Source organism: Sphingopyxis sp. H050, from assembly GCF_001468265.1.
Taxonomy (GTDB): Bacteria; Pseudomonadota; Alphaproteobacteria; order Sphingomonadales; family Sphingomonadaceae; genus Sphingopyxis.
This window is the reverse complement of the sequence record NZ_LNRZ01000005.1, coordinates 112,622-170,159: the sequence shown is the minus strand read 5'-3', so window position 1 is coordinate 170,159 and position 57,538 is coordinate 112,622. Positions and strand designations below refer to the sequence as shown.

Annotated in this window: 49 protein-coding genes and 1 tRNA gene (2 of these 50 cut by a window edge); 29 read left to right on the top strand and 21 right to left on the bottom strand. The window is 64.0% G+C overall.

The genetic code is table 11. The features are described 5' to 3' along the window. Both ATE67_RS11930 and ATE67_RS11925 read right to left on the bottom strand, forming a co-directional pair. Window positions 1-15 carry the 5' end (the start) of an exo-beta-N-acetylmuramidase NamZ family protein gene (locus ATE67_RS11930; RefSeq protein WP_058816894.1) on the bottom strand. Its footprint begins 1,194 nt before the window's first position, so only the first 15 of its 1,209 coding nucleotides appear in the window; its start codon is at window positions 13-15; its stop codon lies beyond the left edge, outside the window. Then, the gene (locus ATE67_RS11925; protein WP_058816893.1) at window positions 12-560 is read right to left on the bottom strand and encodes a DOMON-like domain-containing protein; all 549 of its coding nucleotides are present in this window, start codon (window positions 558-560) and stop codon (window positions 12-14) included. Before ATE67_RS11925 ends, ATE67_RS11930 begins: the two co-directional genes overlap by 4 nt. A gap of 39 nt (window positions 561-599) precedes the next feature. On the opposite strand from ATE67_RS11925, the gene tyrS reads away from it, so the two are divergent. Together tyrS and ATE67_RS11915 are read left to right on the top strand one after the other, a co-directional pair. Further along, a complete protein-coding gene (gene tyrS, locus ATE67_RS11920) occupies window positions 600-1,826 on the top strand; it encodes a tyrosine--tRNA ligase (protein WP_058816892.1) in 1,227 nt (408 codons plus the stop codon). Window positions 1,827-1,900: 74 nt separating this feature from the next. After that, entirely contained in the window at window positions 1,901-2,242 is a 342-nt protein-coding gene (locus tag ATE67_RS11915) for a PilZ domain-containing protein (protein ID WP_058816891.1), read from the top strand. Window positions 2,243-2,391: 149 nt separating this feature from the next. Here the strand turns inward: ATE67_RS11915 and recG are convergent, their stop codons facing one another. Next, window positions 2,392-4,458: an ATP-dependent DNA helicase RecG gene (recG, locus tag ATE67_RS11910; protein WP_058816890.1), complete on the bottom strand. Its 2,067-nt coding sequence runs from the start codon at window positions 4,456-4,458 to the stop codon at window positions 2,392-2,394. A gap of 205 nt (window positions 4,459-4,663) precedes the next feature. Between recG and ATE67_RS11905 the strand changes: the two genes are divergently transcribed. Together ATE67_RS11905 and mfd are read left to right on the top strand one after the other, a co-directional pair. Then, window positions 4,664-4,924 (top strand): succinate dehydrogenase assembly factor 2, encoded by a 261-nt coding sequence (locus tag ATE67_RS11905; protein ID WP_058816889.1) that lies wholly within the window; start codon window positions 4,664-4,666, stop codon window positions 4,922-4,924. Continuing rightward, window positions 4,921-8,415 carry a transcription-repair coupling factor gene (gene mfd, locus ATE67_RS11900; protein ID WP_058816888.1) on the top strand — a complete coding sequence of 1,165 codons (3,495 nt, stop codon included), beginning with the start codon at window positions 4,921-4,923 and terminating at the stop codon, window positions 8,413-8,415. Before ATE67_RS11905 ends, mfd begins: the two co-directional genes overlap by 4 nt. Here the strand turns inward: mfd and ATE67_RS11895 are convergent. Beyond that, window positions 8,412-9,602, bottom strand: a complete 1,191-nt coding sequence (locus tag ATE67_RS11895; RefSeq protein ID WP_231728140.1) for a GGDEF domain-containing phosphodiesterase — start codon at window positions 9,600-9,602, stop codon at window positions 8,412-8,414. The two genes, mfd and ATE67_RS11895, sit on opposite strands and share 4 nt — an antisense overlap. A gap of 70 nt (window positions 9,603-9,672) precedes the next feature. On the opposite strand from ATE67_RS11895, the gene moaA reads away from it, so the two are divergent. The 3 genes from moaA (at window position 9,673) to ATE67_RS11880 (ending at window position 11,608) form a co-directional block, all read left to right on the top strand. Beyond that, a complete protein-coding gene (gene moaA, locus ATE67_RS11890) occupies window positions 9,673-10,677 on the top strand; it encodes a GTP 3',8-cyclase MoaA (RefSeq protein ID WP_058816887.1) in 1,005 nt (334 codons plus the stop codon). A gap of 24 nt (window positions 10,678-10,701) precedes the next feature. Then, window positions 10,702-11,472: an NAD kinase gene (locus ATE67_RS11885; protein WP_058816886.1), complete on the top strand. Its 771-nt coding sequence runs from the start codon at window positions 10,702-10,704 to the stop codon at window positions 11,470-11,472. Window positions 11,473-11,533: 61 nt separating this feature from the next. Continuing rightward, window positions 11,534-11,608 (top strand) — tRNA-Asn (locus tag ATE67_RS11880). Window positions 11,609-11,844: 236 nt separating this feature from the next. On the opposite strand, the gene ATE67_RS11875 is transcribed toward ATE67_RS11880, so the two are convergent. Next, on the bottom strand, window positions 11,845-12,729 hold the full coding sequence (locus tag ATE67_RS11875; protein WP_058816885.1) for a LysR family transcriptional regulator: 885 nt from the start codon (window positions 12,727-12,729) through the stop codon (window positions 11,845-11,847). 118 nt (window positions 12,730-12,847) lie between these two features. Here ATE67_RS11875 and ATE67_RS11870 point away from each other — a divergent pair, with 118 nt between their 5' ends. Genes ATE67_RS11870 through ATE67_RS11860 form a run of 3 tightly spaced genes read left to right on the top strand, consistent with a single transcriptional unit; the run spans window position 12,848 to window position 15,174 of the window. Beyond that, the gene (locus tag ATE67_RS11870; protein WP_058816884.1) at window positions 12,848-13,309 is read left to right on the top strand and encodes a VOC family protein; all 462 of its coding nucleotides are present in this window, start codon (window positions 12,848-12,850) and stop codon (window positions 13,307-13,309) included. Window positions 13,310-13,345: 36 nt separating this feature from the next. Further along, a complete protein-coding gene (locus ATE67_RS11865; protein WP_197411941.1) occupies window positions 13,346-14,305 on the top strand; it encodes an SDR family NAD(P)-dependent oxidoreductase in 960 nt (319 codons plus the stop codon). Between the two features lie 44 nt (window positions 14,306-14,349). Next, window positions 14,350-15,174, top strand: a complete 825-nt coding sequence (locus tag ATE67_RS11860) for an SDR family NAD(P)-dependent oxidoreductase (protein ID WP_058816883.1) — start codon at window positions 14,350-14,352, stop codon at window positions 15,172-15,174. Between the two features lie 171 nt (window positions 15,175-15,345). Here the strand turns inward: ATE67_RS11860 and ATE67_RS11855 are convergent, their stop codons facing one another. After that, window positions 15,346-15,957 carry a TetR/AcrR family transcriptional regulator gene (locus ATE67_RS11855; protein WP_058816882.1) on the bottom strand — a complete coding sequence of 204 codons (612 nt, stop codon included), beginning with the start codon at window positions 15,955-15,957 and terminating at the stop codon, window positions 15,346-15,348. Between the two features lie 96 nt (window positions 15,958-16,053). Between ATE67_RS11855 and ATE67_RS11850 the strand changes: the two genes are divergently transcribed. The 4 genes from ATE67_RS11850 to paoC all read left to right on the top strand — a co-directional run bounded on the left by ATE67_RS11850 (window position 16,054) and on the right by paoC (window position 21,203). Beyond that, window positions 16,054-16,968, top strand: coding sequence for an SDR family oxidoreductase (locus ATE67_RS11850; protein WP_058817082.1), 915 nt, complete (start codon window positions 16,054-16,056; stop codon window positions 16,966-16,968). A gap of 432 nt (window positions 16,969-17,400) precedes the next feature. Further along, a complete protein-coding gene (gene paoA / locus ATE67_RS11845) occupies window positions 17,401-18,045 on the top strand; it encodes an aldehyde dehydrogenase iron-sulfur subunit PaoA (RefSeq protein ID WP_058816881.1) in 645 nt (214 codons plus the stop codon). Further along, complete coding sequence (locus tag ATE67_RS11840) at window positions 18,042-18,992, top strand: FAD binding domain-containing protein (RefSeq protein ID WP_058816880.1); 951 nt, start codon at window positions 18,042-18,044, stop codon at window positions 18,990-18,992. Before paoA ends, ATE67_RS11840 begins: the two co-directional genes overlap by 4 nt. A 3-nt stretch (window positions 18,993-18,995) precedes the next feature. Then, window positions 18,996-21,203, top strand: a complete 2,208-nt coding sequence (gene paoC, locus ATE67_RS11835) for an aldehyde oxidoreductase molybdenum-binding subunit PaoC (protein ID WP_058816879.1) — start codon at window positions 18,996-18,998, stop codon at window positions 21,201-21,203. Between the two features lie 13 nt (window positions 21,204-21,216). On the opposite strand, the gene ATE67_RS11830 is transcribed toward paoC, so the two are convergent. Continuing rightward, the gene (locus tag ATE67_RS11830; protein WP_058816878.1) at window positions 21,217-21,783 is read right to left on the bottom strand and encodes a nucleotidyltransferase family protein; all 567 of its coding nucleotides are present in this window, start codon (window positions 21,781-21,783) and stop codon (window positions 21,217-21,219) included. Window positions 21,784-21,837: 54 nt separating this feature from the next. Between ATE67_RS11830 and ATE67_RS11825 the strand changes: the two genes are divergently transcribed. Further along, a complete protein-coding gene (locus ATE67_RS11825; RefSeq protein WP_082660337.1) occupies window positions 21,838-22,815 on the top strand; it encodes an XdhC family protein in 978 nt (325 codons plus the stop codon). A gap of 206 nt (window positions 22,816-23,021) precedes the next feature. Here ATE67_RS11825 and ATE67_RS11820 read toward each other — a convergent pair whose 3' ends face one another. Continuing rightward, window positions 23,022-23,579, bottom strand: coding sequence for a type 1 glutamine amidotransferase domain-containing protein (locus ATE67_RS11820; RefSeq protein ID WP_058816876.1), 558 nt, complete (start codon window positions 23,577-23,579; stop codon window positions 23,022-23,024). Window positions 23,580-24,367: 788 nt separating this feature from the next. Between ATE67_RS11820 and ATE67_RS11810 the strand changes: the two genes are divergently transcribed. Next, window positions 24,368-26,539: a catalase gene (locus ATE67_RS11810; RefSeq protein ID WP_082660336.1), complete on the top strand. Its 2,172-nt coding sequence runs from the start codon at window positions 24,368-24,370 to the stop codon at window positions 26,537-26,539. Between the two features lie 451 nt (window positions 26,540-26,990). Then, the gene (locus ATE67_RS11805) at window positions 26,991-29,111 is read left to right on the top strand and encodes a glycosyltransferase family 4 protein (RefSeq protein ID WP_231728139.1); all 2,121 of its coding nucleotides are present in this window, start codon (window positions 26,991-26,993) and stop codon (window positions 29,109-29,111) included. A gap of 127 nt (window positions 29,112-29,238) precedes the next feature. Here the strand turns inward: ATE67_RS11805 and ATE67_RS11800 are convergent, their stop codons facing one another. Together ATE67_RS11800 and ATE67_RS11795 are read right to left on the bottom strand one after the other, a co-directional pair. Further along, window positions 29,239-30,366 carry a glycoside hydrolase family 130 protein gene (locus tag ATE67_RS11800; protein WP_331458763.1) on the bottom strand — a complete coding sequence of 376 codons (1,128 nt, stop codon included), beginning with the start codon at window positions 30,364-30,366 and terminating at the stop codon, window positions 29,239-29,241. Window positions 30,367-30,825: 459 nt separating this feature from the next. Beyond that, on the bottom strand, window positions 30,826-31,086 hold the full coding sequence (locus ATE67_RS11795) for a hypothetical protein (protein WP_058816873.1): 261 nt from the start codon (window positions 31,084-31,086) through the stop codon (window positions 30,826-30,828). Between the two features lie 523 nt (window positions 31,087-31,609). Here ATE67_RS11795 and gntA point away from each other — a divergent pair. From gntA to ATE67_RS11780, 3 genes are read left to right on the top strand one after another with little or no spacing between them, the layout of a single operon-like run. After that, the gene (gene gntA / locus ATE67_RS11790; protein WP_058816872.1) at window positions 31,610-32,302 is read left to right on the top strand and encodes a guanitoxin biosynthesis heme-dependent pre-guanitoxin N-hydroxylase GntA; all 693 of its coding nucleotides are present in this window, start codon (window positions 31,610-31,612) and stop codon (window positions 32,300-32,302) included. After that, complete coding sequence (locus ATE67_RS11785; protein WP_231728138.1) at window positions 32,274-32,882, top strand: DUF1989 domain-containing protein; 609 nt, start codon at window positions 32,274-32,276, stop codon at window positions 32,880-32,882. Before gntA ends, ATE67_RS11785 begins: the two co-directional genes overlap by 29 nt. Further along, on the top strand, window positions 32,879-33,880 hold the full coding sequence (locus tag ATE67_RS11780) for a glycosyltransferase (RefSeq protein ID WP_058816870.1): 1,002 nt from the start codon (window positions 32,879-32,881) through the stop codon (window positions 33,878-33,880). The genes ATE67_RS11785 and ATE67_RS11780 overlap by 4 nt, the downstream gene beginning before the upstream one ends. A gap of 130 nt (window positions 33,881-34,010) precedes the next feature. On the opposite strand, the gene ATE67_RS21055 is transcribed toward ATE67_RS11780, so the two are convergent. The 3 genes from ATE67_RS21055 to ku form a co-directional block, all read right to left on the bottom strand. Further along, window positions 34,011-35,294, bottom strand: a complete 1,284-nt coding sequence (locus ATE67_RS21055) for a Crp/Fnr family transcriptional regulator (RefSeq protein ID WP_082660335.1) — start codon at window positions 35,292-35,294, stop codon at window positions 34,011-34,013. A gap of 114 nt (window positions 35,295-35,408) precedes the next feature. Continuing rightward, window positions 35,409-37,916, bottom strand: coding sequence for a DNA ligase D (ligD, locus tag ATE67_RS11770; protein ID WP_058816868.1), 2,508 nt, complete (start codon window positions 37,914-37,916; stop codon window positions 35,409-35,411). A 123-nt stretch (window positions 37,917-38,039) separates the two neighbouring features. After that, window positions 38,040-38,921 carry a non-homologous end joining protein Ku gene (gene ku / locus ATE67_RS11765; RefSeq protein ID WP_058816867.1) on the bottom strand — a complete coding sequence of 294 codons (882 nt, stop codon included), beginning with the start codon at window positions 38,919-38,921 and terminating at the stop codon, window positions 38,040-38,042. A 400-nt stretch (window positions 38,922-39,321) separates the two neighbouring features. Here ku and ATE67_RS11760 point away from each other — a divergent pair, with 400 nt between their 5' ends. Both ATE67_RS11760 and ATE67_RS11755 read left to right on the top strand, forming a co-directional pair. After that, window positions 39,322-40,992: an FAD/NAD(P)-binding protein gene (locus ATE67_RS11760; protein WP_058816866.1), complete on the top strand. Its 1,671-nt coding sequence runs from the start codon at window positions 39,322-39,324 to the stop codon at window positions 40,990-40,992. Next, window positions 40,989-41,507: a DUF1543 domain-containing protein gene (locus ATE67_RS11755; RefSeq protein WP_058816865.1), complete on the top strand. Its 519-nt coding sequence runs from the start codon at window positions 40,989-40,991 to the stop codon at window positions 41,505-41,507. The genes ATE67_RS11760 and ATE67_RS11755 overlap by 4 nt, the downstream gene beginning before the upstream one ends. A 208-nt stretch (window positions 41,508-41,715) precedes the next feature. On the opposite strand, the gene ATE67_RS11750 is transcribed toward ATE67_RS11755, so the two are convergent. Further along, a complete protein-coding gene (locus tag ATE67_RS11750) occupies window positions 41,716-42,171 on the bottom strand; it encodes a PA2169 family four-helix-bundle protein (protein ID WP_058816864.1) in 456 nt (151 codons plus the stop codon). A gap of 682 nt (window positions 42,172-42,853) precedes the next feature. Here ATE67_RS11750 and ATE67_RS11745 point away from each other — a divergent pair. From ATE67_RS11745 to ATE67_RS11725, 5 genes are read left to right on the top strand one after another with little or no spacing between them, the layout of a single operon-like run. Continuing rightward, entirely contained in the window at window positions 42,854-44,434 is a 1,581-nt protein-coding gene (locus ATE67_RS11745) for a putative bifunctional diguanylate cyclase/phosphodiesterase (RefSeq protein WP_058816863.1), read from the top strand. Further along, window positions 44,431-45,168, top strand: coding sequence for a LysM peptidoglycan-binding domain-containing protein (locus ATE67_RS11740; protein WP_231728137.1), 738 nt, complete (start codon window positions 44,431-44,433; stop codon window positions 45,166-45,168). Before ATE67_RS11745 ends, ATE67_RS11740 begins: the two co-directional genes overlap by 4 nt. Window positions 45,169-45,212: 44 nt before the next feature. After that, a complete protein-coding gene (locus ATE67_RS11735; protein ID WP_058816862.1) occupies window positions 45,213-46,907 on the top strand; it encodes a serine/threonine-protein kinase in 1,695 nt (564 codons plus the stop codon). Between the two features lie 11 nt (window positions 46,908-46,918). Then, window positions 46,919-47,935: a type VI secretion system-associated FHA domain protein gene (locus tag ATE67_RS11730; RefSeq protein ID WP_058816861.1), complete on the top strand. Its 1,017-nt coding sequence runs from the start codon at window positions 46,919-46,921 to the stop codon at window positions 47,933-47,935. Continuing rightward, on the top strand, window positions 47,932-48,669 hold the full coding sequence (locus ATE67_RS11725) for a PP2C family protein-serine/threonine phosphatase (RefSeq protein ID WP_231728136.1): 738 nt from the start codon (window positions 47,932-47,934) through the stop codon (window positions 48,667-48,669). The genes ATE67_RS11730 and ATE67_RS11725 overlap by 4 nt, the downstream gene beginning before the upstream one ends. A gap of 56 nt (window positions 48,670-48,725) precedes the next feature. Here ATE67_RS11725 and ATE67_RS11720 read toward each other — a convergent pair whose 3' ends face one another. The 4 genes from ATE67_RS11720 to ATE67_RS11705 all read right to left on the bottom strand — a co-directional run bounded on the left by ATE67_RS11720 (window position 48,726) and on the right by ATE67_RS11705 (window position 52,220). Beyond that, window positions 48,726-49,796: a sensor histidine kinase gene (locus tag ATE67_RS11720; protein ID WP_058816860.1), complete on the bottom strand. Its 1,071-nt coding sequence runs from the start codon at window positions 49,794-49,796 to the stop codon at window positions 48,726-48,728. After that, entirely contained in the window at window positions 49,793-50,239 is a 447-nt protein-coding gene (locus ATE67_RS11715) for a response regulator (protein WP_058816859.1), read from the bottom strand. Before ATE67_RS11715 ends, ATE67_RS11720 begins: the two co-directional genes overlap by 4 nt. Continuing rightward, the gene (locus ATE67_RS11710) at window positions 50,232-51,734 is read right to left on the bottom strand and encodes a sensor histidine kinase (protein ID WP_058816858.1); all 1,503 of its coding nucleotides are present in this window, start codon (window positions 51,732-51,734) and stop codon (window positions 50,232-50,234) included. The genes ATE67_RS11715 and ATE67_RS11710 overlap by 8 nt, the downstream gene beginning before the upstream one ends. Window positions 51,735-51,842: 108 nt before the next feature. After that, on the bottom strand, window positions 51,843-52,220 hold the full coding sequence (locus tag ATE67_RS11705) for a hypothetical protein (RefSeq protein WP_058816857.1): 378 nt from the start codon (window positions 52,218-52,220) through the stop codon (window positions 51,843-51,845). A gap of 110 nt (window positions 52,221-52,330) precedes the next feature. Between ATE67_RS11705 and ATE67_RS11700 the strand changes: the two genes are divergently transcribed. Further along, on the top strand, window positions 52,331-52,618 hold the full coding sequence (locus tag ATE67_RS11700) for a DUF6894 family protein (protein WP_058816856.1): 288 nt from the start codon (window positions 52,331-52,333) through the stop codon (window positions 52,616-52,618). A gap of 352 nt (window positions 52,619-52,970) precedes the next feature. Next, window positions 52,971-54,824, top strand: a complete 1,854-nt coding sequence (locus ATE67_RS11695; protein WP_197411940.1) for an AsmA family protein — start codon at window positions 52,971-52,973, stop codon at window positions 54,822-54,824. A gap of 15 nt (window positions 54,825-54,839) precedes the next feature. Here the strand turns inward: ATE67_RS11695 and ATE67_RS11690 are convergent, their stop codons facing one another. The 3 genes from ATE67_RS11690 to ATE67_RS11680 form a co-directional block, all read right to left on the bottom strand. Beyond that, on the bottom strand, window positions 54,840-55,721 hold the full coding sequence (locus ATE67_RS11690; RefSeq protein ID WP_058816854.1) for an NAD(P)H-hydrate dehydratase: 882 nt from the start codon (window positions 55,719-55,721) through the stop codon (window positions 54,840-54,842). Beyond that, window positions 55,714-56,475: a histidine phosphatase family protein gene (locus ATE67_RS11685; protein ID WP_058816853.1), complete on the bottom strand. Its 762-nt coding sequence runs from the start codon at window positions 56,473-56,475 to the stop codon at window positions 55,714-55,716. The genes ATE67_RS11690 and ATE67_RS11685 overlap by 8 nt, the downstream gene beginning before the upstream one ends. A gap of 304 nt (window positions 56,476-56,779) precedes the next feature. Continuing rightward, window positions 56,780-57,538: the 3' portion of a glycoside hydrolase family 43 protein gene (locus tag ATE67_RS11680; RefSeq protein ID WP_231728134.1), read on the bottom strand. 249 nt of this gene lie beyond the right edge of the window; only the last 759 of its 1,008 coding nucleotides appear in the window; its start codon lies off the right edge, out of view; it ends in the stop codon at window positions 56,780-56,782.

The following is a 57,538-nucleotide window of genomic DNA, read 5'->3' as shown; positions in this document are numbered from 1 at the left end:
GAAGAGGGTCGTCATGCCCGCCCGCGTGCCTCAAGCGTCAGCGCAAAGCAATCGGGATGATGGAAGTCGGGCTTGCCCGCAGGATGCCGCAGCGCCCAATAGCTTTTCGTGCCGTCGACCTCCTCGATCACCGCCGACAGCGCCAGCTTCGATCCAGCATCGGGGAAAATCCCCGGCTCGACGCGCAGGACATAGCGGCCCACCTCGCGCTCGCTCTCCATCAGCCACGGCGCGAGGTCGTCGGGACGGAGCAGCGAAAGATAATCGTCGAACTGATAACAGGCCCAGCGCCCGTCAGGAGCGTAGTTGAACTCGGTATAGTCGGGCTGGCCTTCCTCGGTCAGGAAGGCCTCGAAACAGGTGCTCTGCCATAGGCCGTCGGTGACGCTGTCGGCGATCACCAGTTCGCCCTCGCCCTGCGGCAGCACAAGGCCGCCGATCTCGCCGTCGACGATGAAGCGCAGCGCAAAGCCCTCCTCGAACGACAGATCGACCTCGACCGCGATCGACCGCACCGCGCGCGCCGGAGTGTCGGGGTGGCAGATCAGGTCGTTCCGCATGCTATCCAAATCGCAAACCCCATGCTAACCGCGCCCGCTATGACGAACTACAAATCCGACTTGCTGCGCCTGCTCGACGAGCGAGGCTATATCCATCAGATGACCGACGCGGAAGGGCTCGATGCTCTGGCCGCGAAACAGATCGTCCCGGGATATATCGGCTTCGACGCGACCGCGCCCAGCCTGCACGTCGGCAGCCTCGTCCAAATCATGATGCTGCGCCGCCTGCAACAGACAGGGCACAAGCCCGTCGTGCTGATGGGCGGCGGGACGACGCGGATCGGCGATCCCACCGGGCGCGACGAGAGCCGCAAGATGCTGTCGGACGAGACGATCGCCGCGAACATCGCCTCGATCTTCAGCATCTTCCAGCAGTTCCTGACCTTCGGCGACGGCCCGACCGACGCGGTGATGGTCGACAATCAGGACTGGCTCGGCAAGCTCGGTTACATTGAACTGCTGCAGGAAGTCGGCACGCATTTCACGATCAACCGCATGATGACCTTCGATTCGGTCAGGCTGCGGCTCGAGCGCGAACAGCCGATGACCTTCCTCGAATTCAACTACATGATCCTGCAGGGCTACGACTTCCGTCACCTGTCGAAGGAGCGCGGCGTGCGGCTCCAGATGGGCGGGTCGGACCAGTGGGGCAATATCGTCAACGGCATGGAGCTTGGACGTCGCATGGACGGCGCGGAACTCTATGGCCTGACGACTCCGCTGCTCACGACGGCCGCGGGCACGAAAATGGGCAAAACTGCTTCGGGTGCCGTGTGGCTCAATATGGGACAGCTGCCCCATTTCGACTACTGGCAATATTGGCGCAATTGCGACGACCGCGACGTGGGTCGATTCCTGAAGCTGTTCACCGATCTGCCGCTGGACGAGATCGCGCGGCTGGAAGCGCTCGAAGGGGCCGAGATCAACGAGGCGAAAAAGATCCTCGCGAACGAAGCGACCGCGATGTGCCGCGGCGCCGAAGCCGCGAAGTCCGCCGCCGAAACCGCGACGCAAACCTTTGAAAAGGGCCAGGTTGGTGGCGACCTGCCCCAAGTGTCGGCCAGCGCCGATGGCATCACCATCGTCGACGCGCTGCGCGAACTCGGCTTTGCGGCGTCGAACAAGGAGGCGCGGCGCAAACTCGACGAGGGCGCGGTCAAGGTCGACGGGGTCGTCGTCCGCGATCCGCAGCACCTGATCCGGCCTGACACGGGCGACGTCCCGGTGAGCCTGGGATCGAAGAAACACGGGCTCGTGACGCGTTGAACCGGGAAAGCCCTTTACGGTTTCTTCAGCATTCATGCCGATGCTCTTCGCCAAACCACAAAGGTCCGGGACGTATGCGTAAGATCGATACCAGCAAGGCCCATTATGTCGGCCTCGACCAGCGAATAGCGCCGCGTAGCGACGTCTATTGCCGACTGCCCTTCGTGCTGCCCGACGGGCGGCAGGAAATGTGCACCTGCGTCAACATCAGCGCCGACGGTATGCTGATGCGGTACGAGCGCGGCTTGGAGATCGGCGACCTCGTCGTGTTCCGCATGCCGATCATCGGCCGCACCGCCGCAAAAGTGGTCTGGTCGCTCGGCGGCAAGACGGGTGTTCAGTTCGAAAAGTCGATCACGGCCGAGGATTATCTGCCGATGATCCGCGCCATGGGCGCCCGAGGCGACGTCAACTAGAAATGCGCGCCCGGGGCGACGTCACCTAAAGCCAGACTTCCAAAAATTCCGTTCGCCCTGAGCTTGTCGAAGGGCCGTTCTTTCTGCGCCGAAAGAGAAAAGGACGGTGCTTCGACAAGCTCAGCACGAACGGGGTTAGTATAGCCCCATCACCCGCTCCGCAGCAACGGCACCGCCGCGTCGCGCTCGAACAGATAAAGGCAGAGGCGCACCGCCTCACCGCGCGCGCCCTCGACACCGCCGTCGCGCTCGACGAACAGCCGCGCGTCGTCGTGCGCCACCGGCAACAGCCGCACCAGTTGCTCGGGCGTCGCGACGCGATAGTCGGCGTCGCCCGACTGTTTGAGCCCCAGCAGCTCGCCGCCACCACGCAGCTCCAGATCCTTCTCCGCGATCACAAAGCCGTCGTTCGTGTCGCGCATCAACGCCAGCCGTTCGCGCGCGGTTTCCGACAGGTTCTGCGAGCGGAGCAGCAGGCACACCGACTTCGCCGCGCCGCGCCCGACCCGGCCGCGCAGCTGATGAAGCTGCGCCAGCCCGAAATTCTCGGCATGCTCGACGATCATCAGGCTGGCGGCGGGCACATCGACCCCGACCTCGATCACCGTCGTCGCCACGAGGACGCCGATCTCGCCCGCCTGAAAGCGCGCCATGACGTCATCCTTCTCCGCCCCCTTCATCCGCCCGTGGACGAGCCCGACGCGCGCATCGCCCAGCCGCGCACGCAGCAGCGCGGCGCGATCCTCGGCCGCGGCCAGCTCGCTTCCCTCGCTCTCGGCGACGAGCGGACACACCCAATAAGCCTGCGCCCCCGTCGCCAGATGCCGGTCGAGGCCGTCGATGACATCCTCCAGCCGGTCGAGCGAAATGACGCGCGTATCGACGGGGGTGCGTCCCGGCGGCATCTCGTCGATCTGCGACACGTCCATCTCGCCATGGTTGGCGAGCTGCAGCGTCCGCGGGATCGGGGTGGCGGTCATCACCAGCAGGTGCGGCGGCCGCATGGCCTTTTGGGTCAGCATCAGCCGCTGCGCGACGCCGAAGCGATGTTGTTCGTCAACGACGACGAGCGCCAGATCCCTGTACGTCACCGCCTGCTGGAAGATCGCGTGCGTCCCGACGAGAATGTCGATGCTGCCGTCGGCAAGCCCCATCAGCGTCGATTCGCGCACCCTGCCCTTGTCGCGCCCGGTCAGGATTGCGAGGTTCACCGGCAGCCCGCCGAGCATCCGCTGCAAGGTCGCATGGTGCTGGCGTGCGAGGATTTCGGTCGGGGCGAGCAGCGCCGCCTGCGTCCCCGCCTCGACCGCCGCCAGCATCGCGCGCAGCGCGACGAGCGTCTTGCCCGATCCGACGTCGCCCTGCAGCATTCGCAGCATCGGCGTGTCCTGCGCCATGTCGCCCGCGATCTCGCGCCCGACGCGCTCCTGTGCGCCGGTCAGCCCGAAGGGCAGTTGCAACGCGTCGGTCAAGCGGCCGTCGCCGACGATCGCGCGCCCCTTGCGGTTGCGCAGCCCCTGCCGGATCAGCATCAGCGCGACCTGGCTCGCGAAAATCTCGTCATAGGCCAGCCGGTCGCGCGCCGCCTCGTCGCGCGGGCTTGCGTGCGCGCGCTCGATCGCTTCGCGCCACGCTGGCCAGTTTCGGTTCGCCAGCAGCGGCGCGTCGACCCATTCGGCAAGCTCGGGCCGCCGTTCGAGCGCCACCGCCGCGAGCTGCGACAGCCGCGCGTTGGTCAGCCCCTCGGTCAGCGGATAGACGGGTTCGTGCTCGGCGATGCCCGCCTCGTCGTCGGGCTCGGCGACGTGGTCGGGGTGCACGATCTGGCGCATTTCGCCATAGAGATCGAGACGCCCCGACACCCTGCGCTTCTCGCCAAGCGGGAAGAGCTTCCTCGCCAGTCCCGACGTCCGCCCGAAATAAACGAGCCGCACATGGTCGCCCGCGCTGTCGAACGCCTCGACCCCGAATGGCGCGCGTGGAGACCGGCCCGGGCGGTAATCCTGCGCGGTGAGCTCGACGATTATCGTCTGACCGGGAAGCGCCTGATCGAGCCGGTCGACCGGAAAACGCGAGATCAGCCCCGTCGGCAGGTGGAACAGCACATCGACCACGCGCTCCAGCCCCAGCCGCGTCAGCGGCTTGGCAAGCTGCGGCCCGACGCCTTTCAGGTCGGTCAGCGCGGCAAAGAGCGGATTGAGTATCTCGGGTCGCATCGCTAGGGCGTGTCTAGCCTCGTCTTTCCGTTCGTGTCGAGCGAAGGAAGCCTTACCTCTCTTTCCGTTCGTGCTGAGCTTGTCGAAGCACCGTCCTTATTTTTCGGCGGCGCAAAGAAAGAACGGCCCTTCGACAAGCTCAGGGCGAACGGTGAGAAGAGGCGATACCTGTTTCAAATTCGATGCTGCTGACTGAAGGCCCGCCATGCAAGAACGCCTCAAACGCCTGAGATTTCGCGCCTGGCACCGCGGCACGCGCGAGGCCGATTATATGATCGGCGGCTTTCTCGATCGCTATTCGGCCGAATGGGGCGAAGAGGAAATCCGCTGGTACGAGGCGGTCGTCGAAGAGGACGATGTCGATATCATGAGCTGGGCGCTTGGCACCGGCGAGCCTCCGGAGCATCTGAACAATCCGCCGCTGATCGCCGCCATGCGCCGACTGGACTATATTCCCCTGCCATGACCCGCCCCGCCGCCGACATTTTCGCCGCCATCGCGTCGGCACCGGCGCCGCTGACGCTGGCGCGGGCGGCCGACGGCTTTCTGCCGCTGCTGCTCGCCGACCTCGCACGCGCCAGCGACACGCGGCTCGTCTATGTCGCGACCGACGATGCGGCGATGCAGGCGGTCGCCGATGCCGCGCCCTTCTTTGCACCCGACCTTTCCGTCCACCGATTTCCCGCGTGGGACTGTCTGCCCTATGATCGCGCCGGCCCGTCGATGCGCATCAGCGCCGACCGCCTCGCGACACTCTCGGCCTTGCAGGCGCCGCCGAAGCGTGGCGAGCTGATCCTGACCACCGTCGCCGCGATCACCCAGCGCACGCTCACGCCGTTCCGCATCCGCCAGCTCGCGACGACGCTCGCGGCCGGGCAGCGCATCGACCGCGATGCGCTCGCCGAACTGCTCGTCTCCAATGGTTTCAGCCGTGTCGATACCGTCGCCGATCAGGGCGAGTTCGCGGTGCGCGGCGGTATTCTCGACCTCTTTCCAGCAGGCGAAGAGACGGGCTTGCGTGTCGATTTCTTCGGCGACGAGATCGAGAGCATCCGCCGCTTCGACCCCGCCGACCAGCGCAGCCTCGGACCCGCCAAGGCGCTGCAACTGCTTCCCGCTGCCGAAACATTGCTCGATGAGAGCACGATCAAGCGCTTCCGCTCAAGTTACCGCGAAATCTTCGGCGCGCAGGCGACCGGCGACCCGCTCTATCAGGCGGTCAGCGAAGGGCGGCGGCAAGCGGGCATGGATCACTGGCTGCCGTTGTTCGAGGAACGGCTGGCGACGCTCTTCGACCATATCGACCCCGCGACCCCGGTGCTGCGCGGTCACCGCACCGACGCGACCGCCGAAACGCGCTTCGACGCGATCACCGACTATCACGCGAACCGCGTCGCCGCCGAGCGCGAGCAGGCGGGCAGCTATCGCCCGCTCGCGCCCGAGACGCTGTATCTGACCCGCGACGAATGGGCCGACGCCGAACGCACCCGTCCGGTCCATGTCGTCTCGCCCTTCGACGTCCCGCCGTCGGCGTCGGTGATCGACCTCGAAAGCTTCGCCGCGCGCGACTTCACGCCCGAGCGCACCGCCGACCTCAACGTCTATGACAAGGTCGCCGACCATCTGTCGGACGAGCGCCGCAAGGGGCGCAGGACGATCATCGCCAGCTATTCGGGCGGCGCGCGCGAGCGTCTGTCGGGGCTGCTCCGCGATCATGGCGTCACCTCGCTCGCCCCCGCCGACAGCTGGCAGGACGCGCTCGGCACCGCCTCGTCGGAGAGCGGCGGCGCGACCGCAATGGTCGTCCTTCCCCTCGACCATGGCTTCGCCAGCGACGCGATCAGCCTGCTCACCGAGCAGGATATCCTCGGCGAACGCCTCGTCCGCCGCAGCAAGCGCCGCAAGAGCGCCGATGCGTTTCTCGCCGAACTCGCGACGCTCAGCGTCGGCGATCTCGTCGTTCACCTCGACCACGGCATCGGCCGCTACGAGGGGCTGACCCAGATCCCCGTCGGCAGCAGCCCGCACGATTGCGTCGCACTCACCTACGCGGGCGGCGACAAGCTCTACGTGCCCGTCGAGAATCTCGACGTCCTCTCGCGCTACGGCGGCGAGAGCGAGGGCGTCGCGCTCGACAGGCTCGGCGGCGAAGCCTGGCAGCGCCGCAAGGCGCGGATGAAGGAGCGCATCCGCGAGATCGCGGGCGAACTGCTCGCGACCGCGGCGCAGCGCGCGCTTCGTCCGGGCGAGGTGCTCGCGCAGGACGCCGCCTACCCCGCCTTCGCCGACCGCTTCCCCTATCAGGAAACCGACGATCAGGACCGCGCGATCGGCGAAGTGCTCGAAGACCTCGCCTCGGGCCGCCCGATGGATCGGCTCGTCTGCGGCGACGTCGGTTTCGGCAAGACCGAGGTCGCGCTCCGCGCCGCCTTCGTCGCGGCAATGGCGGGGGTGCAGGTCGCGGTGGTCGTGCCGACGACCCTGCTCGCGCGCCAGCACTACACCAACTTCGTCGAGCGCTTCAAAGGCTTCCCGGTCAATATCGGCCGCCTCTCGCGGCTCGTCCCCGCAAACGAAGCCCAGAAAACCCGCGACGGTCTGGCCAGTGGCCAGATTGACATCGTGATCGGCACCCATGCGGTCATCGCGAAGTCGGTCGAGTTCAAACACCTGGGCCTCGTCATCGTCGATGAGGAGCAGCGTTTCGGCGTCGTCCACAAGGAAAGGCTGAAGCAGCTCAAGGCCGACGTCCATGTCCTGACCCTCACCGCGACCCCGATCCCGCGCACGCTGCAGATGGCGATGTCGGGGCTCCGCGAACTCAGCGTCATCCAGACGCCGCCGGTCGACCGCCTCGCCGTGCGCACCTATGTCGCACCGTGGGATCCGGTCGTGATGCGCGAGGCGCTGCTGCGCGAACATGATCGCGGCGGCCAGAGCTTCTTCGTCGTCCCGCGGATCAAGGATTTGCCCGATATCGAGGAATTCCTGCGGAACCGCGTGCCCGAAATCAAATATGTCGTCGCGCACGGCCAGATGACCCCGACCGAGGTCGAGGACCGCATGAGCGCCTTCTACGACCGCAAATATGATGTCCTGCTATCGACGACGATCGTCGAAAGCGGGCTCGACATCCCGAGCGCCAACACGTTGATCATCCACCGCGCCGACCGCTTCGGCCTTGCGCAGCTCTATCAGCTCCGCGGTCGCGTCGGCCGCGCCAAGACCCGCGCCTATGCCTATCTGACGACGCCCGAGGGCGGCGCGATCACCGACACCGCCGAGAAGCGGCTCAAGCTGCTTGGCGATCTCGACACGCTCGGCGCGGGGTTCCAACTGGCGAGCCACGACCTCGACATTCGCGGCGCGGGCAATCTCGTCGGCGACGAGCAGTCGGGGCACATTCGCGAGGTCGGCTTCGAACTTTACCAGTCGATGCTGGAGGAAGCCATTCTGGCGGCCAAGGCCGAGGGCATGGGCGCCGCGCCGCCGCGCGAGGCCCTGTCGCCGGTCATCACCGTCGATGCCCCGATCCTGATCCCCGAGGATTATGTGCCCGACCTGCCGCTGCGCATGGCGCTCTATCGCCGCTTGAACGAGGCCGACGACCGCCCCGCCCTCGACGCCTTCGCGGCCGAAATGATCGACCGCTTCGGTCCGCTGCCGCCCGAAACCGCGAACCTGATCCAGCTCATGGAAATCAAGGCGAACGCCAAGACCGCGGGCATCGCCAAACTCGACGTCGGCACCAAGGGTGCGCTCGTCAGCTTCCACGGCGACGCCTTTGCGAACGTGCCCGGCCTGATCGCCTATGTCGAGCGACTGAAGGGCCGCGCGCGCATCCGCCCCGACAACAAATTGTCGATCAGCGGTGACTGGGCGAGCACCGGGGCGCGCCTGAACGGAGCGCTGCAACTGTCGAAGGGGCTTGGAAAACTGGCGCGGCAGGTCGCTTAAGCGGACAGCAGACCCGGGAGTTGGTCCGCCGGCACCGGCCCCGATTTCAGGAAACCTTGCCAGGTCGCGACGCCCAGTTCCTTCAGGCGGCCAAGCTGCTGTTCCTTCTCGATCCCCTCGGCGACGACGAGCAATCCCAGCGCACGCGCCAGATCGACGATCGCGCGCACGACGATGCGGTCGCGGTCGCTGCCGTCGAGGCTGCGGGTAAAGCCGCTGTCGATCTTGAGATAATCGATCGGCAGCCGCGCGAGCAGCGAAAGGCTGGAATAGCCGGTGCCGAAATCGTCGATCGCGATCGCGCAGCCGAGTGCGCGTAACTGCGCGAGTTGCGCCGCGGCGCTCGCGGGATCGCTGAGCATCGCCTGCTCGGTCAGCTCCAGCGTGATACGATCGGCGTCGACCCCCGCCCATTTGACCATCATCGCGAACCGGTCGGCGAATTCGGGGTCGCCGAGGTCGGCAGCCGTGATGTTGAGCGAGACGCGGAGCTTCGCAAGCGCCGGCGGCCACCCCGCCATTTCGCCGAGCGCGACCCGGTGTGCATGCTCGGTCAGCTCGCGTTCGAGCCGCGCCGCGCGCGCCGCGGTCACCAGCGGCCCGGCGCCGAGCAGTCCCAGTTCGGGATGCTGCCAGCGCAGCAACGCCTCGACCCCGGTCATTTCGCCGGTCGCGACGTCATATTGCGGTTGGTAATAGATGATGACCTCGTTGTGCGACAGCGCCGCCTGCACCATCGCGCCGTCGCGCGCCGACGCCGGGCGGCCGAGCTGGTCGCTCGCGATACGCAGCTGCGCGGCGATATCTTCGTCGCGCGTAATCAACGAGGCGCCGATGCGGATCGCCAGCCGCCCGTTCGGGTCACCGACCATCGGCTCGGCGAGCGCGACGTGCAGCGCACGCTCCTGCACCCGCAGCGCACCGAGCGAGAGCGCCGTAGCCGGGACGATGAGGAATCGGGGCCCGCCGATCCGCTCGACGAGCGATCCCTGGCCGAACTCGTCGCCCGCGAAGCTTTCGAGCCGCCGCGCAACCTCTTCGAGCAGCGCATCGCCGGTTTCGGGGCCGGCGCTGGTGTTGATCCGCGCGAGCTGATCCACCTGCACGAGGATCACGCCGATGTCCGCGTCGGCCCGTTTTTGTAGCAATTCAATCTGCCGGACGCTGGCCGCATCCGAGTCAATCATCCGATTCATGAGCGCCGCCATAGCAGCGATTGCTTGCCAAGCCCTTGCCTTTTGCATCACAATCGCGCCGATGGCCGCAATATCGCCTCCGCCTGCGCCCCTGATCGACGGTATCGGCCGCCGAATCAGCTATTTGCGCTTGTCGGTGACCGATCGTTGCGACCTGCGCTGCCGCTATTGCATGGCCGAGGATATGCAGTTTCTGCCGAAATCGGCGGTACTGAGTATCGAGGAAATGGGCGATCTGGGCGAGCGGTTCGTCGCGCGCGGCGTGCGGCGCATCCGCCTGACCGGCGGCGAGCCGCTCGTGCGGCGCGGCATCGACACATTGGCGATGCGGCTCGGCGCGCTGATCGGCCAAGGCTTGGACGAGCTGACACTGACCACCAACGGCATGCGGCTCGCCGAACATGCCCCGATGCTCGCTGCGGCGGGCGTACGGCGTATCAACGTCAGCCTCGACACGCTCGACGCCGCCGCGTTCCGTCACATCACCCGCGTCGGAGACGTCGACGTTGCGCTGCAGGGGATCGCCGCCGCGCGGAAAGCGGGGATTGCCGTCAAGATCAACATGGTCGCGCTTGCCGGGCTCAACGAGGACCAGCTGATGCCGATGCTCGATTGGTGCGCCGCGAACGGCTGCGACCTGACATTGATCGAGACGATGCCGCTCGGCGAAGTCGCGGACGATCGCAGCGACCATTATATCCCGCTCCACCAGTTCATCGCACCCTTGCGCGCGGCTCGCGCGATCTGGCCGATCGACAAGAAAACGGGCGGCCCGGCGCGCTATTTCGCAATCGAGGACAGCCCGGTGACGCTGGGCCTGATCACGCCGCTGTCGGACAATTTCTGCGCGACCTGCAACCGCATCCGCCTGACCGTCGAAGGACGCATCTACATGTGCCTCGGCCAGGACGATCATGTCGACCTGCGCGCGAGCCTGCGCGAAGGCGGCGATGTCGACGGCTTGATTGATGCCGCATTGGCTGGCAAACCCCGCGCGCATGACTTTCATATCGAACGAAAGTCCACACCGGCGGTCGCGCGTCATATGAGTGCAACGGGCGGCTGACACTCCGCTCTTGGGGGGACCATAATGCAACGCAGGATCGCGCTCGTCGCGTCGAATTCGCCCGTGGCGGAAGAAGCCGAAGCCGAACTTCGCCCGCTCTACGACTTCGTCGATCTGAACGAGGCCGACATGCTGATCGTCCTCGGCGGCGACGGCTTTTTGCTGCACATGCTGCACCAGCTGCTCGATCAGCGGCGCAGCCTCCCCGTGTTCGGGATGAACCGCGGCACGATCGGCTTCCTGATGAACGAGTTCCGGGTCGAGGGACTGCTCGACCGGATCGCGGCGGCGCGCCCCTTTCTGATCCACCCGCTATCGGGCGACATCACGACGATCAGCGGCGAGCGCCACATCCTGCCTGCGATCAACGAAATCTCGCTGCTCCGCGAAACCCGCCAGGCCGCGAAGCTCGAGGTGATGATCAACGAAAGAACGATGCTCGAGGAACTCGCCTGCGACGGCGTGCTGGTGTCGACCCCCGCCGGATCGACCGCCTACAACCTCAGCGCCAACGGACCGATCCTGCCGCTCGATTCGGCGATGCTGGCGCTTACCCCGATCAGCCCCTTCCGCCCGCGGCGCTGGCGCGGCGCGCTCGTCCCCGAATCGACGAGCATCCGCTTCAACGTCCGCGAAGCCGCAAAACGTCCGGTCAGCGCGGTCGCCGACCAGCGCGAAATCCGCGACGTGAAAACCGTCCTCGTCACCAGCGACCGCAGCCGGCCGCTGACGTTGCTCTTCGATCCCGACCAAGGATTGGACGAACGCATCGCGATGGAACAATTTATCGTTTGAGGTCTTGCAAAATCATTCGGGCGACGGCAAAGGGGCCGCCTTGCCCGCCACGGCGGACTGTTCCTCGGTAGCTCAGCGGTAGAGCAATCGACTGTTAATCGATCGGTCGTAGGTTCGAATCCTACCCGGGGAGCCAAAATTCCATAGACAATCCATGGACAAAGCAGAGAAATTTTCTTCTGCTGTATATTGTCTCCACATTCGCGCCCCCAATTTGGGTGGGCAATATTGCGGCGTTACAAGCGGATTGTAATCGTCGGGCCTGGATTGGCGTGAGTAGGTGGCGCGACATTATATCCGCCACGAATCAAACCATCCGTAATAGTGAGCATCGGTCCATCCTGGATGAACAGGTCTTTCAGCTAGAAGAGATCAGACGCGCAGCGCTTCGATGACGGCTCGAAGGCCCGCTGAGAGATGTTTGCGGGCCGGGTAGTAGAGATAGAGCCAGTCTTCGGGCGCGCACCAGGACGCCAAGCATTCGATGAGCTCACCCCGCTCGACATGGGGCCTCGCCCGATCCTCCCAGACATAGGCGAGCGCGACGCCTGACATGGCGGCCTCGACCATCAGTTCATGATCGTCGAGCGACAGCGGCCCGGTCGGTTCGAACTCGATCGTCTTGCCGAAGCGTTCGAACTCCCACGGATAAGCTGTGCCGCTGGGATAGATATTCCGGATGCAGACATGATGTTTGAGATCGGCTGGAGCCTTCGGAACCGGGCGTGCGGAAAAATAGTCGGGCGAACCGACCACCGCGAAGCGTAGCCGCGGCTTGATCCGCACCGCCGTCATTCCGTCGCGAAGACTTTCCCCCAGACGGATGCCGGCGTCGAAACCCTCGTCGACGATGTCGACCAGCCGGTCGGTCGCGACGATCTCCAATTCAAGGTTGGGATTCGCGGCGATGAGCGATCCCATGACCGGCCCGAACACGAACGGCGCGATCGAGTTCGGCGCATTGATCCGCACCTTGCCGAACGGCGTCTCGCGAAACTGGTTGAGCGCGTCGAGCGCCGAGCCGATCTCGCCGAAGGCCGGCGACAGGCGCGCGAACAGCATGGCGCCGGCGTCGGTCAGCGACACGCTGCGCGTGGTTCGATTAAGCAGCCGGATGCCGGTGCGCGCTTCGAGGCTGCTGACCGCATGGCTGACTGCCGAGGCGGTGACGCCGCGCTCCTCGCTCGCGCGGCGGAAACTGCGATGCCGCGCGACGGCGTCGAACGCGGCGAGTTCGGACAGGTCTGTGCTTCGCATTACTGATCCTGATTCATGAGTTATCTGCACACTATGTCGCTAATCGTCGAAAAGGAAAGGGCGCAAATAGCTCCTGCCGGGCCGCGGAGATGCCGCCCGCTTACAAAGGAGACACATCATGGCCGACTTCATTCCCCCCGCCCCCAACAGCGCATCGCCGTTCGCGGACATGCGCGGACATCATGTCGCGGTTCGTACCCCCGACCTCGAGATCGCCAAGCGCTGGTACGCCGAGAAGCTGGACTTTCGCGTCGTCGCCGAATGGGATTATGCCGACGAGCAGCTCGCCTATATGGCGCCCCCGACCGACGATCATTTCTATATCGAAATCCTGGGCGGCGGCGAGCCCGCCCCGATCGAGACGCGCCCCTACACCGATCTCGGCGATAGCCTCAAATATCGCGGCTATCATCATTTCTGCCTCAATGTGAAGAGCGTCGACGAGACCGTCGAGACCCTGCGCGCGCGCGGCGTCACCATCGTGACCGAACCCTTCGAACTCGCCGCGATCAGCCGCCGCCTCGCCTTCTTCAGCGATCCGTTCGGCAACCTCATCGAGCTGGCCGAGGTGCTCGCCTGAGCTGGGCGGCCGTCCTCATTCGGAAAGGAATATATGATGACCCAATCGATTCTCATCATCGGCGCGGGGCCCGGCATCGGTCAGGCCGTCGCACAAAAATTCCGGGCGCAGGGCTGGCGAGTCATCCTTGCAGCACGAAATCCGAAAAATCTCGACGGGCTCGTTTCCGAGCTCGCCAGTACGGGCATCGACGCACATGCGCTTGTCGTCGACGCCACCGATCCGGCGGCGCTGCGTGCGATGATCGCCGAGGCGGATCGGATCGCCGGCGGCCTCTCCGCGGTGCATTTCAATGCCGCGGTCGTACGGCAGCAGGATCTGTTCAGCATGTCCGACGCCGAGGTCACGGACGATCTCGCCATCAATGTCGCCGGCGGCCTTCACGCGATCCGCGCTGCTGCGGCGCTGTTCGAGACGCGGGGCGGAACGATCCTTGTCACCGGCGGCGGGCTCGCGACCGCTCCGCACGAGAGCTACGCGAGCCTCGGGGTCGGGAAAGCCGCGCTGCGAAACGGCGTGCAGGCTCTTGTCGACCCGCTCGCAGCCAAAGGCATTCGCATCGCGACGGTGACCGTTTCGACCCTTGTCAGCCCCGGATCGGAGGAAGCGGCGGATGTTGCCCACCGTTTCTGGCAGCTGGCGACGGACAAAACGGCGCCATGGGAGGTCGTTTATCCCGAGCCCGACCGTTCGGGCAGCGCGCTGACGTTGATCGCGAAACTGACGGCGAAGCCCCAATATGCGGATCTGCTCGGAGAGGAACTGCGCAAGCTCGTCGCGCCGACTTCGGCAGAGGCTGGCTCGATCGATTATCTCGTCCACCGCGACAATGACGATCCGAGAATCTGGGTCCTCTATGAAAACTGGCGCTCGCGCGCCGACCTCGATGCGCATTTCGAGCGGCCCTACACCAAGGCGCTGATGGAGCGGTTCCCCGAGATCCTGGCGCGCGACATGGAACTGACCTTCGCTTCGCGGGCACGGCCCGCGCGCTGACGCCCCCTCCCTTTCCAGTCATCCCATCAAAAAGGAACAGCATCATGAAAATCTGGTTCATCACCGGCGCATCGCGCGGCTTTGGCGCCCTTGTCGCCGAACGCGCGCTCGCCAGGGGCGACGCCGTCGTCGCGACGGCCCGCAATCCGCAAGCGATCACCGACCGGTTCGGCGAACATCCGAACCTTTTGGCGGTCGCGCTCGACGTGTCGGACGAAGCTCAGGCACTCGCCGCCGCCGACGCCGCAATCGCGCGGTTCGGCCGCATTGATATCCTGCTCAACAATGCGGGCTTCGGCCTGTTGGGGGCGGTCGAAGAGGCCAGCGCGGCGGAGATCGAGGCCGTTTACCGCACCAATGTGTTCGGCCTGCTGACCGTCACCCGCGCAATCCTTCCGCACATGCGGTCTGCCCGGTCGGGCCGGATCCTGAACATCTCGTCGATCGGCGGGTATCGCGGTGCGGCAGGGTTCGGCGTCTATTCCTCGACCAAATTCGCGGTCGAGGGGCTGAGCGAAGCGCTGCACGCCGAACTCGAACCGCTTGGGATTCACGTCACGGTGGTTGAGCCTGGCTATTTCCGGACCGACTTTCTGGATTCCTCGTCCCTCTCCGTCAGCTCGACGCAGATCGAGGATTATCACGCCACGGCGGGCAATGTTCGTACCATCGCGGCGGGCCTCAGCCACAACCAGCCCGGCGACCCCTCGAAACTCGCCGATGTGCTGATCGGCTTTGTGGAAGCGCCAAATCCGCCCGTCCGCCTGCCGCTCGGCAGCGACACCGTCGCGGCGATCGAGGCCAAGCATCTGTCGGACGCCGCCATCCTCGCCAAATGGCGCGCGGTCTCGATTTCCACCGACTTCTGATCCCGCTATGGCCCGTCTGCAAATGCGGCGGGCCATTTCTTGCTTCTCTTGGCCAGTTTTGGTCAAGCCGCTCTAGCGGCCGATCTGAAAGGCGGACATTTCGGGTGAACCGGACTGGAGGCAGCAAGCGACCGGCTGCGGACACTGGTCGGAATAGCGAGTGGCGGCTTTCTATCTTATATGAAGAAGCATTCCCCGCATGAGCGAGAATTCGTCGTTCATCACATCGGCCAGCGATCTCTTCCCCTCCTCCCGGTTGAACTGTTCGAGCGATAAGCGAACGACGCTGACAACCATATTCGCGGCTAGCCTCAATTCCTCGCGCATCGCAGGCTCGGGCCAGCGCCGTTGCATGGCCTCGAACAGCACCTCCTCCGAAAGGATATAATTGGCGCGTTTGCGGGCGAGAACCGCCTCGCTCGATCGCATGACCTTGTCGAAGATCAGCAGCTCCTCATGCGGCTGCGCCTCAGCGATGTCTTTCATGGCTTCCATCATGGTCGCCAGCGGCGATTTACCCGGCGGCTGGGCGTCGAGACCCTGGACAAGGGCTTCCCCCATCCCGCCCGCCATCGACATCAGGATGTCGTCCTTCGACCTGAAATAATGAAACAGCGTGCGGCGCGAGAGATTGGCCGCATCGGCAATGTCTTCGAGTGTCGTTCTGGCATACCCGCGCGCGACGAACAGCGCCCGCGCCGCGTTCTGTATCCGCAGGTGCGTCTCGCGCCGCTTGCGCTCCCGCAGACCTTGACGGACGGCTTCCCCTCCGGCCTTTTCCAAATTATTGCCTCCAGTGCAATTTTACACTTTGCGAAATTACAGAATCGATATATCGGGATTCTTACACAGGGTGCAAATTTATTGGAAGGATCGAAGATGACGAAATGGACGGCGGCCGACATGCCGGCGCAAACCGGACGTTCGTTCGTGGTGACCGGCACTGGCGGGCTCGGATATCAGGACGCCCTCGCCCTCGCGAAAGCGGGCGCCGACGTGACCATCGCCGGGCGCAACGCCAGCGGCGGCGCAGATGCCGTCGCGCAGATCAAAGCCGTCGTGCCCGGCGCCCTTGTCCGCTTTGCCATGCTCGATCTGTCCGATCTGGCCTCGGTGCGGCGCTTTTGCGACAGGTTTGCAAGCGAGCGCGACAGCCTCGACGGGCTGATCAACAACGCCGGGGTGATGAACCCGCCCAAAAGGATGGAGACGGTCGAAGGCTTCGAGCTTCAGCTCGGCACCAACTATCTCGGCCATTTCCTGTTGACCGCCGGGCTGCTGCCGCTGCTCAAGCGGGGCAAAGACCCGCGTGTGGTGACGCTGTCGAGCGTCGCCGCGCGCCAGGGCGACATCCAGTTCGGCGACCTCAACTTCGGCGAAGCATATGTGCCGATGAAAGCCTATGCCCAATCGAAGATCGCCTGCCTGATGTTTGCCCTCGAACTCCAAAAGCGCAGCGAGGCGGGCGGCTGGGGCATCGCCAGCTTTGCCGCGCATCCGGGGGTGTCGCGCACCAATCTGCTGCTCAACACGCCCGGCGGCGCCGGTGCCGCCGGCGTCGCACGCAAACTGCTCGCCTTCCTGTTCCAGCCTGTCTGGCAAGGCGCGCTGCCCACCCTGTTCGCTGCGACGGCCCGGGACGCCAAGCCAGGCGGATATTATGGGCCCGACGGGATCGGTGAGATACGCGGCTATCCCGCCGAGGCGCGAATCCCCGTGCTGGCACGAGATTCCGAAACACTGAGCAGGCTCTGGGCCGAATCCGAGCGGCTGACCGGCGCGCGCTTCGCCTGAGGCGACATGTCCTGATCGCCGTCGTATCGCAGCATGTCCGCGGCGTCCGCGAGCCGGGTCTGGTTCCCGATCGCTATTATGGCCTGCACAGCGCCATGGGCTGGGACAGGCCGTCTTCGGTGCAATGGGATTATATGTCGCACGGCGCGTCATCCCGATACTTTTGGAATGAGCGCCGCTCCTCGCTCGTCAAGTGGCAAGGCGGCTCATAAGTTACTGCCCGGCCGGTGCGAATGGACCAGTTGGCCGCTAGCGGCATAGACGGCCGCCGCGACGTTTCATCGGCGATTGCGGCGATGGTCCACGTTGTGATAGCTTCCCAAAACAATCAAATTGTTCGGGAACGGCAACGCATCGTTCCTCCCAGCATTGAAATGCTAAGGCTCCGCGGGACTGCAGTCCGCGGACATCGAAGATGATCGGGGACATGAGATGGCCATACCGGAAGAATTTCCCATTTCGCGGCGCGGGCTGCTTGCCGGAGGCGCCGTATCGGTGGCCGCCGTATCAGCCGCAGGATCGCCGGATGCCCGAGCAGCGGTCGAAAAGGCGCCTTCCCGGCCGCCAACCGCCCGCGTCGCATTCCATGTCAATAACACAGCCCATGAGCTTGAGCTTGATACACGCACGACGCTTCTCGATGCGCTTCGAGAGCATCTGCGGCTGACCGGCACGAAGAAGGGATGCGATCATGGGCAGTGCGGCGCCTGCACCGTCATCGTCGACGGCCGTCGGATCAACAGCTGCCTGTCGCTTGCGGTGATGCACGACGGCGACAAGATCACGACGATCGAGGGCCTGGGCCTGCCCGGCAATCTCCACCCCATGCAGCAAGCCTTCGTCGAGCACGACGGCTATCAATGCGGCTACTGCACCCCTGGCCAAATCTGTTCGGCGGTTGCGGTTCTGGAAGAGATCAAGGCCGGCATCCCGAGCCATGTCACCGCCGACCTCTCCGACCCGCCAAGCGTCACAAGGCCAGAGCTGCGCGAACGGATGAGCGGCAATATCTGTCGCTGCGGCGCCTATTCCAACATCGTCGATGCCATCGTCGACGTCGCGGGGGTGAAAGCATGAAAAGTTTCACCTACGAACGCGTCGATACGCCGGCGGCGGCGACCGCGGCTTTTGCTCGCACGCCGGGCGCGCGCTTCATCGCCGGCGGGACGAACCTGCTGGACCTGATGAAGCTGGAGATCGAGACGCCCGGGCACCTGATCGACGTCAGCCGGATCGGTTTGGACAGGATCGAGCCGACGAGCGACGGCGGAATCCGGATCGGCGCGATGGTCCGCAACACCGACCTCGCCGCCGACGCGCAGATACGGCGCGACTATGGGCTCGTCTCCCGCGCGCTTGTTGCAGGCGCTTCGGGGCAGCTTCGCAACAAGGCCACGACTGCGGGCAATTTGCTCCAGCGCACGCGCTGCCCTTATTTCTACGATACCAACCAGCCGTGCAACAAGCGCAAGCCCGGCAGCGGCTGCGCGGCGATCGGCGGCTTCAGCCGCATCCACGCCATTGTCGGCGCGAGCGACGCCTGTATCGCGACACACCCCAGCGACATGGCGGTCGCGATGCAGGCACTCGACGCGGCCGTCGAGACCATCGATACGGCGGGCAAGACGCGCCGTATCGCGCTTGCCGATTTTTACCGCGCCCCGGCAAATACGCCGCATCTGGAAACGGTGCTGGCGCCGGGCGAACTGATTACCGCGGTGACCCTGCCCAAGCCTGTCGGCGGCACGCACATCTATCACAAGGTCCGCGACCGCGCTTCGTATGCGTTCGCGCTGATTTCGGTCGGAGCGGTCGTCCAGCGCGACGGCCGCGGCCACGTCGCGATTGGCGGCGTCGGATACAAGCCGTGGCGCATCAAAGCGGCCGATGCCGAACTGCCCCGCGGCGCGAAGGCGGCGACCGCCGCTCTTCTGGCAGGCGCGAAGACGACCCACGAAAATGCCTATAAGCTGCCGCTGGTCGAACGCACGCTCGCCAGTGTTCTGGCTCAAGCGAAGGGTTGAGAGATGAAGTTCGATACGCCAGCAACAAATAATCCGATCGACCAGCTCAAAGTTGTCGGCAAGCCCACCAACCGTATCGACGGACCACTGAAAACCACCGGAACAGCGCCCTATGCCTATGAGCGGCACGATGTTGTTCCCAACCAGGCCTATGGCTATGTCGTCGGCTCTGCGATCGCCAAGGGGAAGATCGACTCGATCGATCTGAAAGAAGCAAAGGCAGCGCCGGGCGTTCTGGCCGTCGTGACCGCCGCCAGCGCAGAAATGCTGGGCAAAGGCGACTTCAACACCGCAAAGCTGCTGGGGGGACCCGAGATCCAGCACTATCATCAGGCGATCGCACTGGTGGTGGCGGAGAGCTTCGAGCAGGCGCGGGCGGCGGCTGCGCTCGTCCGCGTGCAATATACGCGTGCGAAGGGCAATTTCGATCTCGCCACCTCGTTGGACGGCGCCGTGAAACCCCCTGCCGTCTTCGGCACCGAGCCCGACAGCCGGTTCGGCGATTTCGATGCGGCCTTTGCAAGCGCGCCGGTCAAGCTCGACGCCCGATATACGACGCCTGACCACAGTCACGCGATGATGGAGCCGCATGCTTCGATCGCGAGCTGGGACGGCGACAGGCTGACGCTCTGGACTTCGAACCAGATGATCGCCTGGTCGGCCGGCGATGTTGCCAAGACGCTCGGCATAGCAAAAGACAAGGTCCGGCTCGTATCGCCTTATATCGGGGGCGGTTTCGGCGGCAAATTGTTCGTCCGGTCGGATGCGATCCTCGCGGCGCTCGGCGCGAAGGCGGCAGGGCGACCGGTCAAGGTCGCCCTGCCGCGGCCGCTGATGATCAACAACACGACGCATCGCCCGGCAACGATCCAACGGATCCGTCTCGGCGCGACGACCGACGGCAAGCTGACCGCCATCGGGCACGAGAGCTGGTCGGGGGACCTCAAAGGCGGGGGGCCCGAGACGGCGGTCGGGCAGACGCGGCTGCTTTATGCCGCGCCCAATCGCATGACCGCAATGCGTCTTGCGGTCCTCGACCTTCCCGAGGGCAACGCGATGCGCGCGCCCGGCGAGGCGCCCGGGCTGATGGCGCTTGAGATTGCGATCGACGAGATGGCCGAGAAGCTTGGTATGGACCCCGTCGCGTTCCGTGTCCTCAACGATACGCAGGTCGACCCCGAAAAGCCCGAGCGGCCCTTCTCGCAGCGACGGCTGAACGAGTGCCTCTCCATCGGCGCCGAAAAGTTCGGATGGAAGGACCGAAATCCCAAGCCAGGCCTGGCCCGCGATGGCCGCTGGCTGGTCGGTACGGGCGTCGCCGCGGCGTTCCGGAACAATATCAACGAGAAATCGGCTGCGCGCGTACGCCTCGACCGCAATGGCCTCGTCATCGTCGAGACGGACATGACCGACATCGGCACGGGCAGCTACACGATCATCGCTCAGACCGCTGCCGAAATGCTCGGCGTACCGCTGACGCAGGTCGAGGTACGCCTCGGCGATTCGCTCTTTCCGGTGTCGGCGGGCTCGGGCGGCCAATGGGGTGCAAACAGTTCGACTGCGGGCGTCTATGCCGCCTGCGCCCAGCTGCGCACCGCGATCGTCGAGAAGCTGGGGCTGGATCCTGCCGACGCCGTTTTCGAAAAGGGCAGGGTTCGTTTGGGCGGCAAAAGTGTCGCGCTCGCGAAGGCTGCGGGTGGCGGCGAAATCGTCGCCGAGGATCTGATGGAGTATGGCGACCTCGCCCAGAGGTTTCAGCAATCGACCTTCGGCGCCCATTTCGTCGAGGCGGCGGTCGATGCCGCGACCGGCGAAATCCGCATCCGTCGCATGCTTGCGGTTTGCGCTGCGGGCCGCATCCTCAACCCCAAGGCGGCGCGCAGCCAGGTTATCGGCGCGATGACGATGGGCGCAGGCGCCGCGCTGATGGAAGAGCTGGCGGTCGACAAAAGGTTCGGCTTCTTCGTCAACCACGACCTTGCCGGCTATGAGGTCCCCGTGCACGCCGACATTCCGTCGCAGGAGGTGATCTTTCTCGACGAGGTCGATCCGACGACCTCACCGATGAAGGCGAAAGGCGTTGGCGAGCTCGGAATTTGCGGCGTGGCCGCCGCCGTCGCGAACGCCGTCTATCACGCCACCGGTATCCGCGTGCGCAATTACCCCGTCACGCTCGACAAATTGCTCGACAAGCTTCCGGACGTCGCGTGAACATTGGCCAACCCTATCGAATATCCTCGGGGCGATCGATGTCGACCAGTTCGTCCGGATCGGCAGCGACGAGTGTAGCGCCCCGGATCAGCGCACGCGCGCCGTGGTCGCCCTCTTCCGCGCGCAAATCGACGAAAAAGGACCTGGCGAACAGCGCGGGCGGCATCGCCACACCTTCTCTGTCCGACGCCACGATCGGCCTGGTCGCTGGATCGAAAACCGCGAGTAGCGCGTCAAAATGGCCGCGGCTGACGAACGGCATATCGCCCAATGCGATCATAGCGGCCTTTGCGCCGAGTGTTTCCGCTCGCCCGATTCCGAGCGCGAGCGAAGACGAAAGACCGCGAGCCGGATCAGGATTGGTCACGATATCGAAGCCTAGCGCGGCCAATTCTCCAGCCAGCGGGCTTCCCTCCCGGCAGACCGCGATTTTCCACCCTGCCCCCAGTTCGGCTAGCCGGTTTGCAGCGTGGAGCGCCACCGGCACACCATCCAGGACCGCGAGCAGCTTGTCGCTGCCGAAGCGTTCGGACTGCCCCGCTGCGAGCAGGAGCACGGCGATGGTGGCAGGATCGGTCATCGAAAAGACTCCATCCGCGACCCCTTGGCCGCTGGCAAACGATGGTCGGCCAAAATGACAAGCCTCGCAAGCTCGCCAGAGGATATCCTCAGATTTCTGGACGCCTGCGCACAGGATGGCCGCGGACGCATACTCGTGACCCTCGTCGGCATTTCCGGTACATCGCCTCGCGCGCTTGGCGCCCAAATGGCGGTCGCGTCAGACGGCGAGTATATCGGATCGTTGTCGGGAGGTTGCATCGAAGCTGCCATCGCGAAAGAAGCCTTGGCGGCTCTGGCCAGCGCGAGTTCCCGGCTGGCGCGCTTTGGCGCAGGGTCTCCCTACATCGATATCCGTTTGCCGTGCGGCGCTGGCATCGACCTTCTCTTCACGCCGAACCCCGATTCGGCAGCCATCGCCGACGCCATTTCACGGCTCGACAGCCGCGAACCGGTGTCGCTCGAAATCAAAGACGATGCCGTCCACGTCGTCGAAGCAAAGGGCGCGACCGGGTGGCGGCACGACGCATTTGTGGTGACCTATACCCCGCGGTTGCGTCTGGCCCTGTTCGGCCAAGGCGAAGAACTGACCGCTACGGCGCAGCTAGCTCACGCTTTCGGGGCCCGGATCGATGCTTACTCGCCATCACCGCGGGATATTCGCACGCTGCGTGCCAAAACTATAAAGGCAGATCTTCTCGAATTTCGATCGGCCGAGCCCCGGCTTTCGTCTGATCCATGGACCGCATTTGTATTTCTTTTTCATGATCGGGACTGGGAAGAGGCGCTGATCCCTTGGGCGCTTCAGCTCCCTAAATTCTATATTGGGGCGCTCGGCAGTCGGCATTCGCACGAGAAGCGCCGCGAGATGCTCGCCGGATCGGGCGTGTCGCACGACGCTATTCGATCGATAAGATCACCAATCGGGCTCGTGCCTTCGACGCGCGATCCCGCCACGCTGGCGGCGTCGATCCTCGCCGAAGTGGTTCAAGAGTTCGCGGTCGATTCCACGCTGCCATTTATTCGCGTCGTCGAGGGAGCGGCCAGCCGATAGACCGCCTCTGACGATATCTTAGTCGGTTGCGGCCGGACAGCTTCTGGGCCTGCCGTGATCGTAAGCGGACTTCGGTCGACGCCCTTGCGGATTGAGCACAATGAGGCCTGGCCCTAAAACGGAGCTGCGAACTGCATAGCTCGCCGAATTGAGCGATCAAAAAGACTGTGCGACGTTGCAGGACCAGGCGGTAAGGCCGTCCAGGATTACACGGGTGCTTCGGCTTCCGCCAAAGCCTCTACAATCGCGTCGCAGAAGGCCGGCAGATCATCGGGGCAGCGGCTGGTGATAATCTTGCCGTCCACCACGACCGCGTCGTCGACGACTTGGGCACCAGCGTTGGCGAGGTCGGTCCGGATCGATTTGTAGCCGGTCATCTTTCGTCCCGAGGCCAGCCCGGCTTCGATGAGAAGCCACGGCGCATGGCACACGGCGGCAATCGGCTTGCCTGCTTCTGCGAAGCTCTGGATGAGCGCGATCGCATCGGGTTCGACCCGGAGCAGATCGGGATTGATCTGGCCGCCGGGCAGCACGAGCGCGTCATAATTGTCGGCATTCGCATCGGCGATGCGCAGATCGACCTCTACTTCGTCGCCCCAATCGTCCTCCTCCCAGCCGGTGATGTCGCCGAGCTCGATCGACGCGATATCAACCTCTGCTCCGGCTTCTCTTAGTCTCTCGAGAGGCACTTCCAGTTCGGATTGCTCGAACCCGTCGGTTGCGATGATGAGAATGCGGCGCTCGTTCAATATGGGATCGGGCATGCTGGAAGCTCCTTTGCTATCTCCACAATGCCCGGCCGAGCCGCTTGTTGCAGCCGATGGTCATTTTTGCCAGCCATTGCGTGCACCAGCATTCCTGCAGCGAATATCTGTCACCCGCGGCGGGGCCGACCGGCAGCCTCTGATTAACATGGGATAAGCAACCCGAAATCTGCGGCCCTGTTTTGGATCGCGGGTGCAACTTGCCCACAACCCCGCGCGTCGATCCGCCAAGACAGCAGAAGGATGGACATATGACGGGTTCGACAAAAACGGCTGGGTTCGGAAAGATTTTGGGCCTTGCCACATTGGGGGGGCTATTCTGGTTTACGCGCAAGTCGGCGCCCGAAACGACGAAGGCGGACGACCATAGCGCTGCCTTTGCCGATGGCGAGACCCATGCGGAAAATTTCGATCAGACACGCTCTGCGGGGCCTGGCGCGATGCGCGACGATGTAAGGCGCCCGTGGGAAAATGTCGATCAAGCCTCGGACGAATCTTTTCCGGCAAGTGACCCCCCGGCAACCTATTGACGCACGCTCGGTGCCCGGCGTGCCAAAGCTCAGCTACCGCCTTCAATTCGACGATGACGGCGTGGGACTCCCGAGACGTGTCGAATTCGAAGCGTCCAGCGCCGCCGCGGCGCTGGAAATAGCGGAAGAGCAATGTTGCGGCCGTTGGGCCCTTCTCTTCTGCGACGGCGCGGTGCTCTGCCGTGTCGGTCTTAGTGCCGGGGCATGGCTGATCGCCGCCTGCCCCGCCTCCCCCCAGCCTTTTGCAGGATGACGACAATGCCCCGCGCAACGACCCCCAAGCTCGAAACAACCCCGGGCCGCCGAACAAAAAAATCGACGAAGCCTGCGGACACGGCCGAACCCGCAGAGTATCTTAGCGCACCCGGCGCTGCCGGTGAAACCCCCCAGTCGACGGGCGATCCCTCGCGTACGTTGACCACGCAGCAAGGTCATCCGGTTGCCGACGGCCAAAATAGCCTGCGTGCCGGACCGCGCGGTCCGACGTTGCTGGAAGACTTCATACTTCGTGAGAAAATCTTCCATTTCGATCATGAGCGCATCCCTGAACGGGTCGTCCACGCCCGCGGCTACGGGGCGCATGGTCAGTTCGTCCTCAACCGGTCGCTCGCTCGCTACACGACGGCGGATGTCCTGACGACCGTGGGCGGCGAGACCGAGGTCTTCGTCCGCTTTTCGACGGTTGCAGGCCGGGCGGGATCGTTCGATCTGGCGCGTGACGTCCGCGGCTTTGCGGTAAAATTCTACACCAGGCAGGGAAATTGGGATCTCGTCGGCAACAATATTCCCGTCTTCTTCATCCAGGACGCGATCAAATTTCCCGATCTTGTCCACAGCGTCAAGGAAGAGCCGGATCGCGGCTTTCCGCAAGCGCAGTCGGCGCACGACAATTTCTGGGATTTTGCCTCGCTGATGCCCGAGGCATGGCATATGGTGATGTGGCAGATGTCGGACCGCACCATTCCCCGGTCCTTCAGGACGATGGAGGGCTTCGGGGTTCATAGCTTCCGGCTCGTCAACGCGAAAGGCGAGTCTCATTTCGTCAAATTCCACTGGAAGCCCCGGCAAGGGCTGCAGTCGGTGCTCTGGAACGAGGCGGTGAAGATAAACGGCGCCGATCCCGACTTTCACCGGCGTGATCTGTGGGAAGCGATCGAACGCGGGGATTTTCCGCAATGGGATTTGGGCGTCCAGATCTTCGACGAGGAAATGGCCGACAAGCTCCCCTTCGATCATCTTGACGCGACCAAGCTCATTCCCGAAGAGCTTGTTCCGGTCGAGCTTGTCGGGACGCTCACGCTAGATCGCAACGTCGACAACTTCTTCGCCGAGACCGAGCAGGTCGCCTTCTGCACGCAGAATGTCCCGCCCGGCATCGATTTCAGCGAGGATCCGCTGCTTGCCGGCCGCAATTTCTCGTACCTCGACACTCAGCTAAAGAGGCTCGGCAGTCCCAACTTCACCCACATCCCGATCAACGCGCCGCGCTGTCCCATAATGCATTTTCAGCAGGACGGTCACATGGCGATGGTCAACCCGAAGGGTCGCGCAAACTACGAGCCAAACAGCTGGGGCGCCGAGGGCGGCCCGCGCGAAAATCCCGACACGGGGCACCGCAGTTTCCCCGCGCCGCTCGAAGGGGTAAAGCAGCGGACGCGCTCGGACACGTTCGCCGATCATTACAGCCAGGCGCGGCAATTCTATATCAGCCAGTTGCCGATCGAGCAGAAGCATCTGGGCGACGCGCTCGTCTTCGAGTTGAGCAAGGTTCAGCGCCCCGACATCCGCGCGCGCGCCGTTTCCCATCTGCGGAATATCGACGAAGATCTCGCCGCAACGGTCGCCGACGGTATTGGCCTTCCCCTTCCGGATGCCGCGAAGGCGGCGAAGCCGACGCGCGATCTCGAGCCCTCCGAGCGGCTCTCGATCCTCGCCAATGGGCCCTCCAGCTTCAAAGGCCGAAAGCTTGGCATCTTGCTGACCGACGGCAGCGATGCGGATCTGTTCCAAGCGCTTGTCAGCGCGGCGGAGAAAGCGGGTGCGCATGTCGAGGTCATCGCACCGAAGATCGGCGGCGTAACCCTCGATAAGGGCGACCGGGTTCCGGCGGACCAGAAGATCGATGGTGGCCCTTCGGTGCTTTACGATGCCGTCGCCGTGCTGCCGTCGGAAGACGGGGCCGCGCTGCTGGCACGGGACGCACCGTCGAAGGATTTCGTGTCCGACGCCTTCGCGCATTGCAAGTTCATCGCCCATAATGGCGCCGCCGAGCTGCTGTTCGATGAAGCGCGGATTCCGCAGCAGAAGGACAACGGCTTCCTGCTTCTGAAGACGGCGAAGGATGCGAAGGCCTTTATCAGCGCATGTGCCGATCTACGCTTTTGGGCGCGCGAACCGACGGTCGATCTCGACGCCCAGGATGCCGGTTAGAAGCGCGGACAAGGCCCTATCAAGCGGTCGGAAACGACATCGACCAACATAGATCAATGCGGGGCGAAATATCGGCCGGTCGATCTTGCTGCACTGCAACCGACGCGATCGCCCGGCGTTGGTCCAGCGACAACCACAGTCTTCGGGAGAGCAACTCACGCCCCACGCTGCGCCGCATGGGTCGGTAAGGCGCGCGCGTACCGGTGCTGGCAGAGAAGGACAGATGATGAAAGTCGATCGCGAAGACCATTTCTTTACAGGCCAATTCGATGACCAGCTTTCGTCGCACAGCGAAGGGGGAATTTTCCAGTTCCCGGCAACAGGAAAGGCCGGGCGGCTAGCCCTCATAGGATGCTTTCGGCCCCGGCAATGCGGCATCGCGACCTTCACCGCCGACGTCTTCGATCATTTGAGTGCCCATTCTCCCGACCTTAAGATCGACGTCTATGCGATGCGCAGCCAGATCGATCAGCCGATCGGCTCCGAGGTCCGTCAAGCCATCGACGAGAGGGACGCGGAAAGCTACCGCGCCGCGGCCGAAGCCATCAATGCCAGCGGCGCAGGGGCCGTGTGGCTGCAGCATGAGTTCGGCATTTTCGGTGGCGCGGCGGGCGACATGGTGCTTGATTTGGTCGACCGGCTCGCGGCGCCGCTCATCGTGACGCTGCACACTGTTCTTGCGGAGCCGAGCGACGCGCAGCGGCGCGTTATGAATCGGCTCATCGCGCGTGCAAGCAAGCTCGTGGTGATGAGCGAATATGGGCGAACGACGCTTACCGGCGTTTATGGAGCGGCGCCCGAGCAGATTGCGCTTATCGAGCACGGAACTCCCGACCGCCCTTTTCAGGAAGTGAGTGCGCTGCGCCGGACGCTGGGCCTTGCCGAGCGGCCGGTCCTTTCGACTTTCGGCCTGATCGGCCCAGGCAAAGGGCTCGAAGCCGCTATCCGGGCCCTACCGGCGGTCGTAGCTCAGTATCCGGATGTTCTTTACCGGATCGTCGGCGCGACCCACCCCAACCTCGTCGCCGCAGAAGGCGAAGCCTATCGGGAGAGCCTTGAGTTACTCGCCAGCCGCCTCGGCGTGTCGGCCAATATCGCTTGGGAGAACCGCTTCCTCGATACGGACGAACTGCTGGATCAGATCGAACTTTGCGACATCTATCTCGCGCCTTACCCGAATCTTCAGCAAATCACCTCGGGCACCCTCGCCTATGCCGTTGCATTGGGGCGCGCGGTCATCTCGACGCCTTTCGTGCACGCCCGCGAACTCCTGTCTGACGACGTGGGCGTCTTGCTTCCGGGCGCCGACAGCGAAGCGATCAGTGAGGCGCTGCTTATGTTGCTCGCGGTGCCTGAAGAACGCCGGGCGGTTCAGCGGCGCGCCTACGACCGCGGCCGGCAGACGACGTGGAGCGTCATCGCTCGAGAATGCGCCGCGCTCGTCGAGGAAACCTCTTTGACCACCGGGTCGGAGGAAATCAGCCAACGCGCCCCGTCGCTCGCCGGCGTGTGGGCGATGTGTGACGACACCGGCATATTCCAGCATGCGGTGCATCGGCTGCCCGACCGGGCGCATGGCTATTGTATCGATGACAATGCGCGCGCCTTGATGCTCGTCCACAGCCTCCCCGCGAACAGCCAGGACGAGGCAGCGCATCGCGCCCGCGCCTTTGCCAGCTTTATCCAGCATGGCTGGAATGAAAGCGCCGGCGCCTTCCGGAACTTCATGGGATATGATCGGCGCTGGTTGGAAGAGAGCGGCTCCGAAGACAGCAACGGACGCACGCTCTGGGCGCTTGGACATGCCACGTCGCACGCAAGCGATCCGCACATGCGCGAATGGGCCGCGCGCCTGTTCGACCATAGCGCCCCGATGGCGCAGAGGTTCAAGAGCCCGCGTGCCATCGCCTTTGCAATTCTCGGAGCCGACGAACGTCTTGAGCGGGATTCTGGCAATGGGGAGGCCCGGCAAATCATCGAGCGTGGCGGCGCTTTCCTATGCGCGGTATGGAAGAGCGGACGCCGCCCCGGCTGGGATTGGTTCGAGCCGGGCCTCGCCTACGACAACGCACGGCTGGCCGAGGCGCTCATTCGTGCCGGACGCCGCTTGCCCTCGCTGCCGCATGAAGAGGCAGGTCTATCCGCGCTCGACTGGCTCGCAGCCTTCCAGACCGCCAGCCAAGGCCATTTTCGCGCCGTCGGGTCGGATAGTTTCGACCGTCAGGGCGAGGCGCTTCCATTCGACCAACAGCCGCTGGAGGCCTGGGCCACGGTCGCTGCGTGTGGAACGGCCTACCGGCTGACAGGACAGGCGGTCTGGCGAGACCATGCCGAGACGGCTTATGCGTGGTTCCTCGGCCGCAACGATCGGGGCATCGCGCTCGGCGATCTCGGATCGGGGCGCTGTCTCGATGGGCTGACGCCGCGCGGCGTCAACCGCAACAGCGGCGCCGAATCCATACTTGCCTTTCATCTCGCCCATCGAACGATGGCAGACATAGTCTGGCGCAGCCGCGCACCTGCCGACGCCGGCAGCCAGCTCAACACGGCCGTTCCCTCCTTGGCCGGTTGAGGAATTACGGCGGCACCCATCGCTGCCGCCGTCGCGCCCGCGCTTGCAAAGGCCCTCGCTCGGACGATGATTGCGCCTTTCAAATGCGCCGCTGGATGCCGACGTTGGGCCGTGGCGATCTGCGAACTTACACCATCGACCGAAGCAGGTCGGGCACGGTCGTCGTCGCAAAACCGATCGCGCTGTCCGATATACCGTAAGGGATGAAAAGCTCATGTCCGATCGCGAGCGCGCCGCAGGTATAGACGACATTGGGCACGTAGCCTTCGCGATCGCTTTCGGCCGCCGACAGGATAGGACAGGCGGTGCGGCCGAGGACCTTCGACGGGTCGTCCTTGTCGAGTAGCGCCGCACCCAGACTATACTTGCGCATCGGCCCCACGCCGTGGGTCAGCAATATCCAGCCGTCGTCGCATTCGATCGGGCTGCCGCAATTACCCATCTGCACGAACTCCCAGGGAAAGGCCGGGCTCAGAAGCGGCTGCCCCTCGTCATCCCAGTCGGTGAGACTGTTGGAGGCGAGCAGCGTGATATTTTTGCCGTCCTGCCGCCCGACCATGAGATAGCGGCCGCCTACCTTGCGCGGGAAAAGGCCCATCCCCTTGTTGCGCGCCGCGCGGCCCGAAAGCGGCTCCAGGCGGAAGCTCGCGAAGTCGTTCGTGCGGAGCAGTTCAGAGCGGATCGCGCGGCCCGAATAGGCCGTATAGGTCCCAAGATATTCGGTTCCCCCGTCCTCGTGCGTGAACCGCACCAACCGCAGATCCTCCAGCCCGTTGCGCTGCGCCTCGGTCACCGGGAAAAGCACGCTGTTCGAGATGGGGCTGCCGGTCTGGCGGTGCACCGTCACGGCATCGTCGGGGCCGAGATGATGGCGATCATCGACAACCGCAGCCATCGCCGGACCCGACTGCGGCCAGAGCCGGAATTCGCCTTCGGGCCCGACGATCCCCTCGCGAAACGCAATCGAACTGATATGCCCCTCCCCAACCGCGCGCATCGACATGACGAACCGGAGCTGTTCGTCGCCAAGCCCGCTCTGGTCGGGATGCAGCACAATGCTTGGATTCATCAGCGCCGCGGCAGCATAGCTATATTCATGACAAAAGAAGGCACCGATCAGCCTCCGCTTGACCGGCGAAATCGCGCCTTCCTCCAGCCCGAGATCCTCGGCGATCTCGGCAAAGCGATCGTCGAATATCCCCCCAATCTGCCAGTGCCGCTCCGAAAAATCCTTCCAGACCAGGCCAAGTTCCACTTCGGCTTGCTCCTCGTCCAGCCGAAGGATGTCCGTGACGAGTTGCTCGGATCTGGAAGGCTCCGCGACATTCGATTGCCAAGCGAGGTGGAAGGGGCGGAGCACGACCCGCGACGGGTCGGCCGTAAGTTTTTCGCTCAGGATACGAAGCGGAGTTTGTTCGGGTCGGCAAATGAGCATGGGCGCCTGCAAATTCCTTATCTGGCCCCCCGCGGCCAGAATGTTTTGCCCGGGTGCGATAAGCAAGCCCTAACCGGATCGAGTGGCGCAATAACAGGGTAACGGCCGTTGTTCGGAAGAAGATTCCGGCCCCCGCTCCGCCTTCGCGCGCGCTTTCATGGCCTCCGAACCTTTTCTCGCGACCTCGGCAGGGTCGTCCTCCTTCGCCTGCCCAACCTGACCGGCTTTAGGTGCAGATTATATGTGGCGGAGCGACGCGAGGGTTTCTTGGCGATGGCCTTATGCCCAGGGGGCTGACGTCGGGACGGGCTCATGCCCGATTTCATGCGACCGGTCGGAGGTCGGATGAAGTTTCCACATGTTCGCGCCGGATTTGGTCATGCGGGCCAAAAGCTTCGCCCCCTCCCAAAGTTCGACATGCACGCCGTCGGCCTCGTTGCGCGCGATCTGGAAGGCATGATCCGGACCTTCGGCGCGGAAATCGACGCGTCTCGGATGGGTTTCGGTGGCATCTTGCAGAATGATATGGAACGGCCGCATGGAACGTCTCTCCTTGACGGGAGCAGGCGCTACCAAGCTCTCGGCATCTGATGATCGGCTGGCCGTAACAACGGGGGACTGCGGGTAACGCCGGAACCACGAAAAGCCAATCAGGGTGGGCCGCAGTCGTCAGATCAAAGGATAAGCCGTTTCGGCTGACACGCCTTAATATATATCAAGCACTGGCAGAATGCTGGATATTGCGTTTTTAAATACCTGATACCAATACGTTATTTTTATATGCTGTGCCGATTGCCAATCAACTGGACGGCGTACAACCGCCTTCTGCCTTGGGACCGAGCGCTTCTGCATTATCGGCTTTGTCAACGTCGTTCCGAAAACGATAGAAGTTATCCCGTATGTGCTGCGGCAACGCCGCAGTGGATGAAAATCACATGAGCAACGGACGAACTGGCAAAAGATCGCCAACCTTAACCCAGGTAAGTCTCCGCAAAATTATTGCCGTATTTCGCCAGTCATCGGGCAGCCAATAAATATCGTCGGCGTTTGCTTGCCCATGACTATGACGGCAACAACCACTAAGCACCCTCCATTTATCGTTGGCCGCTTCCAAGACTTCATCAGCGATCCGGACTTTCCTTGCGTCGGCGCAAAATCGGCGCTTGCCGGCGGGCGGCTTCATGTCGTCGTCGCGCGCGATCTCACCAGCGGCTGGAACGACCTCGAAATCCATCGAGAATTGGCGCGTTGGGCTCGCACCTACAGCGCCGACCCATCCGGCCTCCGCAGCCTCGCCGTAATATTCGAGGGGCCAGATCATCTTGATGAAGCGGCATTCGAGAAGGCGCTTTGGCAGCGCATTCAGAGTTTGGCGGACAAAGACGCCTGGAAAGGACTGCCTTACGACCCCCGGGTCTGCGCCGATCCAGAGAATCCGCATTTTTCCTTGAGCTTTGGGGGCGAGGCCTTCTTCGTCATCGGCCTTCATCCTCGGGCGTCACGGCCGGCCCGCCGGTTTCAAACGCCCGTGCTTGTTTTCAACCTGCACGACCAGTTTGAACGGTTGCGCGCCGAAGGACGCTACGAGCGGATGCGCGAGCGAATCCTGTTCCGGGACAAGGCGTTGGCAGGCAGCATAAACCCGATGCTGACGCGCCACGGCGAAGCGAGCGAGGCCGCGCAGTACAGCGGCCGCATGGTTGAAGAAAACTGGAAATGCCCCTTTCATGATCCAAGGACTGACAATGACGATTGAGATCCCGCCGCGAAGCGGCACGGCGTTCACGATCGATCGGGGTGACGTGTTGAAAGTGATCGACCCGGAGGGTGGTCAGGTGAGCGATATGGTCGCGTTCATGGCTGACGACGCGCGCGAGGGTCTCTCAAATGGCCGGACGTTCGACTATGAGGAAACGCTCCGGCTCACGACAGGCCATCGCCTGTGGTCAAACAGGTCTCGGCCAATGTTCGAGATTGTCGAAGACACTGTCGGGATCCACGACTTTCTGCTCACGCCGTGCAGCGAGGCGACGTTTCGGCATTTCTATCCAGACCAGCCCGTCCATCGCGGCTGTTACGGAAATTTGGTTGAAGCGCTTGGTCCGTTTGCGATTGCGGCCGATGCAATTCCGACCGCTTTCAATATTTTCATGAATGTACCTGTCGATGCCGATGGCAAGATCAAGGTCGAAGCGCCAGGAACGAGGGCGGGCGATTTCATCCGCCTTCGCGCGTTAGAGGATATGATCGTCGGACTGACCGCCTGCTCGGCCTACGACAGCTGTGGCGGACGCTTCAAGCCGATCCACTTCGCGATCGAAAGGGGCGAGCAATGAGGCCGCTTTCTTCGCATCCGGCGAACAGCCCGCCGGTTCTTTCGGGCACCTATGTCCTGCCGATTGCCGCGCGAACATCGCAAGCGAGGCTTCTGACGGGCTATCTGACACGCCTCGCGCGCATGGTCGAAGATGTCATCGTCGTCGATGGATCATCCCCCGACATATTCGACGACCATGCCGCGGCCTGGGGTTCCATCGTGCGGCACATGCCCCCGGCGCGGCGAACGCGAAACGGAAAGGTCGGCAATGTGATGACCGGGATCGAGGCGGCAATCCACGAGCGCATCATCGTGGCCGACGACGACGTCCGCTATCGCCGCCGCGAGATCCAACGCATGCTTGATCTTCTCGACCACCACGCCGTGATACGTCCGCAAAATTATTTCGCGCCGCTGCCGTGGCATGCGCGATGGGATACCGGACGCAGCTTGCTCAACCGCGTTGCGGGGGGTGACTGGCCGGGAACCCTCGGCGTGCAGCAATCGACGCTTATCAGGGCCGGCGGCTATTCGGGCGACGTCCTCTTCGAAAATCTGGAGATGGTTCGCACGATCCGGGCGATCGGCGGCACCGAAGCTGTGCCGCTGGACCTATATGTTGCCCGCCGCCCCCCGCACGCCCGGCATTTCCTCTCGCAGCGGGTGCGCCAAGCCTATGACGAATGGGCTCGACCTGCACGATTTGCCGCCCAGCTGGCTCTGGTTCCGGTGATTCTGGTCGGCGCGGTGCCAGCGGCCCTTTCCATCGCTGCTGCAGCGGTTCTTGCTGCGGAAGTGGGGCGACGTCGAAGCGGAGGCTGTGCCCATTACTCGAAGAGTAGTCCGCTCTGGGCCGCATTATGGATCGCCGAGCGGTCGGTAACGTCTTGGATCGCGCTTGCCGAAGGCCTGTTCAACGGAGGGGTGCGATATCGAGGTGGGCGATTGCGCCGCGCCGCATCGTCCGCGCGAGCGTTACGCCTGCGCATGCGGCAACGGGCAGCAGGCGAAAGCTGAGCAGCGTCAGCCAACTTTCTCCCGTGGATATGCATTCCCAAAAAGCTACGGCGCGGTCGCGGCGCCAAGGGAAGCCGTCTCATCGAGCATCGCTTGCACGTCGAACGCCGCTGGCGCTTTTTTGAACTCGTCAGGCAGGAACATTATTGCGGTGCAGATAAATGTCCGAGAAATCGGAAATGCGCTCCAGCTCGGCCAGATCCAGAATGTGAAGCCGGCGGCCCGACCGAATGGCGCCCTTGCCCTCTAACCGTTTGAGCATGCGATTGATGTGCACGGGCGTCAGGCCCAGCAGGTCGGCCAATTGCTCCTGCGTGATCGGAACTTCGTAAGTGTCGAGCGGCGCGCCCGCGATCTCATCGATCCGGTAATAAAGCTCGCAAAGCAGATGCGCTAGCCGCGCTTCCGCGTTGCGTCGACCGATGTTGAGCAGCCACTCCCGGCCGATAGACCCTTCAAGAATTGTATCGACCAGCAACGCCCGCGCGATCGCCGGCCGATCTTCGGCGAGACTCTCGATCGCGCGCAGCGGCACCATTGCGATGACGACGGGCGTAAGCGCCCGAATGTCGTGATCGGCCGTGTGCAGATAGGCCGATTGGAAATCCAGGGCGTCGCCGGGAACCTTGAGCGCCACGATCTGCCGCCCGCCGTCTGCCGCCACCTTGTATCGATAGGTGAAGCCATCGAGCAATATCGGACAAACAAGCGCGCGATCGCCTTCGCGAAGGATCTGCGTTCCGACATCCAAATTCTGAATCTTGTAAGGGAGATTTGCCAAGGCTTGTTGATCGAGGGTGGAAAGGCGGCTGCGATTGAGCAGCTTGCGGATAAAGATGCTGAGGGGACCCAAGCCCATGGCAGTTTCATGACGATCCATAGGCGCCGGTCCGGTTTGTTCGGCCATCGGAATTCCTTTCAGGATATCAAATCTCTCCGAACAACCTCGGCCGAGCGGCAATGTTCCGAGCCGAGACATCGCCGACGAAACAGGTCGCTCGGCGAAATTCGTCCGGTCAAGCAGAGCCCTTCCGACGCGGCCCGCCAAACGCGCCTTACGCTCACTCCAGTCCAGGCACTCCCGGCAGAGCGGGGCGCGACCGACGGAAGACTGTTGCACATCTATTCCGAGTCCTTCGACAAAGACGCGGCCTTCGGTTGAGAGGGACAGCCCGGATTCTCCGACGCTCAGATATCCCCGCCTGATGAGGCTGTCGTACATTCGGACGCCGGCCGTGCCAGCCAGGTGATTGTAGCAGCGCCGCGCAAAACGTAGCGCCTCGTCGCGGGGCCCGGTCCGGGTTCGCAGCTCACCGCTTTCTGCCGCCGGGCCCATCAAGGCCTCGATCGTCTCGGCCACACGCGGCGACGCGAGCCCGAAATATCTGTGCCGACGCTGCTTGCGGGCGACCACCAACTTGCGCGACGACGGCCTGCATGGCCGAGGGCAAGCGCCCGATGACAGCCGTGCTTTGCACCGATCCGTGATAGGTGAGGACCAAGCGTCGCACGAACGGGAAGACCGGAGCTAAAGCGATGGCAGTCGCTGGCTCGCGAATCCCCAGCCCTTCAGCTCTGCGCTGGCGGCGCGTTCGAGAAGTATGTTGGCATCCTTGATGGTCCAAGCGCCCGCCTTTTTGACGTCGGCGAGCGCGTCCCAACCCACCGGAACCGCGACCGGCGCCTGTTCGCGCGCGCGCGCCGAATAGGGCATGACCGCGGTGCTGCCGCGCTGGTTGCGGAGATAATCGATGAAGATCTTGCCCTTGCGCTTCGCCTTGCTCATCGTCGCGACGAAGCGGTCGGGCTCGGCGAGGCTCAGCGCCTCGGCGAAGCGTTTCGAAAAATCCTTGTGCGCGTCCCAGCTGTGCCCCGGATCCAGCGGGACGACGATATGCACCCCCTTGCCGCCCGAGAGCATCGCGAAGCTGACGAGCCCGATATCGGCGAGCTGGCGGCGGATATCGAGCGCGGCTTTCTTGACGTCGGCGAAATCGAGCCCCTCGTCGGGGTCGAGGTCGAACACCATGCGGTCGGGCCTTTCGAGCGCATCGACATGGCTGCCCCAGCCGTGGAATTCGATCGTCCCCATCTGCACGCAGGCGAGCAATCCGTCGGCATCCTCGACATAGAGATAATCTTCGTGCCCGCCGTCCTTCTCCTCGATCGGCACATGGAGGACGTGATCGCCGAACGATCCCGAATCATGCTTCTGGAAAAAGCATTTCTTGCCGCGCCCCTGCGGACAGCGGACGAGGCTGATCGGGCGGCGCGCGGTGTGCGGGAGCATGACCGGCGCGATCGCGGTGTAATAATCGGCGAGGTCGCCCTTGGTCGCCTTGGCTTCGGGGAAGATGACGCGGTCGCGGCTGCTGATCGTCACGTCGCTGGTCGGGGCAGGGGCGGGCTGTTTCTTTTCGGGGGTCACATCCTTGGCCTCCTTGTCCTGGCGCAGGCCGAGGAAGCTCGCGTGGCGAACCGATCCGCTCGCGGTGAATTCGGCGAAGGCGATTTCGGCGACGAGCTCGGGTGTGAGCCAATGCACCTTGCGCGCCGATGCGGCGTCGACGTCTAGCGGCGCGGTCTTGCGTTCAAGTTTCGCAAATTTCTTTGCAAGATCGGCCATCGTATCGGCATCGAAGCCGGTGCCGACATTGCCCTTATAGACGAGCGTATTGCCCTCGCGCTGCGCTAGGAGGAGGGAAGCAAAGGGCCGCGCCTTGGTCGAGGAGGGGTTCCAGCCGACGAGGATGAATTCCTGTCGGCGGGTGCATTTGACCTTCACCCAATTCTTCGAGCGGCGGCCCGAATAGGCGGCGTCGGCGCGTTTCGAGATGATGCCTTCCTGCCCGGCGCGGCACATGGCGTCATAGAGTTTTTCGCCCGCGCCGATGACATGATCCGCGACCGCGATGGGCGCCTTGGCATCGCGGAGCAGCGCTTCGAGGCGTTCCTTGCGTTCGAGATTGCCGAGCTGGGCGAGCGATTTGCCATCCTGTTCGAGGAGGTCGAAAGCGAAAAGATGGAGCGCGGTGCCCTCGTCCTGCGCGCCGTGGCCGCGTTTGAGGACGGCCTGCAAAGAAGAGAAGTCGGGGTTACCGTCCTTGCCATAGGCGACGATTTCGCCGTCGATCAGGCACGGCGGCAGATCGAGCGCGGCGATATGGCGGACGAGCGGGGCGAATTTGTCGGTCCAGTCGAGGCCATTGCGCGTGTAGACGCGCACGTCATCGCCCGCCGCGGCGATTTCGGCGCGGTAGCCGTCATATTTGATCTCGTGGAACCAACCGTTGCCGCCGGGGACGGCATCGACGAGGGTCGCGAGCTGGAGCGGGCGGAATTTGGGCGGCTTGCCCTTGGCGGCGGGTTTCGCAATCTTTTTATTGTGCGCGGCGGCGTCGGCCATCTTTTTGGCGAAGGCTGCCCCCTCGGCGCCATTCAGCGATTGCTCGCCGCCTTCGTCGCCCGCGATCTCGGCCATCGTGCGGCCGGTGAGGATGCTCGTCAGCTGGCGTCCAACAAGATCGTCGGTGCCGCCGGCAAAGGCATCGTCGACCTTGCGCAGCAGCCAATTCTCGCGCTTTTCGCCCGGACGCGGCTTCATGCGGACCAGCAGCCATTCGCCCTTCATCCGCTCGCCGTCGAGGGTGAAGTGGAGATGGCCCTTGTCGATATCCTTCGCGCTCTTGCCTGCGATCGGCGCCCAGGTTCCGCGGTCCCACAGCATCACCGTGCCGCCGCCATATTCGCCCTTGGGGATGCTGCCCTCGAAATCGGCGTAGCTCATCGGATGGTCTTCGGTGCGCACCGCGAGCCGCTTGTCGGCGGGGTCGGCGCTCGGGCCCTTGGTCACCGCCCAGCTTTTGAGCACCCCATCGACCTCGAGCCGGAAATCGTAGTGGAGCCGGGTGGCGTCATGCTTCTGGACGATGAAGCGGTTGCCGGCCCCCTTTTCGACCTTGCCCGCGGGCTCGGGGGTCAGCGCGAAATCGCGCTTGGCGTTATATTGTGCGAGCGGGTCGCCGCGCTTGGCCATCAGACTCAACCTTGCTCAAACAAATCCGTTCGTCCTGAGCTTGTCGAAGGACTGTCCTTTTCCTTGGAGGTAGAAAAGGAAGAACGACCCTTCGACAAGCTCAGGGCGAGCGGAGAAGAAACGTCAGGCACGCTTTCGCGCCGGCGCCTTTTTCGCGGGCGCCTTGCTCGCCGGAGCTTTCTTCGCCGGAGCCGTCTTCGCGGGCGCGCTCTTCTTGCCGTCGACCGAGGCCTTGAGCGCGGCCATCAAGTCGATGACGTTCGAACCGCGGCCGGTGCTCGCGGGTTCCTCGACATCCTCGAGCACGCGTTTGCCCTTGGCCTTCGCCTTCTTGGCGATCACCCGCTTCAGCGCGTCGATATAATGATTGTGATAGTCCGAGGCGTCGAATTCGCCGCTTTTCTTGGCGATCAATGTTTCGGCAAGGTCGAGCAGGTCGGCGTCGGGCTTGCCGCTGCCGACGTCGCGGAAATAATTGGCCGCCTTGTTCACCTCGTCGGCGTAGCGCAGCACTTCGAGCACGAGCCCGCGCCCGCACGGCCGCAGCGCGACAAGCTGTTCCTGGCCGCGCAGCGACAATTGGCCAAGCCCGACCTTCTTCGTGCGCTTCAAGGCTTCGCGGAGGACGATATAGGCCTCTTCGGCCAGTTCGTCGGCGGGAACGACATAATAGGGTTTGGTATAATAAAGCACGTCGATCGCGTCGGCGTCGACGAACTGGACAAGCTCTAACGTGCGCTTGCTCTCGAGCTTCACCGCCTCGATCTCCTCCTCGTCGAGCAGGACATAATTGCCCTTCGACAGTTCGAAGCCCTTGACGATGTCGTCATGGTCGATCGCGCCGATGCCCGGCACCACCTTTTCATATTTGATCGGCTTGCCGCTCGGCTCGTGGATCTGGCGGAATGTGACGGCTGCGCCCGACTTGGTCGCCGAATAGATTTCGACCGGGATCGACACCAGCGCGAGCCGGATCTGACCCTTCCAATAAGCGCGTGCGGCCATGACATTTTCTCTCTTTCCACCGGGAAAATGCGCAGAACCAAATGGCGTTCCACGCTCCGAAGGCGCGAGGCGGAAATCGGGTGAATGGGCGATCCTGGATTGGCGGATTCGGGCCCAACCGGAAAAAGCTGGTTGGACGCGCGCCCAGACTAAAGCTTCGCGATAGGTGGCGAGCCATTCAAGCCGGGAGGGATAAAGACACAAACCTCCAAACGACGGTGACCAAGGTGCGGCTCGGGGCATGGCCTGCGGTCGATCTCCGCGGCCCGACCGACTCTGCCGCGCGGTCCCGTCCGCCGCGTTGCGGGCCGTAGCTTGATCTCGATCAAGATCGGCCCGGCTCCCCTGCAACCTTCTTAATGAACAGGCAGCTTTCAGCGGCGCCGTGCATTTGTGGCGCATGACCAGAACAATCGCTTTTGTCGGGGCAGGCCCGACGGCCATCTATACCTTGCACGCGCTGTTGAACCGCCAGCCCAAACCGTTCGCGCTCACCATCTTCGAGGCGCAGCCGGTCGCCGGGCGCGGAACCCCTTATAGTCCGGGGTGGAACGATCCCGCGATGCTCGCCAACATCGCCGGCATCGAGATCCCGCCGCTCGGGCCGAGCCTGACCGACTGGCTGCGGATACAGTCGGAGACGCGGCTCGCTGCGATGGGCGTTGACCGGGAGCAGATCGACCACCGGACTTTCTATCCGCGCCTCGTGCTGGGGGAGTATTTCCACGACTGCCTCCAAGCCCTCCTCGATCGCGCGCGCGACAACGGTCTCGCGATCAGCCTGCGAACCCGATGCCGCGTCGTCGATGCGGTCAGCGGTCCGGACGGGATGACACTCCAAGTTCGCGCGCGATCAGGGACCATCAGCGCGGAGCGCTTCGATCATGTGGTGCTCGCCACGGGCCACCAATGGCCGAACAATCCCGAAGCGCGGCCGGGCTATTTCATCAGCCCTTGGCCCGCCGAAGCCATTGCTGCGATCCCGCCGTGCCAGGTCGGCATTCGGGGCTCTTCGCTGAGCGCGATCGACGCCGCCGTTGCGCTGGCGCTCGCGCATGGCGAATTCGTCGAGAGCGACGATGGCAGCATCGCCTATCGGGCGGCCGACGGGACAGGCGGCTTCCATATGACGATGATGTCGCGCAAGGGCCTGCTTCCCGAAGCCGACTTCTTCGCACCCTTGCCCTATGAGCCGCTCACCATCTGCACCGCCGAGGCGATGGAGGCGCTGATCGCCGCCGACGGTCTGCTTCTCGAACCGGCCTTCGCGCTGTTCAAGGAAGAACTGGCAGCCGCCGACCCTGAATATGCCGAAACCATTGGCCTTGATGCGCTCGAGCTGGAAGATTTCTGCGAAAGCTATTTTGCGCGGCGGTCGGACGAAAATCCCTTCGCTTGGGCCGAACACAATCTTGCCGAAGCCGAGCAAAACTATGCGCGCGAGCATGTCGTGCCATGGCGTTACGCCATATTGCGGATGCACGAGGTTCTGGCGCTGATCGTTCCCCACCTCGACCCCGAGGAGTATCGCCGCTTCAACCGTCATTTCAAACCGGTCTTCGTCGATGATTATGCAACGGTGCCGCATGCGTCGATCCGGCGGATGCTTGCGCTCCATCGCGCCGGCAAGCTGTCGGTGGAGGCGATCGGAGACGATTACCGCATCGACGGCCACCGCCCCCAAGGCGGCGCGGTCGTCATCGCGGATGGCGCGCGCCACGAATATGACGCCTTCATCGAGGCAACCGGCCAGCGCCCCCTCGCCGCCAAGGCTTTCCCGTTCCCTTCCCTCCTGCGCCAAGGCATTATCCGAGACGCGCAACCTGACGCGCCGCCCAGCGCGCTGCGCGGGATCGCCGTCGACGACCAGTTCCATCCGCTGTCCCCCGACATTCCGGAAGACCAACTCTTCTGCCTCAGCTTGCCGTTTCTGCTGGGACGGCATCCCTTCATCCAGGGCATCACAAGTTCGCAGGAGATGGGCGAAGTGGTCGCCGAACAGCTTGCATCGGCTCTCGAACGGAGCGCGGCGCCGGCGTCCGCCGACGCCTCGGCGGAGGTCGCGGCATGAAGCTCTTTGCCATCTATATCGGCGGCGAGCATGAACGCGCGAACATAGAGCTTCACGACATGCGCTTCGTCGCCGCCCCCTCGATCCTCGACACCCATGACGCATTGCGCCGACAATGGTGGGGCATCGCCAAGAGCCTCCATATCGATTGCTGGGCCGAAATCGAGCATATCGATGGTTATGATGTCGCGTTGCGACCCGAGCCCTTCACCGGCTCCGAGCGCCTCTATTATGTGAACCTTGGCGGATATGCGCCGGGAGAATTTGCCGAGCTGCACCGGAATATGTTCGTCGTTGCCGACAGCCTTGCCAAGGCAAAAGAACGAGCGCTCAAAAGCGTTCGGGGTTGGCGCGATGCCCATCGCGACGACATGTACGAAGCCGAACAGGCATTCGACCTGGCTTCCGCCGCGGGCGAACAGAATCTCTTCATCCACCTCACGCCCGGCGACATCAGCAAAGAGCTTGTGGTCACCTGCGACTATATTCCGATCAGGGCTCGCTCGGCTGGATAGGTGCATGTCAGCGCCAGTAGCACAGCCATGAAGGCAGGCCTATCGCCGCGAAAGCCCGACGCTCCCACCAAGAAACCTCAAGACGGTCGGGACGTTTCTCAAACCGGCTGCCGCCGGCCAGATCGTCAATGCGGATCGGACGGCCGCGCACATGAAAACGGCCCCGGGGGTCGCCCCGGGGCCGCCTCCTTCGTCTATCCGACGCCGGTCAGCGTGCATCCAGCCCATGCTTGAGCGCCGAGATCTGGTCGTGTCCCTGGCGAACCGAGGCGTAGCCTGTCTCGATCAGCTGGCGGACCGCGGGATCGAGATCGGTATCTTCGAGCGCCGATTCGAACTTCGACTTTATGTGATCCTCGCCGCGCTCAACCTCGGCGATCACCGCATCGTCGTCGCGCGGACCCGTCAGCTTGTCCCGAAGCCCCAGAAACGCGCGGTGCGCCGACGCCAGGATGGTGCCATCGTCTTCCGGGTCACTGCCGAGTTCGAGCACTTTCGCCTGAAAGTCGGTGACGACTTGCTGGCGCTCGTTGGCTCGACTGAGAAATATCTCACGGAACTGGCCCGCATCGGCCGCCTCTGCCGCTTTGCGATAGCCATCGACGCTGTCGAGCGTCGTTGCGATCAGCGAATTCAGGGTCGAGACATTCTTGTTATCGAACATGGGCGTTCCTTTCTGGAGAATGTGCCAGCGACAATGCCGACACCATGCCCAGCAACGAAGAAGCACTTGGTGAAGTTGCCCGTCCCGCCTGCGATGAGCGCCTGTTTGCGACGAACCGAGCCGAAAATGTCGTCGCTACAACCCGGCTTTCGCGGGGGCGGCCGCGAACTCGGAATGCGATGCCGCCGGATCGCCTGAAGCCGATCTGCTTAATGGTGCCTAGAACCGCTTCTGCGCAACTTGCAACGTCTCGTACCGGACTTCACGGTCGTTGTCGTGCGCCAAGACCGGCTTTCGCCGAGGAGCATGGACGCATGCCAGCCTTGCAGACCTTAGATGGTTTGATTTCAACGTGCACAGGTTGACGGCTTTGCGAGGTCGATCCCACGGGTTGTGACGATCAATGCCGGGCAGCGAAGTTCTTCGCCCTAATCCCAAAAAAAAAATCGTCATAACATAGGTTAAGCATCGGCTCGATTGGATGCGGCCTTTCATGGCGCGGCTCTGAACCGGCGAGCGCCACAAACGCCGGAAATGCTGGGCATTCGGCGGTAACCTCGGACGAGCGCTCGCGAAATTATCTGTTCCGCTGCGGGACAAGCGTTCCGCAGAGCTTAAGAACTTAGTATCTCTTGGAAAATACGCCCGCCGGATGGTCGCAGAAAGAGTTCCCTTTGCTATATTGGCGCGCCGGGCAGCAATCGCGCTGCTGTTCGTGTCGTTGGCATGCCTGCTGCATTGGCAGGCGGCCGGCCTGTTGCCTTTCACGATTATAGCGGGCGCCGTCGCCTTGGGCTGGCTCGGCAGCGCGTGGCGGCATGATCAGCGCCTGTGGCTTCTGTCCCGGCGTTTGGAGGCAATGTCGGCGGCCGGCCGGGAGGAAGAGATAGCCGATCGGCTCGCGGAAAACGCCGCGAGTGTCGAGCTCGCGCTCTCAACGATGAAGCGGCGTCTGAGCGAACGTCATTCGATCAGCGGCCTCCCTACGCGCGAGCCGCTTCTTGAATTGATGGCGAGGGAGCGGGTCGGCATGATCGGCGCGATCGAAATCGCCGACTTCGACCGATTGGCAGGGTTCAACCCCGATCTCGCGGAATATGTGCTGACCGCCATCGTCCGGCGGATTGCCCGGATGCTTCCGCTGGGACGGTTCGTCGCCCATGTCGATCGTGCCCAGTTCGCGATATGGTACGGCGAGGATGTAGCGGTCGACGCGGCGCGCGGCGAGGTCGACGCGCTCGTCTACGCGCTCGGCAGCGTCATCACCGCGGGAACCCAAGATATCGTCCCTACGATCTCGGCGCGTTGTGCCGCGCTGGAGGCATCCGATTCTCCCCACACACTTCTCGCCCAAACGCTTGCCTCTTTCGCGATCATACGGGACGGCGGCGGCAGCTTCGATCTGACGCCCGCCGCCATCGCGCAGGAGGAATTTCGCTTCGGGATCGAACAGGACCTGCGCGGCGCCGTCGGCCGGGGCGAATTCGAACTTCTGTTCCAGCCGCTGATCAATGCCACCTGGCAATGCGTCACCGGCGCCGAGGCGCTGATCCGGTGGAATCATCCGGAACGCGGCACCGTGTCGCCTTCCGTCTTCATCCCGGTCGTTGAGGATGCGGGACTGGCGGACGATGTCGGCTTGTGGGTGCTGAACGGCGCCGCGCGCGAGGCGAGCCAATGGGCCGAGATCGGGCCGGGGCCGCTGCAAGTGGCCGTGAACATCTCGGCGAACCAGTTGCATAGCGCAAAGTTCACCGAGTTCCTCGGCCGCATGTTCCACAACCATGGTCTTGATCCAAGCGCGCTCGAAATCGAACTGACCGAGACGGTCGCCAGCGCCAATGATGCGAGAGTCGCCAAGATGTTCAACGAAATCCGGGCGCTCGGCGTCAAGATCTCGATCGACGATTTCGGGACGGGTTATTCGAGCTTCAGCACGCTTCGCCAGCTTGGTTTCGACAAGATCAAGATCGACCGCGAGTTTGTGACCGAAGTGCAGAACAGGCCCGAGAGTCAGGCAATCTGCCGCAGTATCCTGACCCTGGGCCAGGGTCTCGGCATCAAGGTGCTCGCCGAGGGCGTTGAGACCGCCGCGGAGTATCAATGGCTGCTTCGCCACGGCTGCCGACACTTCCAGGGCTTCTACTTCTCGAAGCCACTGCCCGCCGCCGATTTCCTGGATTTTGTCCGTGACGCGCCGCGCCTCGCCGACATGCTCCGCATTGCCCCCGCTGGGCCGCAACCCGAAAGGCTGACCGCGTGATACCCGAACTTACCAGCATAGGCCTGCGCCACGCGCTTTCGGTCCCGCTGCTTGCCGCCCTAGTCCTTCTGTCTGGCTGCGCCACGGCGCCGCGTCCGGCTGCGTCGTCGGCACCGGTCAGCAGCGGACAGGCAATCGACATGATTACCGGCTTGCTGGACCGCGGTGATGCGGCCGGAGCCCGAAAGCTCATCAAGACCTCGCTCAAGCGAGACCCCGGCAACCCCTCACTGGCCTTGCTGAGCGATTCGGTGACGCGCGATCCGGTCGAGCTGTTGGGGCCGAAATCCTATCCCTATACCGTAAAGCCGGGCGAGACGCTGGCGACGATCGCCGAACGCCGGCTCGGCAACCGCCTGCTCACTTATCAGCTGGCCCGATACAACGGCATCGACGTTCCGACACAGATTTCGGCGGGCCAGATCCTTCGGATTCCAGGCAGCCCGCCGCAGGCCGCCCCAACTCCGGCCCCCAAAGCGGCGCCGCAAGCAAGTCCAAAGCCGGCACGCGCCCTTCCCGTCCGCCCCTCCGCCCCCGCAGCGGCGGCTCCCGCCAATCCTGCAGTCGTCAGGCAGCTGCGAACGCGCGGCCTCGCCGAACTCAATCGGGGCCAGGCCGCAAGGGCGGTCCAGTTGCTTCGCCAAGCATCCAGCCTCGATCCCGGTAATGGCGCGATCAAGGCCGACCTCGCGCGCGCCGAGCGGATCGCGGCTACCGTCAGGGCCCGGAAATGACCGCGCACGTACCATTACATGCCATCGCAGAAGGCCAGTCCGCCATGAAGAGCGTCGGACGCTATCAGGTCCTTGCGCGTCTGGGCGAAGGCGCCATGGCGGACGTCTATCGCGCCATTGATCCGGGCATCGGACGCGAGGTCGCGATCAAGGTTCTGAAGCCGGAATATGCCCGAAACGAAGCGCTGAACCTTCGGTTTTTGAGGGAGGCGCGGGCGGCTGGCGCACTGAGCCATCCCAATATCGCGACGATCTATGAAGTCGGAGAAGACGGCGGCGGCGCTTACATCGCCATGGAACTCGTCGAGGGGCAACCGCTCGACGCCGTGCTTCAAGCGCACGGACGCTTGCCCTACGAACGCGTCCTGCAGCTGGGACAGCAGCTGGCCGGGGCGCTTGCCTATGCGCACCGCATGGGCGTCGTTCACCGCGACGTGAAGCCGTCCAACATCCTGCTGTCGAGTGACGGCCGAACCGCGAAACTCGTCGATTTCGGGGTGGCCCGCATCGACGATCCCGGTGCAGACAGCGATGGCGCCCACCTCGAACGAACCCAGTTCGGCCAGATGGTCGGGACGCCGCGTTATATGAGCCCCGAGCAGGCGCTCAGCCTTCCCGTCGATCATCGGTCCGACCTCTTTTCGCTCGGCATCGTTCTCTACGAGATGGTGACTGGCAAGGTCGCCTTTCCCGGCACGGGCCTCGCCACTCTCGCCATTCAGATCGCCCAGGAACGCGTCGAACCGATCGAAAAATCCGCAGCCGATTGCCCGCCCGGCTTGCGCTTCGTCATCGAAAAGCTGCTTGCGAAGAAGCCCGAGCAGCGTTTTGCCGATGGCGAGGCTCTGGGCCGCGCCATCCAGCGGGAGATGGCCGCGCGTGAGGAAGCAGCCGTCACCCGCCGCGGGCTATCGCTTCGCGTCAAGCTTCCGATGCTGCTCGTGTCGGCAACACTCGCCGTGCTGGCGCTGTGCGGGTCGATGATCCTGTCGCGCGAAGGTCGTGCCTTCGAAGAGATGGCGGTCGCGTCTGGTCAGACGATCGCGGCTTTTGTCGCGAGCAACGCCGGGGTGACGGCCGTCGACAATGCGGCATTGCCGGCGGATCAGCAGGACTGGAGCGCCGTCCAGGCTTTCGTCGAGAGCGCAAGCGAAGACCGCGAGATTCGCAGCATCGCAGTGGTCGACGCGGCAGGCATCGTTCGCGCGTCGACCAATTCGGCGCAGATGGGCCGGCGCCATGCGGCTGCCACCGGCGGTCCCGCGATCCCGACGCAGGCCGACACGGCCGTCAGCTACCGCTCGGGACAATTGGAAGACGGCATGCGGTTCGTCCGGCCGATCCGCTACGCGGGCGGTAACTATGGCAAGGTCGATATCGTCATCCGCACCGACGCGCTTGCGGCCGCCAAGGCAAACACCCGCTTCCTGCTCGCCGCGCTTTCGCTTACCGTTCTGCTCACGGTTGCGGCGGTCGGATATTTCAGCGGCGCAGCGGTGACGCGGCCGCTCGCGCGGCTGCGCGGCGCGCTCGATGAAGCCGGGTCGGCGCGCTTCGCGCTGCGGATATCGCATCGGCGAGGCGACGAATTCGGTGCCGCGTTCGACGCGTTCAACAAGGCGGCCGCCACGGTGGAAGCCCAGCTGGCCGAACAGCCCCGCGATCTGGAAGCCTCCATGGTCGCAACGCGCATATCCGATCCGCAGGATACCGCTGCCTCCATCCGCCAGGTCGCCTGAGGAGAACCGTCATGTTCATGCTGCAGCTCTTCGACAAGAAGGACGACCTTCATCCGGTCGACGCCCGGCTCCTGCGCGATGGGACGCTCCGCATCGGACGGGACCGCGACGCCGACTGGACGATCGTCGATCCGGAATGTGCGATTTCGAGAACCCACTGCGAATTCAAGGCCGAGGACGGGGAGCTCATTTTGAGATCGCTGGGCAGCAACGGCGTCTACAACGCGTCGACGGGCCAACGTTTGCCCCAGAATGATGATATCCCCATTCTCCTGCCCTTTGCGATCCGCCTCGGCGACTTCCGCATCGTGGCTTGCCACGCGCCGCAGACCGAACTCGCGGGTCAAGAAACGCGGACGATGGTCCTCATGCCGCCGCTTGGCGATTCCATCGGCGTGCCGGTCGATTGGGAGGATCGACCCGAGACCGTGGGCGCGCCATCCGCTCCCGTCACCAGCGGTTCGCTCCTCGATGCCTTCTGCGAGGGCGCCGGTCTCGACGCTTCGCTGCTCGCCAAAGAGGATCCCGCCGAAATCATGCGCCGGGTGGGGGGTGTCTATCGCCAGATGGTGCTCGGCGTTGGCGACCTCATGAGCGAGCGCGACCAAGCGCGCAGTCGCTACCAGATGACACGAACGACGATCGGCAGCACCGAGAACAACCCGTTCAAATGGGCCCCTACGCAGCGGCTTGCGATCGACCTCATTCTTGACGGGAACCACGGCTTTCTGTCCGGACCCGAGGCGCTCCAGTCCTCGTTTCGCGATATCAAGCGGCATTTGGCGGCTACCTTCGCCGGGCTGCGCGGCAGCCTCCGCGAGGCGATTGACCGGCTCGATCCGGCCCATGTGGAAAGCGCGCAAACCGGGCTGTTCCAGAACAAGGCTGCCGCGCGGCTGGACGAGCTTGGGCGCCGCCATGGCGAATTGGTCGAGGAGGTCGAAGGCCGGGCGTCGGGCGCCCTCGACCGGGCGTTCGTGCGGGCCTATGACGGCGCGGACAGCGCGGCCGAGGATCGGCGGGCATGATGCTGTCGCGCCTGTTGCGGGCAAAAATGCCGCAGCCGCCCGAAGACCGCGCGCAGGACGTGCGATCGGCCAGCCGCACGCATGTCGGGCATGTGCGCAAGGTCAACGAAGACCGCATTCTCGATCGTCCGGAGCGGCAGCTGTGGGCCGTGGCGGACGGAATGGGCGGGCATCATTCGGGAGACGTCGCGGCACAGTTCGCCATCGACGCGCTCGACGCACTCGATCATCCGACTGCCGATGCCATCGTGGGGGCGCTGAGGGACGCCAATGCGGCGCTGTTCAACCGTGGACAGGACGGTGATCGGCGCAGCGGGACCACCGTCGTCGCGGCCAGCGTGCACGGCGACATCGCCGATATTTTCTGGGCTGGCGACAGCCGGGCATACCGGATCCGCGACGGCGCGCTCGAGCTGCTGACCCGCGACCACAGTCTCGTTCAGCGATTGGTGGACGCCGGCGCGCTGTCGGCGGAGGAGGCGCTGCGGCATCCCAAGGCTAATGTCATCACCCGCGCGCTTGGCGTCGAAGACCATATCGTGATCGAGCGTCGACAGGTGGAGTTGAGGCCCGGCGATCTCATCCTTTTGTGCTCCGACGGCTTGTCGCGAACGCTCGGCGCCGAAGTGCCTCGATCGACAGGTTTGCCTGATCTAGCGGACCTCCTGATCGACCAGGCTATGAGCCGCGACGGTACGGACAACGCCAGTCTGGTCATCGCGGCAATGATCTGAGCGATCTGCGGTCCGCAGGGACCGCGGTTGGCGAGGAGCCGTCGGGCAGCTTTAGGTCAGGGTCTTGGGCGGTCGCTTTTGCCGAGCGGCAGGGCGATCCGTGCTCGGGTTCCGGATGCACCCGACGCAGGTGCGCCATAGCATATCTGGGCGCGGTGCGTCCTTGCGATGGCCTCGATCAGCCGGGTGCCGAGGCCGGTTCCGCGAACGGCGCCGTTCGCGGGCATCCCGCATCCATCATCTTCGACCGTCAGCTCCAACAGACCTTCGCCGGTTTCGCGCATGACAATGCGGATGTTACCGTCCGCGCGATCGCCATAGGCATATTTGCACGCATTGCTGACCCACTCGTTGGCAATCATCCCCAGCGCGACCGCCTTGTCGGTGCTGAGCTTGATCGGCTCGACATCGGCCGTGATGTCGCGCCGGGCGGCGGAGGTGGACCAGCTTTCGCTCAGATCGGCTGCCAGACCGCCTAGATAATCGTCCATCGCCACGAATTCGACATCGTCGGTCGTGTACAGGCGCCGATTGACCTGGGCGATCGTCGCGATGCGCTGCTGGGTTTTCTGGAGGGTCTCGCGCGCGGCGCCGTCGGGGAGCGATTTCGCCTGCAGCGAAATGAACGACATCACCATTTGCAGATTGTTGGCAACGCGGTGATTGACCTCCTTCAACAGCGCCTCGAGCCGGGCATTGCTCGCACGCAGTTCGATCTCCGCCTGCTCGCGCTCGCGCCGCAGCTGCGCGCGTTCGAGCACCTGCTCGAAGCTGCTCGCGAGGAGGTCGAAAAACTCCTCGCCCACCGACTTGACCACATAGTCGTCGGCCCCGGACTTGAGTGCCGCGACGGCGATCCGGCTCTCTTCCGATCCGGTCACATAGACCACGGGCGGACAGTCGGGCAGCGCCCGCAACGCCTGCAGCGTCGCAAGGCCGTCCTGGACAGGCATATAATGATCGACCGCGACCAGATCGAAGGCGCCAACGCGCGTCGCATCGACGCCCTCGGGGCCGCTCGCCGCCAGACTGACGTCAAAACCTTTGCGCGTCAGGGCCCGGGACACCAGACGCCGAATACCGTCGTCGTCGTCGATATAGAGAATGTGAGGCAGGGTTTTTCTCAAGGCTGCTCGGGCTCGGGGACCTGGATCACCGAGAGGAAAAGGCCGAGCTGACGGATCGCGTCGGCGAAATTTTCGTAATTCACCGGCTTGGTGATGTAGACATTGCAGCCGAGATCGTAGCAGCGCTGAATCTCCACCTTATCGTCGGTCGTCGTCAGGACGACCACCGGCGTGCGGCGAAGCGGACTTCCGTCGGCCTTGATCTTTGCCAGGATGTCCGTCCCGCTCATATCGGGCAGGTTGAGGTCAAGCAGGATCAGCGCCGGCCCGTTGCGCACGGGGCCATGTTCGCTGTCATAGAGGAAATCGAGCGCCGAATTTCCGTCGAGGAAATGGTGGATCCGGTTCGAGATGCCAGCGCGCCGGATATTCTTTTCGATGAGCCGGGCGTGGCCCTCGTCGTCCTCGATCATGACGATGTTGACGGGCAGTTGATCAGGCATTGTCGTCTCCGTTGTGCCATTCCGTCGGCAAGCTTAAACGGAAGGTCGATCCCTCGCCGAGGGTTGATGAAACTTCGATAGAGCCGCCAAGCCGATACGCAAGCGCCCGCGAATGCGCGAGACCGATGCCCTCGCCTGGCTGGTCCTGGGTTCCCGAGCGCCGAAACAGATCGAAGATGCGCTCATGATCGCGCGGATCGATGCCGCGGCCATTGTCGGCGACCTCGACGATCGCGCGGCCATGTTCGGTGCGGCCGCGGACCGCGATCACCCCCGGCCGGTCCGGGTGCCGGTATTTAAGCGCATTTTCAATAAGGTTCGACAGGATCTGCTCGACAGCCACGCGGTCGTTGACGATCGCGGGAAGCGTCTCGACAGTGAGTGTCGTGCCCGTTTCCTGGATCCGGTGTTGCAGCGACTCCGCGATGCCCGTCACGAGGCGCGTCAGGTCGAGCGGTTCGGGCGCCAGCGTCCGGCGTCCCTGGCGCGAAAGATTCAAAATGGCATTGATCAGCCGGTCCATCTTTTGGGTCGATGTCCGGATAAAGCCGATCGCTTCGGGCAGGTCTTCCTCGATCGCGAGCCTGGTCGCCGCATCGGGGGACTGCCAGCCGCGCTCGTCGCACGTCCGCAAATAGCCTGCGATCGACTGGCGCGCGGTCTCCAGTTCGGCCGTGAAGCCCATCACATTCACCAGCGGCGAACGCAGGTCGTGCGACACGATATAGGCGAAGCGCTGGATTTCGGCATTGGCCCGCTTGAGCGCGGCGGTCCGGGCGTCGACGAGCTCTTCCAGATCTTCGTTCAGGAGACGCAGTTCGCTGCGCGATATCCGCAGCTCCTTGAGGTTCTTGCGGACAAGCCAGAGCGTGATCCCCGCGGCAAGAACGATCAGCAGCGCGGTGATGATGAGCGCCGCGGTAAACAGGCGCTGGGTATTGACCTGCTGGGCCTCGCGCTCCCGCAGCAGGCTCAGCTCTTCGTCGATCATCGTCTGCACGATCGCGCGCATCTCCCGCACCTGTTTGACGCCATCGTCGTTCGTAAAGTCGGTCAGCATCGCGCTGCGCGCGGGACCGGTCAGCCCCGTCGTGATCCGATAATGGCGGACATAGGCATCGAGCAGCGACAGGAGGCGCGCGACGCGTTCGCCCTGCTCCGGGTTGTCGGCGACCAGCCCCGACAGGTCGGTGGCGCGTGCCCGCGCTATTTCCTGCGAGGCTTCGACGCGGTCTGAAAATTGGCGGTCGCCTGTCAGCAACAGCCCGCGCCGCGCCGTCTCCATCCGCTCGGCAGCGCTTGCGACGCCGCCAAGGCTCGCCTCAACGGCGAGGGTATGGGCCACGAGTTCTGCGCTCGCCTCATTCTGCCGCTGGATCCAGAATGTCGTTCCGGTAGCCCCCAGCAAGGCGGCAAAGCCCAGCGACAGCATTCCGATGATCAGTCGGCTCGAACGCTCGTCACGGCCAAGCGCGGCCATCTTCGTCGATTCCATTCTTACCGGCTTCCCCCACGCATCCGCGGATACTCGCGGCAGCATCGGTCATGGCCGCAACCGGCAAATCTCTCAAGCATGCAGTTCCGGTCCGATCGGTAGCGCGGTTCAGGCCGGTAGTGCGGCAGCGCCGCTTGCAGCAGGCGCGGGCCGCAAGGACGTAGGCGCTGCAACCGCGTCGGCAGACAGCTGATTGATCGAATGCAGCAGATGAAGATCATCGGCTGCAGCATGCCAAATGGCGGCCTTGCGCATATCGCCGGTGCGGCATGCCGTCCCGGCTTCACTGCGGGCGTGATGTTCGGAGCCTTCGCCATGTACGTCCTCGGCGGCGATGACGGCTGTCCAGATCGGATCCTCGATGTGCGCCATTGCCTTGCTCCTGATCCGTTCGCGTTCCAACCTTCGTAGCGCGAACGGTTCGTCGCCGACTTGATCCATGTTGCGATGCGGCCGCAGCTGCGCTTTGCGTCGATCGAACGGCAAGCGAGGATTCAGCCAGATCGCAGAATTTTTCCGACATCTGTTTGCATCGAAACAAGGCTGTAGCGGGTTGAGGGACAGGGACGAGAATCGTCCGCAGGAGACCGAAACCAATGCCGCGCTATTTCTTTCACACGGTCGACGGGACGCACGACATCGACCATCTGGGCCATGAGCTGGTCGACGATGCCGCGGCACGGCGCGAAGCGGTCCGATATGCGAGCGCCCTGCTGGCCGACAATCCCGCCATGCCGTTCGAAGACGACGCCTTGCGGATCAACGTCACCGACGAAGCGGGGCATCTCAGCTGTTCGGTGATCATTCTGGCCGTTGATGCCAATTGGTCATCCGACGATGCGATCGAACGGCTCGCGCAATCGGCGCCCAAATTCTCCCAGTGAGCAGAGCCGAGAACAAGCCGGTCGCTGGAATTGACGCAACAGTTTGCGGCAGGCGGGGCGCTCCGCCGGTTGCGAAACGGCCGAGCAAGGTTGCTGCGACGAGAACATGTGCGGGTCGCGGCACATCCCCCCTCGTCGCAGCGCGAGTCGCCTAGCGCAAAGCCGGGCGTCACGAGCCAACTTAGATCAAGTCCCTGCAAGGCATCGAAAGATAGGCTTTCGTCAATGCTTTGCATCATGTCGGATTTGCCCCCTTGGCAGACAGCAAGAAAGACCGCGAATGGCGACAGCACGAGATTCAGCCGGTCGCGTTCCAAAGAAAAGGCAGATCACCCTTGCGGCCATCGCCATCGTGCTCCTTCTCGCGTTACTCGCGGCTGCCGCCTTTCCCGTCGGATTGTTGAAGAGCGTCGCCGAGCGCCGGCTCTCGGACGAGTTCGATGCGCCGGTGACGATCGGCGCCCTGTCGCGAACGAGCGCCTTTTCTTTCACCCCCGAGATCGTGGTGCGCGACCTGCGGATCGTCCAGCCGGCGTGGGCCGGCACCGGCGATTTCCTGACCGTGTCCCGGGCCAGCGCTCGCGTGTCGATCTTCGATCTGATCATCGGCGACGCCGATCCGCAGTCGATTACCGTGATGGGGCTCGACGTTGCGCTCGTCCGCGACGCCAAGGGCAACAGCAATTGGGCGGGCCGACCCGGCAAGACCTCGTCGACAAGCCGCGATGCACCGTCGCTGGAGCGGCTGCTGATCGACAAGGGCCGCTTCACGCTCCGCGATGTGAAGCGCAGGCTCGATATCCGGGGCACGATCACAGCCGATGCCGCGACCGGCCTCGCCATCGACGCCGCTGGCACCTTTGACGGAACGCCCGCCCGCCTGACGGCGCGCGGCAACGCTCTTGCGGGGCAAAAGGCGGCCCACGCCTGGCCATTCTCGGCCAGGCTGGACTCCGCTGTCCTCGACTTGAGCGCGACCGGCACAGCCGCCGGCCCCCTCAACTTCCGCGACATGAAAATGACGATAATCGCCAAGGGCACCAGCCTCAAAAAGCTCGACCATGTGATCGAGGCGGGATTGTTCGGCACGCAGGACATCGACCTTTCCGGTTCAGTGCGTCATGTCGGCGAAGACTGGTTCATCGACACCCTGCGCGGCACGATCGGCCGGTCGCGCATCGATGCCAAGGCGACCGTGCTGAAGCGCGGCGGCCGAACCAAGATCGACGCGACGATCGATGCCCCGCAATTCGACTTCGACGATCTCGCCGACGACGCGGGCCTCGCCGCCGCGCGCGCGAAGGAAGCCCGGATCGGCAAGCGGATCATTCCGGATACCCGGATCGATCTCAGCCGGATGGGGCCGACTGACGGCACCATCCGCTTTTCCATCGCCCGGCTGTTGATCCGGGGCGGCTCGGTCTTCCAGAACCTGACGGGCGAGTTGACGCTCGACCACCGTATCCTCAAGCTCGACAAGGCCGTCGCCAAGCTCGACGCTGGGCGCATGACCGGCTGGGTGAAAGTCGATTCCACGGCCGCCACGCCGATCTTCTCGACCGAGCTCAGGGTCGAGGGAGCGCGGCTCGAAACGCTGATCGGCCAGCCTGACATGATCGGCGGGGCGGTACAGGGTCTCGTTCGGATCGCGGGCCGCGGGACGACGATTCGCGAGGCCTTCAGCAACGGAAGCGGCAAGATCGCCTTCACCGCCAGCCGCGGCGCGATGAACCGCGCCGCTGCCTTCGTCCTCGGGCAGGATCTTGGCGGCGCGATCGGCCAGACACTCGGCAACGACGACGCCATGACGCCGCTCACCTGCGCGATCCTGGCGTTCGACGCCAGGAACGGCGTGCTCCGCCCCGCGCCCTTCCTGATGGCGACCGCCGTCTCGCGCGGCAGCGGCAGCGGAGTAATCAACCTCGACGGTGAAACGGTCGCGCTGACCGTGGCGGGCGCCTCGAAGAACAAGCCGGTCCTGAAACTCGTCGATCCGCTGCGGATCAGCGGCACCCTTTCGGCCCCCGCGATCACGGTCGATAACCGGCCCGCCGCGGGGAAAGGCTCAGGCAAAGGCATCATCGGGTCGATCGGCCGCTCGATCGGCAGCGCCCTCGGGCTGCGCAAGGACGATGGTCCGGCAATCAAGGCTCCGCCGCTATCTGCGGCCGGCTGCAAGGACATGACCCGCGCGGCGCTACGCTAGCGTCCGCTCGGGCGGTCAGACGCCGCGCATCAGCCCGGGAACGAGCGGCGGCAGTTCGCGCGCAAGGAAGCCGAGCGGTCCCATCGTCTCCGACAAGCGTCGCCCCGCCTCGCCATGCAACCAGATGCCCCATGCCGCGGCGTCGAGCGGCGACAGGCCCTGCGCGCCGAGCGAGGCGATCAGTCCCGCCAGGATGTCTCCCGACCCGCTGACCGCAAGCCCGAGCCCGCCGCCTGCGTAGCTCAGCGATGTGTTGCCGGCCATCAGATGGCTTGTTGAACCTTTGACCATGACCGCGCAGCCGAAGCGCTCGACGGCTTCGGCCAGATGACCGGGGGGATCGGCGGCCACCGCCTCACGCTCGACACCCAGCAACGCCGCGAGCTCCCCTTCATGCGGGGTCATGACGATATGGGCACCACGCGAGCGGATTTCCTCGGCATGATCGGCGGCGGCGCGCAACGCGAAAGCGTCAAGCAGCAGGAATTTATCCTCGGGGAGCGCAGGCAGCAGCGCCGCGAGGAGCGATCCGACGATCGCCTCGTCGATCATCGCGGGGCCAATGACGACCGCATCATGCAGTTTCAGTTCGCCCAAGAGGAGTTCGGCGCTGTCGGGCGATATCTCGCCGCCCTCGGTCTCGGGAAGCGCGATCACCGCGCAGGAGGGGAAAGCGATACCGATCGGAATGGCGGCCGAGGCGATGGTCGCGATCGTCACCTTTCCCGCGCCGGCCCGGAAAGCCGCCTCGGCGGTCAGCAACATGCCGCCCGGCACGCGCCGACACCCGCCGATTATGAGCACCCGGCCGCGTCCGTTCTTGTCGACATTGTCGTGATGATCGGGCAGCGGATTGGCTTTCAGCCACGCCGTGTCGAGCCGGGCCTCTTCACCCACGCGCGGCCACCATCGCGTCGGGGTCGCGGGTAACGGCGACGTCGCCCGTCATGGGCGCGGTGACATTATAGCGCGCCAGCACCAGGTTTCCGTCGCGGCCGATGCCGGGATCGAAACGATATTCGGTGATCGCGCAATTGGCGACGTCGCCTTCGCTGTCGATGGCCAAGATTTCCTTCTCCTCAAGATTTTCGATGATGGTGCGAAGGCACAGCACCACGACCTGGTGCGCAACAATCATCACCCGCCGCCCCCCATAGTGCAGCGATACCGTGTCGAGCAGCGAGCGGAGGCGCAGGATAACGTCGCACCAGCTCTCGCCGCCCGGCGGCCGATGGTAGAATTTGCCGAGGAGCGTCCGAAACGCCGCCTGTTCGGGGTGCGCGGCCTCGATGCCGACATGCGTCAACCCGTCGAGGATGCCGAACTCCTTTTCTCGAAGCCGCTCGTCGATGCAGATTTTCTCATCCGGCGGGCACCCGCCGGCGGCGCGGAAGATCTCGGCCGTCCGGACGGCACGCGCATAGGGCGATGCCAGCAATATCTCGGGGCGGCCATCCTCCTTGCCCGCGGCGAACCACTCGCCGAGCGCGCGCGACTGCTCTTCGCCCAGTTTTGACAGCGGGACATCGACATCGCGGCGATCGAGCGCGATGCGGAACGATCCGGCGGCATCGGCAGCGTCGCGGGCGACATTGCCGGCGCTCTGGCCATGACGGACGATCCATAAAGTGCTGGGCCAGCGCGGTGTCATGCCTGTCAAACGCAACGGCCGAAATCTTGTTGCGCGTTCATGCAAGATCGTTGGCAACGGCGCTTGGGGCCGCCGGCTTTTCGAGGGCGCAAGCATCGTGGAGGAAAGGGCAATAGTCCGGGCCGCGCAACGGCGCGGCCCGGTGGAAAGCATTCAATCCATTGCGTTTTGAAGCTCGGCGAGAATACGCCGGACGACCTTTCGCAGTTCCCGCGCCGCGAAATTTTCAGGCCAGCCGCACGAACAGGCGGCGGCTTGGCGGAGCATCGCCACAGAGTTCAGCGCCGGACGACCGTTCTGATCTTCAGGGCGGCGGGACCGACACGCCGGCGTCGGTCTGGATCACCGGCTTCATTGCCCCCTTTTCGTCATAAGACAGATATTCGACGGTCACCGACCGGCGCCCGAGCGCGCCCTTTTGATCGCCGATCGTCAGCGAGGCGTCGTGCAGGAAGATATACCACACCCCGCGAAACTCCGCGATGCCGGGGTGGATGGTGAAGCTGGATTTGCCCGGCCCGGTCAGCAACCCGCGATAGGTCCAGGGCCCGGCGAGCGACGGCGCGGTGGCGTAGGAGACATGCTCGTCGCGCTGCGTCGTCCGGTCGAGCGAGGCATAGGTCAGATAGTAGAGCTTGCCGCGCTCGTGCAGCCACGGCCCTTCCTCGAAATGGGGCGGCGTGATCTCGGTGATAGGGCCGTCGATCTCGATCATATTGGGCTTCAGCTTGGCGATATAGCATTGGCGGTTGCCCCACGCGATCCAAGTCGTGCCGTCGTCGTCGGTGAAGACGGTGGGGTCGATATCCTCCCAGCTGTGCGTGCCTTTGGGGGTCATGCCATTGGTGATCAGCGCCGATCCCTTGGCATCGACAAACGGTCCGGTCGGGCTGTCCGACACCGCGACGGCGATCGCCTTGCCCGGATGGCTGTCGTCATGCTCGACCGCGGCGTAGAACCAGTATTTGCCGTTCTTGCGGATCGCCTGCGCCGCCCAGGCGTCCTGCTTTGCCCATTTGAAATCGGCGACCTGCATGATCGGGTCGTGGGTGGTCCAATGCCG

Bases quoted from the DNA above. Each gene is read 5' to 3' on its own strand.
- ATE67_RS11850 (WP_058817082.1), top strand. From the start codon at position 16,054: ATGACGAAATGGACGGCGGCCGACATGCCGGCGCAAACCGGACGTTCG.
- ATE67_RS11825 (WP_082660337.1), top strand. From the start codon at position 21,838: ATGACAAGCCTCGCAAGCTCGCCAGAGGATATCCTCAGATTTCTGGAC.
- ATE67_RS11700 (WP_058816856.1), top strand. From the start codon at position 52,331: ATGCCGCGCTATTTCTTTCACACGGTCGACGGGACGCACGACATCGAC.
- ATE67_RS11685 (WP_058816853.1), bottom strand. From the start codon at position 56,475: ATGACACCGCGCTGGCCCAGCACTTTATGGATCGTCCGTCATGGCCAG.
- ATE67_RS11820 (WP_058816876.1), bottom strand. From the start codon at position 23,579: ATGCCCGATCCCATATTGAACGAGCGCCGCATTCTCATCATCGCAACC.
- ATE67_RS11750 (WP_058816864.1), bottom strand. From the start codon at position 42,171: ATGTTCGATAACAAGAATGTCTCGACCCTGAATTCGCTGATCGCAACG.
- ku (WP_058816867.1), bottom strand. From the start codon at position 38,921: ATGGCCGCACGCGCTTATTGGAAGGGTCAGATCCGGCTCGCGCTGGTG.
- ATE67_RS11895 (WP_231728140.1), bottom strand. From the start codon at position 9,602: ATGATTGACTCGGATGCGGCCAGCGTCCGGCAGATTGAATTGCTACAA.
- ATE67_RS11925 (WP_058816893.1), bottom strand. From the start codon at position 560: ATGCGGAACGACCTGATCTGCCACCCCGACACTCCGGCGCGCGCGGTG.
- ATE67_RS11755 (WP_058816865.1), top strand. From the start codon at position 40,989: ATGAAGCTCTTTGCCATCTATATCGGCGGCGAGCATGAACGCGCGAAC.
- ATE67_RS11780 (WP_058816870.1), top strand. From the start codon at position 32,879: ATGAGGCCGCTTTCTTCGCATCCGGCGAACAGCCCGCCGGTTCTTTCG.
- ATE67_RS11730 (WP_058816861.1), top strand. From the start codon at position 46,919: ATGTTCATGCTGCAGCTCTTCGACAAGAAGGACGACCTTCATCCGGTC.
- paoA (WP_058816881.1), top strand. From the start codon at position 17,401: ATGGCCATACCGGAAGAATTTCCCATTTCGCGGCGCGGGCTGCTTGCC.
- tyrS (WP_058816892.1), top strand. From the start codon at position 600: ATGACGAACTACAAATCCGACTTGCTGCGCCTGCTCGACGAGCGAGGC.
- ATE67_RS11805 (WP_231728139.1), top strand. From the start codon at position 26,991: ATGCGCAGCCAGATCGATCAGCCGATCGGCTCCGAGGTCCGTCAAGCC.
- paoC (WP_058816879.1), top strand. From the start codon at position 18,996: ATGAAGTTCGATACGCCAGCAACAAATAATCCGATCGACCAGCTCAAA.
- ATE67_RS11725 (WP_231728136.1), top strand. From the start codon at position 47,932: ATGATGCTGTCGCGCCTGTTGCGGGCAAAAATGCCGCAGCCGCCCGAA.
- mfd (WP_058816888.1), top strand. From the start codon at position 4,921: ATGACCCGCCCCGCCGCCGACATTTTCGCCGCCATCGCGTCGGCACCG.
- ligD (WP_058816868.1), bottom strand. From the start codon at position 37,916: ATGGCCAAGCGCGGCGACCCGCTCGCACAATATAACGCCAAGCGCGAT.
- ATE67_RS11915 (WP_058816891.1), top strand. From the start codon at position 1,901: ATGCGTAAGATCGATACCAGCAAGGCCCATTATGTCGGCCTCGACCAG.
- ATE67_RS11840 (WP_058816880.1), top strand. From the start codon at position 18,042: ATGAAAAGTTTCACCTACGAACGCGTCGATACGCCGGCGGCGGCGACC.
- recG (WP_058816890.1), bottom strand. From the start codon at position 4,458: ATGCGACCCGAGATACTCAATCCGCTCTTTGCCGCGCTGACCGACCTG.
- ATE67_RS11875 (WP_058816885.1), bottom strand. From the start codon at position 12,729: ATGCGAAGCACAGACCTGTCCGAACTCGCCGCGTTCGACGCCGTCGCG.
- ATE67_RS11715 (WP_058816859.1), bottom strand. From the start codon at position 50,239: ATGCCTGATCAACTGCCCGTCAACATCGTCATGATCGAGGACGACGAG.
- ATE67_RS11865 (WP_197411941.1), top strand. From the start codon at position 13,346: ATGACCCAATCGATTCTCATCATCGGCGCGGGGCCCGGCATCGGTCAG.
- ATE67_RS11735 (WP_058816862.1), top strand. From the start codon at position 45,213: ATGAAGAGCGTCGGACGCTATCAGGTCCTTGCGCGTCTGGGCGAAGGC.
- gntA (WP_058816872.1), top strand. From the start codon at position 31,610: ATGACGGCAACAACCACTAAGCACCCTCCATTTATCGTTGGCCGCTTC.
- ATE67_RS11885 (WP_058816886.1), top strand. From the start codon at position 10,702: ATGCAACGCAGGATCGCGCTCGTCGCGTCGAATTCGCCCGTGGCGGAA.
- ATE67_RS11795 (WP_058816873.1), bottom strand. From the start codon at position 31,086: ATGCGGCCGTTCCATATCATTCTGCAAGATGCCACCGAAACCCATCCG.
- moaA (WP_058816887.1), top strand. From the start codon at position 9,673: ATGGCCGCAATATCGCCTCCGCCTGCGCCCCTGATCGACGGTATCGGC.
- ATE67_RS11810 (WP_082660336.1), top strand. From the start codon at position 24,368: ATGCCCCGCGCAACGACCCCCAAGCTCGAAACAACCCCGGGCCGCCGA.
- ATE67_RS11860 (WP_058816883.1), top strand. From the start codon at position 14,350: ATGAAAATCTGGTTCATCACCGGCGCATCGCGCGGCTTTGGCGCCCTT.
- ATE67_RS11785 (WP_231728138.1), top strand. From the start codon at position 32,274: ATGATCCAAGGACTGACAATGACGATTGAGATCCCGCCGCGAAGCGGC.
- ATE67_RS11760 (WP_058816866.1), top strand. From the start codon at position 39,322: ATGACCAGAACAATCGCTTTTGTCGGGGCAGGCCCGACGGCCATCTAT.
- ATE67_RS11905 (WP_058816889.1), top strand. From the start codon at position 4,664: ATGCAAGAACGCCTCAAACGCCTGAGATTTCGCGCCTGGCACCGCGGC.
- ATE67_RS11710 (WP_058816858.1), bottom strand. From the start codon at position 51,734: ATGGAATCGACGAAGATGGCCGCGCTTGGCCGTGACGAGCGTTCGAGC.
- ATE67_RS11830 (WP_058816878.1), bottom strand. From the start codon at position 21,783: ATGACCGATCCTGCCACCATCGCCGTGCTCCTGCTCGCAGCGGGGCAG.
- ATE67_RS11870 (WP_058816884.1), top strand. From the start codon at position 12,848: ATGGCCGACTTCATTCCCCCCGCCCCCAACAGCGCATCGCCGTTCGCG.